This window comes from Gilliamella sp. W8126, assembly GCF_016102185.1.
Lineage (GTDB): Bacteria > Pseudomonadota > Gammaproteobacteria > Enterobacterales > Orbaceae > Gilliamella > Gilliamella apis_A.
Genome location: NZ_JACFPE010000001.1, coordinates 461,374 through 519,044, shown reverse-complemented (window position 1 = coordinate 519,044; position 57,671 = coordinate 461,374). Strand labels below are relative to the sequence as shown.

Below are 57,671 nucleotides of genomic sequence, written 5' to 3'. Positions count from 1 at the left end.
GCGTTAAACCATCGGCCTATGGCCGATTGATAAAGCCCGCCAGGGCTTTATTGGCAAGGTCAGAACGCGCCCTCAAGGCGCGAGCTGCACCGCGCATGATGGATTATCTTTAGATAATCTTGGATGGATTTCCCAAACTGCCCGCAAAGCAGCGCACCGTCTGGGTTTTCCAAATTGGGACGGGGAACGTTACGACGGCAGAAGGGGAGCGTTACGACGGTAACAAGGGAACGTTACGACGGTAAACGGGTGCAGTTGCCGTGGGGCCAGGCCTCTTGATCTCCCATTTTCCCTTGGCGTATTCGTTCACTACCCAACCCACGGCGGCAAGTTCGGCCAGTGCCTTCCGGGCAGTCTGACGGCGTTTTTTCATAGCTTCGGCATTGGCTTCATCTGGCCAGACATAGCCGCAAAGCGTGTCCAGTTCCACGCGCCCGGATTTGCCGGGGTCGATCCAGCCGCATAGCCGTTGGTGCATCAGCCGTGCCGGATCAGTCTGTAGCACCCGCACTTCCGCCATGTCGATACGGGCATATGGACGATGCCCCAGGATCGCTTCGGCAATACGCGGATTCAGGGCAACCCATAGCCTGCCGTCCGTCTCGTCAAAAGCATGACTCATCAGGTGGAACGCGGCTTGCCGCCGTCCCTTCGTCACAAGGATGGTGACGTTCGACATGCGCAGCAGGCTGGCTTTGAGCGCCTTGATGTTGTCGCCGCTATCCGTCATGCCCGTTTCTGAGAGCAGTTTGGTCAGGCTCTCACGAACCACCAAGCCGTCTTGCTCAATGGCTTCGAAACGGGGTTCAAGGAATAGCCGTAGCTGTCGCCCCGTCTCACTGGTCGGTTCCGGGGTTAGCAAGATGCCGTTCGGGCCGCCAAGGGCCACGATGCCTTGCAAAAGACGCATATCATCGGCCCCGAGAGGTTCGAATCCGACGAAACGCATGGATTCGTCCTCGCCAAAGGTGTAGGTCACGTCCAGCTTGCAGCGTTTGCGATCGCCACGCTTGAGGCTGCGGAACAGGCCAGGTGCCAAACAGTGCGCGGGATCATGTCGGACGTGGGTCAGGTCATGCTTAGGCTTCTTCACGCTGTCTCCTTTTCACCTTGCACTGCCGCTCCAGTACAGCAGGCTTCAACACGCCGCCGTCGTGCCGTCTAAACCAGAGTTCTTGAAAAGGTGCGCCATAGTTGGCCTTGCTGACGCCAAAGCGGACAAAATACCCACGCTGACAATCATCGACCCCCAGTATCTCGGCCTCGCCTTGCGTCATGCCGGATAGGTACGATTGCCAACGGATGTTATCAACCAGTACGGACGATCCACGACTGGCCTGCTGTTGATCGCCCGACCCCATCATGGCTGCGCTTTTACTCGCGTGGTGCAGAAACACAATGGAGCAGCCTGTATCAGCGGCTATGGCCTCCATGTGCCCAACAACCTGCGCCATCGGCCCGCTAGCGTTCTCCTCCTCAATGTGGAAGCGCCGCAAAGTGTCCAAGATCATCAAGCGACGACCTTCAGCGGCTCGTTTGAGAGCATCGAACCAGCTAGCAGCCATGATGTTTGGGCATTTACCGATCAAGGGTTCAATGAGCAAACCATCAGCCACGGCTTGCCGTTCCGCTGCGCTGAGGTGTGCCCCAAGGGCGTGCAGACGATGGTGAATAGCGGCCGGTGGATCTTCAGCAGGCAGATAGACCACTTGCCCGGTGGGAAACTCGCCTATTTCAAGTAAATCAGGCCCGCCTGCAATCTGTGCAGCCAATTGAAGGGCCAACATGGATTTACCAGCCCCACCAGGCGACACAAGAGCACCAACAGTGCCAGCAACCATATTAGGCAGAACATAATCAATGGGTGGCGGCAATTCCGTGAAAGCCGCCATAAGATCAAGAGCCATATAACTAGCCCTCTATAGGGCCAGGTCGCGCAGCTTGATCACCCGATGATTTACGTGCCTCAATCCACTCTTCGACCTCTGACAAATCCCAGGCGACATTTCTACTGGTTAACGCGATACGGCGTGGAAAATCCCCTCGCTGCTCCAGGTTATAAATTGTTCGTGTCGAAAGCGGGATCATCTCCAGGAGCTTCTTCCTGTTGATGAGGGTCTTTATATTTTGCATGGGTCAATACCTCTCAAATGAATAGTTGCTATTCATCGAGTAGCTGCGCGAAGCAGCTAATCGGTAATTGACCTGCCCGATGCCAATGGCGGCCTTATTTATAAATTCACGGCATCAACTTCAATGCTATCAAAGATAGCAAAAACATCAACCCTTACTGCCTCCCGAAGTCCACTCATCAATCATATCGGCCCAATCCTGCAACATCGCCGCCCGCTGCTCGCGGTACTCAGCCTTGTTGTAGACAGCCCTCACGCCCTTCTGCTCGTGCGCCAGGCACTTCTCGATCCAGTCGGTGTTGTAGCCGGCCTCATGCAACAGCGTGCTGGCTGTGCGCCGCAAATCATGCGGTCCGAACTTGGTAAGTGACTTCCCATCTTTCTGCGCCGCCTTGTAAGTCAGCGTCAGCACCTGGTTAAGTGTGGCAGCGCTCATCGGCGCATCCGAGTCGTACCGTGATGGCAAAACGAAGTCGGAACCACCGGCAAAGGTTTTCATGGCAATGAAAATATCCAGAGCCTGCTGGGACAGAAATACCAGGTGCGGGTTACGGCGTTTCATCCGCTCCTTTGGAATCGTCCACAACGCTTCGCTGAAATTGATCTCGCTCCAGGTCGCATTGGTCAGCTCGCTCTTGCGCACCATCGTCAGCAATAACAGCTTGGCCGCCGCACGGTTTGTTGGGCTTGTGCCCACTCGCTCCATGTACTGGTACATCAGCCCAATTTCTTCTGGCGTCAACGCTCGGTCACGTGGCTCGAATCGAGCGATGCTTGTTGGGCGCACCAGTTCTGCCGGGTTTTCGACCTTCTGCCCACGCTCGATGGCCCAGCGAAATACCTGCAACACGATTTCACGCACATGAACGGCGGTGGCCGGTGCGCCTCGCTCAACAATGGCATCAGCCAGCGCCCGCAAGTCTTCGTGGGTGATCTCCACCAGCTTCTGATTGCTGAATTTCGGCTTCAGCTCACGCTCATAAACCGAGCGGCGCATATCGCGGGTGGAGTCGGCCATCTGGTAGCCACGCAGCCACTTCTCCGCCCAGGCACCGAACGTCTCTGCATCTTTCACCCGCGCCTTGTCTCGGGCTTTCTCCTTGGCCGGCGACTTGCCCGCCGCAACCATCTTCTTGGCGTCACCCAACAGCTCGCGGGCTTCGGCCAGGGTGATGCCACCGACACCATAACGCCCAAAGGTGATGGTCTCCTGCCGACCGTTGATTGAGTAGTTGTAACGGAACGAGATGGAGCCGGCTGGAGTCACTGCCACATAGAGACCTTCCCGGTCATTCACTTTGTAGAGTTTGTCCCTGGGCTTGAGATTGCGCAGCTTGGTATCGGTCAGCATGTACCTTGTCCTTCTTCGTCTCCGATACCATGCTGAAAAAATCTCGAATTTATCGTATTTTTTCTTACGAAACAGTAACTTATAGAATATTAATACCATGAACACACAAAAGAACGCAGCATGGTATCGGCATCAATCATGGCATCGCCAAACCATAATACCAGCTTTAATGCCATGCTCAAACGGTGCTTGGCGCTTCCTCCCGTTGCCAGATCGTGCCAAACACAAACAAAAAAAAGCCCGCAATTACGCGGGCTTAGCGGCATTTCATGCCATCAGGTGCCTGGCTGTGCCAGACGCGGAATCATTCCCACTCAATAGTCGCTGGCGGTTTGCCGCTGATGTCATATACAACTCGTGATATGCCATTAACTTCGTTGATGATACGGTTTGATACTCTTCCTAAAAAGTCGTAAGGAAGATGCGCCCAATGGGCGGTCATAAAGTCGATGGTTTCTACGGCTCGTAGCGAGACAACCCAATCATAGCGACGACCATCGCCCATAACACCAACTGAACGTACCGGTAGGAATACGGTAAATGCTTGGCTAACTTTGTGGTATAGTTCAGCTTTGTAAAGTTCTTCGATAAAGATAGCATCCGCTTGTCTTAATAAATCACAGTACTCTTTTTTCACTTCACCTAATACGCGTACGCCTAAACCTGGTCCAGGGAATGGATGACGATATAGCATATCGTATGGTAAACCGAGTTCTAAACCAACTTTACGTACTTCATCTTTGAATAATTCACGTAATGGTTCAACTAAGCCCATTTTCATATCTTCTGGTAGACCACCGACATTGTGGTGAGATTTGATAACATGCGCTTTACCTGTGTCAGCGGCGGCTGATTCAATAACATCGGGATAAATAGTCCCTTGAGCTAGCCATTTTACATCTTTAAGTTTTGCTGCTTCTTCATCAAAAACTGCAACAAACTCTCGGCCAATGATTTTACGTTTAGCTTCAGGATCTGCTTCACCTTTTAATGCCGCCATAAAGCGATCTTCAGCATTAACCGCGATAATATTTAAACCAAATTTATCACCAAACATGTCCATTACTTGTTGTGCTTCATTTAAACGTAATAAACCATGATCAACAAAAACACAGGTTAATTGATCGCCAATTGCTTGATGTAATAATAGTGCAGTAACCGAAGAGTCAACACCACCAGATAGGCCCAACAATACTTTATCTTGGCCAACTTTCTCTTTAATACGTGCCACGGCATCAGTAATAATTGAAGAAGGTGTCCACAATTTTTCACAATGACAAATATCGATAACAAAGCGTTGTAATAGTTCAAATCCTTTAACAGTATGAGTAACTTCAGGATGAAACTGTACACCATAAAATTGTTTTTCATCATTTGCCATAATAGCAAATGGACAGGTTTCTGTTTGACCGATTAAATTAAATGTGTCTGGTAATGAGGTTACTTTATCACCATGGCTCATCCAAACATCAAGCTGATTAATACCTTGATCATTAATGCTATCTAAAATTCCGTCTGTTAATTTTGATTTTGCAACAATATCTACTTTAGCATAACCAAATTCACGTTGATTAGATGCAGTAACGACTCCGCCCTTACCTAACTGGATCGCCATTGTTTGCATACCATAGCAAATACCTAATACCGGCACTCCTGCATTAAATACATATTCAGGTGCACGAGGGCTATTTTGCTCGGTAGTACTTTCGGGACCACCCGATAAAATGATACCTTTAGGATTAAATTGTTTAATTTTTTCTTCCGAAACATCCCATGGCCAAAGTTCACAATAAACACCGATTTCACGAACTCGTCGAGCAATTAACTGCGTTACTTGTGAGCCAAAATCCAAAATTAATATACGCTGCTGGTGGATGTCTTTATTCATCAATCTTAATTCCTAAAATATGGGCTAATATAAAAGTTGGTGGCTATTGTATCATCTAATTATTAAGCTTAAATAGCGTATAAACATTTTTTTTGTATATTCATCCTACGACATAAAGGTTTATAATCTTATTTTGTACATGACTATCTTAATCAAGATGAGAAAATAGCCGTTTGCAAAGTGAGGTATAAATTATTTAGCTTATTAAGAAAATTCATAGCGTCTTAACTTCAATAAAGGTCATTAAAAATCGAACTATATCGCAAAACTCAATGTTGTTACTTTAAAATTCGTTATTATTAATGCAAAAATAACTCGAATTTATCTATAGATAATAGTTTAAACAGATAGTAAATTCACATTTATATAATTTATATCACATAAATATAAACCCTAAAGAGCTAAAAACCAGTCCCAAAAGTATTTTGTCATTTATTGAATTGCAATCAAAAAACCGTATTTAAAAATAAGAGGATTGGTAGGTGAAATAAAAATGAGAGGTTATTAATAACCTCTCATAAATTGCCGTATAAATACTAACTATTTAGCAGCATTTTGTTCTTGTGCTGATTGAATAGCTGTTAATGCGATAGTATAAACAATATCATCTACCAATGCACCACGTGATAAGTCGTTCACAGGTTTACGCATACCTTGTAACATAGGACCAATTGAGACAAGATCTGCTGAACGTTGTACCGCTTTGTAAGTAGTGTTACCAGTATTTAAATCAGGGAAGATAAATACGGTTGCTTTACCCGCTACTTGTGAATTTGGTGCTTTAGATTTTGCCACATCAGGCATAACGGCAGCATCATATTGTAATGGACCATCGATCATTAGATCAGGGCGTTTTTCTTGTGCTATTCGAGTTGCTTCTTTCACTTTCTCAACATCGGCACCTTGTCCAGAACTTCCGGTTGAATAAGAGATCATTGCAACGCGTGGTTCAATACCAAAGGCAATTGCAGTATCAGCAGATTGGATAGCAATTTCCGCAAGCTCTTGCGCATTTGGATCTGGATTGATTGCACAGTCACCATAAATATAAACTTGATCAGGCATTAACATAAAGAACACTGATGATACAAGTGAGCTTCCTGGTGCAGTTTTGATTAATTGTAATGGTGGGCGAATTGTATTAGCCGTAGTGTGTACCGCACCTGAAACTAAACCATCAACTTCGTTTGCTTCAAGCATCATTGTACCAAGTACCACATTATCCGCTAATTGCTCACGAGCAATGACTTCTGTCATACCTTTGTTTTTACGCAATTCGACTAAACGTGGTACATATTTTTCACGAATACTATCTGGATCAACGATTTCAACACCGGCGCCTAACGTAACACCTTGTGATGCAGCCACTTTACGAACTTCATCTGGATTACCAATCAGCACACATTTTGCAATGTTGCGCTCTGCACAAATTGCAGCAGCTTTGATAGTTCTTGGTTCGTCACCTTCTGGTAATACCACAACTTTTTTTGCATTACGAGCAAGTTCAGTTAATTGATAGCGGAATGCTGGTGGAGATAAACGTCGAGTAGAACTTACAACTTCGTTTAATGATTTAATCCAATTTGTATCGATATGGTCAGCAACAAAGTTTTGAGTATTATCCATACGCTCTTTGTCATCAACTGGAATTTCTAAATTAAATTGTTGTAAATTAATTGAAGTTTGGAATGTATTGGTTTTAACCGTAAATATCGGTAAACCAGTGTCAAATGCTGGTTGACATAACTTATACACTTTTTCATCAATATCGTAACCACCAGTTAACAGTACCCCACCAATGGCAACACCATTCATCGCTGCTAAACTAATAGTAACCAATACATCAGCGCGGTCGGCAGAAGTCACTAAAAGCGCATTAGGTTGCAGGTGATTGATAATATTTTGAACGCTGCGAGAACAGAAAGAAACATGTTTAATTCGACGATTTTTAATTGCACCTTCATTAATAATTTTTGCATCAAAATGTTTAGCAATATCGATTGCTCGGCAAGCACTTAAATCAATATTCCACGGAATACAGCCAAGAACTGGTAACGGGCTATGTTCGCTTAACTCTTTAATAGTGATTTTTTTATTATCAAATTTTGGCGTATGATAAATTTCGGCCACATCAGGACGAGCAAGGTTTTGCTCTTCAACTGGAGCATTTACTTTATTAACAATGACACCAATAATCTTATCATTTTTAATGCCACCAAAATTAGAACGGGCAATCTCAATACGATCTTTTAACTGTTCAGGATTATCTTTACCCATATTTACAACAAAAATAATTTCAGCGCCAAGTGTTTTAGCAATGTTATTATTTAATTCATTAGCAAATGGATAATCAGTTGTTGGTACAATACCTTCAACTAAAACAACATCAGCACCTTTGGTATTTTCAGCATACAGAGCGACAATTTCTTCCATTAATACATCTTGTTGATTTAAACCTAATAGGTTCTCAACATGACTCATTTTTAACGGTTTTAAAGTAGGAATGGATGTGTTTGTGCTAACTAAAGTAGTTGTATTATCAGGGGCATCGCCACCTGCTCTTGGTTGCGCAACAGGTTTAAATACATTTAAATTAATACCTTGACGCTCCATCGCTCGAATAACACCTAGACTTACACCTGTTAAACCAACATTGGTACCTGTTGGAATCAGCATAATGGTACGAGACATAATTTGTTTCCTCTTAATTCTTTATTAAATCCAAAAAACAAACCGCCTTATAGGCGGTTTTAAAAACTTTTAAGCTGTTAAACGTGCAGCATCTTGGGCAATGACGAGTTCTTCATTGGTTGGAATTACCATCGCGATTACTGAACCATCTTTAGTAATTGTACCGCCTTTACCAAAACGAGCCGCTAAGTTGCGTTCTTGATCAAGTTCAATACCAAGTAAGCTTAATTTTTGTAAAGCCATACGACGAACTTCTTCAGAATTTTCACCGATACCACCAGTAAATACGATTGCATCTAAACGACCGTCTAATAACATTGCATAACCACCAATGTATTTTACTAAACGATGAACAAAAACATCTAAGGCATTTTTTGCATTTTCATCTTTATCGTAATTATCGGTTACATAACGACAATCACTGCTAACACCCGTTAAACCTAGTAAACCAGATTTTTTATTTAATAAGTTGTTAATATCAGCAACAGACATTTTTAAGTTGTCATGTAAGAAGAACATAATAGCAGGATCAATATCACCACTACGTGTACCCATAACTAGGCCTTCAAGTGGCGTTAACCCCATTGAAGTTTCAACACATTTACCATTTTTAACCGCAGTAATAGAGGCACCATTACCTAAGTGACAAGTGATCACGTTAGTTTCTTCAACTGGTTTATTTAATAATTTAGCTGCTTCACGGCTAACATAATAATGGCTTGTACCATGAGCACCATAACGACGAATACCATGTTTAGTATATAATTCATTAGGGATTGCGTATAAATATGCTTCTTTAGGCATTGTAGTATGGAATGCGGTATCAAATACTGCGACGTTTTTATCTTTTAAATGAGGAAAAGCGGCATAAGCTTCACGAATACCAATTAAATGCGCAGGATTATGTAAAGGTGCGAAAGCCGCTGCTTCTTCAATTCCTTTTAATACTGAATCATCAATTACAACTGATTGGGTATATTTCTCACCGCCATGAACAATACGGTGTCCAATTGATTTAATACTATCCAATAATTCTGGTTTTTGTGGAAAAATACTGTTAACAATAAAACGGATTGCTTCGCTATGCGCTGCACCAGCACCTAAAGAAGCTTCTTTCTTTTCACCATCTAATTTCCATTTAATACGAGCATCAGGAAGGTGAAAACATTCAGCTAAGCCAGATAAAAATTCATCACCATTTTCAGGGTTTATGATTGCAAATTTTAAAGATGAACTTCCACAATTCAGAACAAGAGCGTTATTACTTGATGACATAGTAATTCCTATAAATTGAATAAAAAGATATATACCAATCAAAATTGGTAACTCTACACATGATTAAATAATCAATGTGATATACAAGGCGACTTCTGATATCTTGGTTTTTAAGATAAAATAAAGAGAGCCCCCAATTTGAATGACACTATTTTAAGACATTAAAATGTGAATGTCGAGGAATCCAAATCAGATGAATTTAGTTAAAAAATTTAAGGCAGGTCAAACATATATGGATCTTTGCCCCAAAGATAAGGCGCTTTCATATTCATTTCCGGAATTAAAAATTATTAACCACATAAAAACCGCAAAAAAAATATTACCACCAATCATTATTGGCTTAATTGTTTGGCAATATTATCTGCCAGCACAATTAGCAGTAACGATTGTTACTATTCTATTTGCCTTGAGCTTACCTATTCAAGGAATATTATGGTTAGGCTATCGTTCTCAATCGCCACTACCATTATATTTGGTTGATGGTTATAACCGAATTAAATCACAACTAATTGAAAAAAAAATAATCAGTCCAAACCGAAATCCTAATGAAAAATTAACGTTTGAAGCACTAATGAAATTGATGAATCTATCTAAAATTCATCTAGGCAACTATTTTGGACAAGATGATGATACATCGAACCAACCATGAAAATATATCTATGCAGAATTTTTTAGAAAAATTAAAAGAGCAGATCAATCAACTTGAGCAACAGATCAACCTATCTGATCAACCCGCTTATCAAGAACACTATTTTGATGAACATCTGTTTAATAGCAGTAAGATTGAGGTCGATTTTCAATTTTATATCGATAAGATAAAGCTTACTTATCATTCTCTCTGTGATGCAGCTTTAACCGAAAAAATGAGTCAAATTGAATTCTTATCGGAAAAACTTATTGACCAAATTACTGCACTAAGTCGTGAGCTTGCTACTGTACATTTACGCAAGCAACCAACAAGTTATGTAATTCAAGAAACCGTTGCAGAAAAACATTCCAGACATTTAGATTATCTGCGACGATTGCAAGAGATGAAATATGAATTAGAACTATCGCCTGAGGCTATTGATTATACAAAAATAGCAGCATTAGATAATCGGATATATCGTTGTGAACAAGCAATAAAAAAGATTGAGTTAGATATGGAAAATGAGGTCTTCGATTAAAGTCGAATTATTTTATCAATGCAAATTTGAGATATTAACAGTGACCATCACTGCATGTTGGTGGCATATTGATTATTTATCTAAACCATGATTGTTAAATGATACACTTTAGCCTATCTAAAGCTAAATAATGCTCGTTTATAACAAATATAACAATATATATAAACTAAAACTTTTTAAATTAAAATTATGAATACATCATTTTGGTAAAAATTTAAACATGATAGCTATTAATTGATAATTTAAAGAAAAGTGAGTAGATATTATTAAATACCCCCCTCATAGCTAGTTATCATAAATGATTACGAATCAAATAGATAAAAAGATGTTATTTCCTCAAATTAAATAAATGATAAAATACGAAAAATCCTTCATATTTACTAAGTTAATTTTATACTTTAAGTACACTAATAAATAATTCGTGTAGCTTACGACTAAATTCCGAATTTTCCAATTCCTCTGGTAGAACTAGAACATAGTAGTATAAGTCTTTAAGATGTAGATTAATATTGTAAGGTTCGAAATTCGTTTCCCTTTCAAATTCAATCAAAGTTGCAACCGCGTTCAATGAAACTTTTTTAGCTTCTATCGTTACACAGCCTTCACCTTGCATATCAATGTTATAACCATTCTCATAGTGATATTCAAGCATTTCATTATTCTTATAACTAAATAACCACTCGTCTCCCATCCAAGGGTTATAATAACTTTTGTAGTTAATAGCTATCATTTTTTTTCTCCATTCGGAGAAAACAACATTTATAGGTTTAGTTGAATAAAAAGAGTTCCAAGAACCAGTCCAATCCATAAATACCCCAAAAATATTTCTTTTATTCAAAAAATGTGAGTAAACATTATAAATCAGAAGATAAAAACACCCAAATTAATGTACAAACATCAAAGAAATAGTATCGATTTTTTATAGATATATCTCTAAGAGTTTTTTATCAAACAATTTGTTGCCTAATATTCTTTTTCTTTTACTAAATATCAATTCCATCTCTTTATCTGTTAAAGACCTATTATGTTTTTTGCTTAGGTATAAAATTGTCAAAAAAGGATAAGCATAATAGTTTGGGAATAATATGATATCTTTTATCGTTTCAGGCTTTAACTCAATAAGATTGATAGCTCTTGGCAAATAAATATCTCTCACCTTAGTAAAAATCCATTCACAAGTTTTTTTTCTTTCTTCTTCATTTCTGGGTAAATCTACAGTACCACCCAAATTAGGAGCGAATGATTTAAAACCAATCTCCATTGAAGTATTCATTGCATAAACGACGCCTTCGGGGTTATTTGATCTATATGGTGGATTTATTTTATTAAAAAAAACAATTAATTCTGGAGAATCAACACTTGTACTGAGACAGTATCCCTGAGCATTATTTAAAAACCTGAAACCTATACGGCCACTTGCTTGATTATCTTTTGTTTTTTTTATGGATATTTCCGTTTTTAAACATTTGATATTTGGGCTATATATGATGTTTTCCTTTAAATAATTATACAATTCAAATTCAAACAATTTTCTTAATTCAGCTGTCACCGACATTTTTGCTCCTTAAAACATCATACATGAATACCTATATTATAGAAGCTTACTCATATATCTTTATCTCACATAATATATTGATTTTTTAGCAACCTATCTTTATTAATCTCATTAACAATAATTTTATAACTATCCTGTTTTATAAATTAAAAATTTTATCTGTTTAATTTATACGTTATTAATCTTCTAAAATACTTAAAGCCATTTCAGTAGCGCCCTTAATATCAATATCATTCGATTTTAGTGATATATTAAGGTCTTTCCTTAATCTTTCGTCGCGAAAAGCAACTGCTACTTGAGTAGTCCAGTACCTAACACTATCAACAATAGTTTCATCCTCCAATCAAACATACAGAGTAAGGAATAAACATAATTGATTATCAATACGATGATTTAATTGAATTAGAATCTAGATGGAACTAATTAAATAGTCATTAGAATGACTAAGGTGAGTAGCTAAGTATGATCCAATTATAAAATAATTTTTTGAGTTATTTCCCTAATTTGCGAATAATATGCTGATACATCTCTGGCTTTGAAATCTTTACCGTAATTACTAATTGTAAAGAAATCATGTTCAACAAAATGAGTAAATAATAAAAAAAGTGTATGTTCGAAAATAACGAATAGACCTTTAATCACCTCATTATAGTTATCAGTTTTACCAAATTCACCATACGCTTTTGCCAAACTATCACAAATATTTAACAATATTGAAAATTTTTCTTTATCAAAATAAGAATTTTCATGCAGTTGATATAAAAATGTCTGACTATCTTTCGCTTGAAATTCATTCAAAATATATTTTTCAAGCTTTATCCGTTTATCCATATTGCTTTTCTTACTGACATTACATGATAAAAATTATCAAAAATTTAATTTTATTTTCCGACATTTAAATTATCTAAATTTATAATACATAATATTTATAACTAACTGCATCATATATTATTTCACATTCCAAATCGTTTATTATATTCATTTGAATATTCAGTATCGACTATGAGTTTGCAGTAGCATTTATATAATTTAAATAACTATGAATTAGTAATAATATATCTTTATGAGCTAAATCAACAAGATATAAATCTACAATTCGCTTATTATCAATAATATACCATTGCCTATTTGTCGGTATTTGACATGGAAAATTATTGTTCTGTAAATAGAATTATTTGATAGCTTCGATTATTATACACTTCAATGTGTTCAAAACTCATAGATGATAGTTTAATTACGTTTGCTTACAATGCGGTCAAATAAGGTTAGTGACCATATTAAATTTACCTGATTAAAATCACGTTTTAATAAAATATAAATTTCAGTTAACTTTCTATTTAATATAGGTTTGAATAGGAGCGTGGTTCAATATTGCGCTTGCCGAGTTTGTCTACCTTTTCTAAAATCAGATCATAACAATAGGAAATATCATCGTTTTGTTTTAAATGTACGCCTTCTAAACAAACTCTATATATCCCTTTAGGAATACTTGAATTATGCCAACCAGTATATTCTTCCCATTGCCAAAAAACTGCCATATCGGCAATATATAAACTACCTGTTACATTAAGAAAAAAATATTTATCACTGAATATAACATTCCGATTGTCATTACTAGGAATTTCATTTAAAAACAATCTAACTATATACCCACCATCATCAATACCCATAATAGGTAATGCAATACCCTGATCTAAAACAGAATCTCCTTTATCGGTTGTTGTAAATTGTTGAAGTATATTCTCTCCATCATTTATTTTTCCATCAAAAGGGCCCAGTATCCCAGGATAATCAAAAATAATTATGCCATTAAAATCAACATCAACATCTATAGTTTTAATCACACTTACTTCCTGCTTTTCTATTATTTTCACTATTTGTTCATTTTACTCAATGCATTATAAATTTATAAAATCACACTAATAGATTTTATACACAAATTACTCATATTGTTCTAATTCGTTTTCTATTAGCGCTTTTAATTGCAAAGGAGAAATGATAATACTCTCTTTTTCCTTTACCGGAAAAAGGACTATATCAATTTTATCTTTTGCTAATCCATTTATCCATTTATCTAAAAATAATATAAATCGATTTTTTTAGCAAAATAGTCATATTTATGAGTTATATTGTATTCATTAACAAATTCTTTTTCAGGCCAAAAAGGTGTTATTCTTCTACCATTTTCATCAGATAATAGTAACCAGCCATTATCTCCATAACTGCTCCAAATTAATTCAAAATCTGCTACTTTTCTAATTAAGTATTCAAGTCTTTTATGCGAATCGAGTGATTGTACATTTAATAATTTTATATTATCCATATTCTCTGCCCCTAATAAAGAGTCAGTCACCTCTGATTTAGTTAAATCGAGATGCATTCTATTTTCAATATTGGTTATCTCACAACAAGCATGGACATGCTATTAACATTTTACCCATCTTATATAATTCTTTAGATATGAACATTTAATTTGACCGGCGCTGATAAATGAAATCAAAGCAAAAAGTTTTACTTGTGTCAAAAAAAGCCTGAATAATGAAATTCAGGCTTATATGGCAGATTATTACAAAGTTTATTACTATCTTTATATTGATCTCAAAATTTAAATATTCCTATATATTTAAGACCATTATAATTTTCTTTATAAGGTTTTTTAAGTACCGCTTCACTTGCTTTATACCAAACTAAAGCATTTGCTTTGGTTATGCCCATTTTATAACATTGATCTATAATTTTCTGTCTACAATCTATTCCTGGTGAAATTAATTTATCAATCAGTTCTCCAACATCAATCTCTTTTTTCAATGGTTCAGGATATCCGATAAAATCTTCATCATACCAATTAGTGCCTATATCTTTACAAAAACCACAAATCTTATACTCAGGGCTATCTAATTCCTCAGTAGTATAATCCAGTTCAAAATATTCCTCATATTTTTCAACTGGCATAAAATTTGACCCTATCCATAAATATTGATCCGATGATAGATCTTTATTAAATTGAGATTGGTATTTAGTCTCAGCACTAAATTCACCTATATACTTAAGTCCGTTATAATTTTCTTTATAGGGTTTCTTGACCTCTAGATTTAACATTGGATCATTATTTATATACCAAAATACAGAATTAGCCGTTGTGATACCTAATTTAATACATTGTTCATAAATCTTTTTCTTTTCACCTTCATTTACTTCTATTTTATCAATAATCGAATTGATATCTTGAGGTGTAGAAAACCTGTCGGGCATAATAAGCTGCTCTGACATATACACTACATCACCTATATCAGCACAGAATATGCATGATGGTGTAAGGAAATCATTAATTGGTATATTTTCATTCTGTTCAAAATATTGTTTATATTTTTTCTCTGAAGAAAAATTATTACCTATCCATAGCAGAATAGTCACTTTATCTACATCAATTTTACTCATGATAATCCTTTCTTAATTAACATTTAGATTTATATCTCATTTAGTAGAATGCTAAATACTTTTAAATTGATTAACTTCGCATCGTTTCAATATATCATATTGAAAGATATTAATTTACTATTCAACTACAGACGGTTTTCTGTGGAATAATATGCTATTAATGAGATACATCGAAAGATCGCGTACTTTCAGTAATATATTATTGGAATTCTAAAAAAGCATCGTTTTCATAATAAAAAATAAATGCTTCAAATAATTCATCTAATGACGGAACACCTAATTGTTGTTTTGCGTTTGCTACAATTTCCTCGATCGTTCCTCCATCTAAAACTTCAACCCAACCATCATTTTTAACTTGTTCTGGTAAATATTCATCAGAATCAGGAGGAAAATCCCTAGCATCTAAAGTAAAAACTCCTTTTGTAGACAATGTCCAGTTGTTTTTATTTGGAGGTAAACAAAAAAACTCTGTATTATTTTCTGGAGAAGATAAAACATCGCCAATGGAAATAAGATCCATAAACCACCTCGTTAAATATTTTCAATAATTACTGACCTGAAACTTGATACAGCTATCAGCTCGACCGGTTACATATTTACCAATTAAAATTCCACGGCCCACCTGAGTTTTCGTCAATTTGGTGCACACACTGATACAAATTAAATTCGCCAGCTAACCAAATCTGGGCCAGCAGAATAAAGCGCTCTATATCTGGATCATAATAACTGAAATTATTGTAGTGGAGTTAAATTTTTATCTAATTATTGGCCTTAACCCTTTAAATCTTATTAGATTAAGATATGTGAGGTTTTCTGTATTGGTTTATACCATAATTGGGAAGAGCATTCCCTGAGAATTTCATCAGCCTCATCAGTCAACTATTCCTGATTGCTGATAAAGACAAAAAATAATTTATTATTTTTATATGAATTCTTTATTTATGAATATAATACAGATGAATATCATATTCATTATCGCTTAAAGCAATTACTCTATCTGGGGACGTGAATACCAATGAAAAATCATATGTCCTATTGATTGAAAACAAGCTTAATATGAAGTCTGAAAAACTTTCGACATAAAAAGATATACTCACATTTCCGGAATAGAACATATTACACATAATATCCTTTTTTATATTCAATATACTTTCAACTTCCCTAGCTAGGATATTTCTATTTATAGGTAAATTAAAAAAATTTTTTTAATATCATTATCAATTTTATTTATTTCTTTTAACATTTTTCTATGCCATATAAATTCATTATCATGTAAAAATGATACATTAAATGAACTAACACCATTTAATTTGGTTGCATAATCTCTTGCTCTAAATAAATTTAATTTATCTTTTAAACTCGTTTTCATATTTTTATGCAGGCATAACTATATCAGTTGCAATTATATTTATAACATCACCTGATTGCATTTCTATCTCTATATATTTGTATTTCGTATCATCTTTAAGATTAAATTGATTTACGCTTACACTTTCGCCCCATTTATCCCATTTTGGTATATTAATGCCTTTAATACCTTTGCATATAATATCCATAGGAATAGAAGAATTATTAAGGAACTTAATTATAAGAGTACTTTCTTGCCAATCAAGAATCAAAGATACTAATGTCCAATCATGCATATTTAAAATTCTTTATTATTTAGTGTTTAATGGCATATGTGCCTCAAATGTTTTCTTTGATAGAACTTTATCATCAATACTATGACCTTTTCCTACAACAATTATTTACCAGATAATGTGTATCTTAGTTGAATATAAACTAAGACACTCTTTTTGCCAGTAATAGGATCTAAATTTGCATCTTTCCTATCACTGCTTTTGGCTTGTTTGAAATTTAACTTTGATTTCTATCGTCCCTATCAATTTTAAAAAACTTCTGACCGCAAATATTTTTAAGATTAATATGTAGTGATTTTTATAACATCTATAAGATATAAAAATCTATATATACATACTTACTTTTTAATTTCGCTAATTAACAAGGTAAGGCCTCACATATATAAACTAAATTAAATGTTTTATTAAAAATTACATTGATTATATAAATTAGTTAATCATAAGAAACCAAGTTTAAGTGCTTTATCTTTTTCGCCGCCCCAAGGATCATCAATCAGGTATCTGGCAACTATTGGGCTTTCTGCTGGAACAAAAGTAAATTTGTAAAAAACCTCATCATTTTCGCAAATTTCATAATAAAGATCATATAAAGATCTATCAAATGCTATGTTTATTTTGAATTTTTCTGCAGCTGATGCAACTTCTACATTATCACTATTATTAATATAAAAAGGAGTCACAATACACCGTTGTGTATTTTCATCCATAACAAAATTATCTGTTAGATTTAAAACAACATTAGCTCCAAAAGCTTCGTCAGGTAAAGGATCAAATATAACATAATCTTTATGAATGACGGCACCTTGTTCAATATTCTCTTTACCCCATTGAGATAATTTTTCAGAATAAGCTCTAGATCGAACTAAAATTTGATTATGGGAAATCAACAAATCAACTACTTGATTGTTAGGGTTTTCCATGCACTACCTCCATTTGAATTTTACTTTTTGTCAGACAACCCCCAACATAACTATTCGATTGCTTTACTATGAGCCTGATTATTATGCAGATCAATGTGCCTAACATGCGCTATTAGACCTTTTTAAATAAATCCATTAATCATTTCAATCAGGTCTGATTTCGTTTTAACTTTTTTTTATTTTTAATAACTATTTAATAAAAAATCTATTTATCTTCTTTCATCGCACTTACTAATCGAATCGTTTTTCCAGAATCAACAAGCATCATCTCCATACATGGCTCTGCTCCACTATATAACCTGAATAATAGATAGCTAGAATTATTTGCTTTCGTTATACAATAAAGCAAGGAGCCCTACCCATCAGATCAATTAGGTGCAGATATTAGCTGATCATTATTCACACATGGATAATAAAAAACACCTACAATAGGAAAATTACCTCCTTTGCGAAGGTCCAAATGTATCTCTTCGACCCTATTTCGGCTTGCTATTGGTTCGAGGGAGCAATTTAATTCTTTTTTAAGTATTGTTTCTATCTCAGTGAGATTGCTATTATTCACTATGCTAAACGCTATCATTTTATTTTCCAATTGATAGGTCACTTAAACATTATCTGTTCTTTTATTAGATTATATTGAACATCTTGTCTATTTTATTTGCATTTTATTACACGTCTTTGGCCACAAAATAGGCAAAGGCATGGTTAGTTAAATAATGCCCATCTTCCCCATTAAATTTCTTCGCAGCGTCCGGCCAGGCAAAAAAACGTGTCTCAGGTTTATCCGCAATCTGCCCCGTTTCCTGATTAATTAAATAAACTTTCTTGGCGCCTTTTTTAAATATTTTCCATACCGCTTTTACAAATTTATCGGTCTCAGGTTGTTTTACCACATCATAAGAAGCAGTTAATCGACCATTTCTTAAAGACTCAGTATCATAATTGGCTAATTCAGAACATGAAAAGCGGACAAGACCTTCTCCAACCATAGCACCATCATAATTTGACCCTGGATAATGTATAACGTATTTTTTTTATAATCTTCAATACTTAAAATATCGGTATTTATAATACTAAAATCTATATTTTTAGCTATTTCCATATCCAGTACATCTGAAATTGGTATATTCAGATCTGGCCAAATATATTGTGTAATAAATTTAACCGACTCAATCTGATCTTTTAAAACTTTGGAGAACTCTACTGCATCCACTGCAGTCATGAAGATTTCTAAAGCAGGCAGTTTAATTTTACCAGTCATATAATTTCACTTTAATAGTTAAAATAATTAGATAACATGTTAATCTATTTTATTTTATATATTTTTCCAGATTCCATTTTGATATATCAAGTGCTCCCGAAGAGGGTATAGTTCCTTTTGGTACGGCAATCACAACTGCATCATGATCTTGCTTAAGAATGCGATTGGCATTTTATAAATAAAATCAAAATTATTTAGATCGTCAGAATAAAAAATCAGCAATAGCTATTTTATTTGCATTTTATTACACGTCTTTGGCCACAAAATAGGCAAAGGCATGGTTAGTTAAATAATGCCCATTTTCCCCATTAAATTTTTTCGCTGCATCAGGCCAGGCAAAAAAACGTGTCTCAGGTTTATCCGCAATCTGCCCCGTTTCCCGATTAATTAAATAAACCTTCTTGGCGCCTTTTTTAAATATTTTCCATACCGCTTTTACAAATTTATCGGTTTCGGGTTGTTTTACTACATCATAAGAAGCAGTTAACCGACCGTTCATTAAAGATCCAGGTGCATAACCAGCCATTGTTGAACATGAAAAACGGACAAGACCTTCTCCAACCATAGCACCATCATAATTTGCCCCTGGATAATGTATAACATATTTTTTTTTATAATCTTCAATACTTAAAATATCGGTATTTATAATACTAAAATCTATATTTTTAGCTATTTCTATATCCAGTACATCTGATATTGGTATATTCAAATCAGGCCATCTATATTGTGTAATAAATTTAACCGATTCAATCTGATCTTTTAAAACTTTGGAGAACTCTACTGCATCCACTGCAGTCATAAAGATTTCTAAAGCAGGTAGTTTAATTTTACCAGTCATATAATTTCACTTTAATAGTTAAAATAATTAGATAACATGTTAATCTACTCTATTTTATATATTTCCAGATTCCATTTTCAATACATCAAGCCCTCCCAGAGAAAATATGCTGATGGAAAACTATTATTTAATATATAAGCTGCGCCAAAACTTTATTAATCTAAATACTTGAGCTATTAAGGATTAAAGATATGCGTTTTTAAAGAATTAAACATCAGGTAAAATTATATCATCAACGCATTCTAAAATTTCTTCCGTTGTATTATTTTTGTTATGTTTTTCTCTCCATTTTTCTAAATCTTTTAGGCATAATTTAATATTTTCACGTCTAGAGTATAAGTAAATATCATCCATTGCGAATATTGCAAAAAATTTATTATCGTAAATATCACTATGGATAAATATTTTAGTTAATAAAATCCATAATTCCTTAACTAAATTAGGGCTAACAATCGGCGTTGATATATAAGGTGATGAAAACACATCTCTGATAGAACCAATTAGTTCATACATATCAGAATCTTTAGTATCTATTGCGTATTTTATTTCCTGTATTTGTTAGAGCAGGAAGGTGCTGTAATATCAATATCATGAATTCGAACGACTATTAAAGTTCCATTTGCATTCTGCCATTTATACTCATAGCCATAGTTTCCAGTATAGCCTTTTGGAGAAAATAATTTACGAATCTGAGCATTACTTGAAATAGTGATGAGATTTGAACCATCAGCGCGATTGATTGTATTACCAGATAATGTACAAGGATTAAAACCTAGTGGATCAAACCAAGTTAACGGATTCGGCGCATACTGATACAGATTCAAATCGCCCAGCAACCCAATCGGGTCTGGCTGAGTAAATCTACCTATATCCGGATCATAATACCTGAAAGTATTGTAATGTAAGCCGGTTTCTCTGTCTAAATATTGTCCCTGATATCTGAGGTTTTGCTCTATGGATTCGTGTTCGATTTCATGAATCCGCTTTCCCCATAACTGAAAGCTACATTCCCATAGTATTTTACCGTTTGCATCGGTAAGTTCTTCCGGACAGCCATTCAGGTCGGTGTGGAAGTAGCGGATATGTTGTTCTTGGTTGCCGTCTGTGTCTATCCGCGCCAGTGGTTCGTAGCTGTTCTGGTCGGTATAGATATACAGGCTGGTGGGGTGATTCTAGCCGGTTTCCTGAATCATTCTTAAGCCGTCCCACAGGAAGCGGGTACGGTTGTAGGGTTGGCCTTCGCGGTCTATCTGATGTTTTTCGATACGCCGGCCAAGTGCGTCGTAGACGTAGCCGTAACGCTGACTGCGGCCTATTTGTTCGATGCGTACTTCGCTCAGGCGGTGTTCAGCATCGTAGTGGTAGTGCTGGGTTGTGCCGATGGTCTGTTTGCTGGCAGTTCTGCCGTGCTCGTCGTAGCGGTAGTGGTGTCCTCTGAAATGCAGGAGCTGGTTACAGCGAATCAGGTTGTGATTGCTGTAGTCTTCTCTGTATTTGCTGTCCAGCAGGTTGGCAGCGGCATCGTATTGCAGGGTTTCCCAGTATCTCTGATTACGGCAGCCTTCGATTCTGCCAGTGTGATCATAGCGGTAATCGGTCTGCCCGTGTTTGCTGTGTTTTTTGCCTACCAGCCGGTCGAGGTTGTCGTACTGGTAGCTGCGTTCGAGCAGGATATCAGGCAGGATGGGATTCTGATTGCGCTGTATCTGTTTGCGTTGCAGCCGGCTGTTGCGGTCGTATTTGAACTGGGTGTTCAGGCGTCCCTGAGTGCGTGATACTTCGCGGTGCAGTTAGATAGTTATGTTAAAATAATTATGCCGTTTGAGCAAAAAAAAGACCCGCATTATTAAAATCATCAATTTTCTTTTTTAAAAATAAATACCCAATAGCATCAGATAAAAATAATGCTCCACCATCATGAACTGGAATATCTGATGAATATAATTGACCAATAAAATCATATTCATGCATTAATTTTTCACAAGCAACAATTCCATTGGGTATTTTATTTGACAAAAAAGAAAATGTTGGATAATCACTATTCTCTAATTGTGTTTTTTTTAATTCAAGATATTGAGGAACAAGGTTATTACTATTTTCGCATAGCTTTGATATGTCTGTTAGCGTTACTCTTGTAAATCCTGATTTTAAGTGATCAAGTTCTGCATCATCACCGGAATAAACAATATCGTCCAAGAAATATCTATTTTCATTATATGTTGAAAATACGGAAATATATTTAGCTTTAGGAAGATTAATTCCACTAATAGAGTCAGATAATTTATCATTATCAATTGTGAATAATAATGTTAAATTTTCACCTAATGGATTTTGGGGCCACTGGCCATCAATAAATGCTCCTCCACCAAATTTGATACCACTATTTTCATTTGATGAAGGTATAAGTTCATATACTTGTTGCATGATATCTCCATTAACATTTGCTAATTTTTTTATAAAATCTCTCTGATTTTTTTCTCAGTATACCAATTTTCTCTTCAGGAACACCAGCTCTTCTCAGAGCTTCAGATGTTATATCCAATTCTTCTTTGATTGTTGACGCGAATTGATTAGGACCTAATCCTTTCTCTGCCCTAATTTGTGCTTCATGGTAATGTACTCCTCCAATTCCTCGTGAATCTTTAGAAGGATTTCTAGTATGATGATCAAGATCTAGCGCAATCGAAGGATTCGAAGACAATCGTGCTTTATCAGCCAGACCTAATTGTTTCAGATATTCATGGCGAATAAGTTCATGGGCTTGTAGGTTATCACCTACATGTTTTGTTCCATTTAAGCTGCCATATGTACCTATATCATAAAGTGCTGCAAGTCCTAACGGATCAATCCAAGTAAATCCATTAGGCGCATACTGATACAGATTAAATCCACCCAGCAACCCAATCGGATCCGGCTGAGTAAATCTACCTATATCCGGATCATAATACCTGAAAGTATTGTAATGTAAGCCGGTTTCTCTGTCTAAATATTGTCCCTGATATCTGAGGTTTTGCTCTATGGGTTCGTGTTCGATTTCATGAATCCGCTTTCCCCATAACTGAAAGCTACATTCCCACAGTATTTTACCGTTTGCATCGGTAAGTTCTTCCGGACAGCCATTCAGGTCGGTGTGGAAGTAGCGGATATGTTGTTCTTGGTTGCCGTCTGTGTCTATCCGCGCCAGTGGTTCGTAGCTGTTCTGGTCGGTATAGATATACAGGCTGGTGGTAAATCGGTATCCTGATAAATTATAGTACTTCCACTACAGAAACATATTTCCATTTGTTCTATATTATTTATATGATTTACTTTATACTCTGGTAGTAATTGGATGATGTTGGACTGTAATATATTATTGAAATTCATTGTCATTATTCCATGCATATCATGAATAGCTATATAATTAGAATCCTTTTTATCGTCAGATAAATTAATTATTTCGTAGTTATTATATTCCTTTTTATAAATACCTATTTCTATATCAAAGAATCCTATTTTAGCAGTATACAAAGTTGCTGATTTCATCGTTTCTATTTGACAACAATGAAAAAAAATGTCTCTCTTTAAAGACGGTAGACACTTTAAAAAACTGCCATTGTTAATAATATCAATAATATCTATATTTAACATTTCCATATTTAACACCCTATCTTTTTCATTTTGCCAAGTTTTCCTTTTACTATGTCATGTTTTTTCAATGCTTTTTGTAAATGGTTCCATTCAGCTCCCTTACGTGGCCACCTGACCTTGGCATTTTCCAAATAGTCGACAACTTTTGCTTTATTTCTAGGATTTGATAAATAATCATCTAATTTATTAGTAGCTTTTTTCCAAGCAATTGATTCTGCATTCGTATTGCTAAATACAGGTTTGTAAATTATTTCACCATTTTTTCCAGGTTTTATTGCAATCTCCATTTTGTCAATATGAGCATGGGCACCTTTAGTTGCCCAGTCATCAGCGAGAACATCAATTCCGTGTGATACATGTAATCCAAGTGGATCAATCCAAGTAAATCCATTCGGCGTATACTGATACAGATTATAGCCACTCAGCAATCCAATCGGATAAGGCGAGCGGCCTGTATCCGGATCATAGTACCTGAAAGTATTGTAGTGCAGTTCGGTTTCTCTGTCCAAATACTGTCCCAGATATCTCAGGTTCTGCTGTATCTCTTCATGGGCAGTCTCCTGTACCGTTTTGCCCCATAGCTGGTATGAGTATTACCACACAATTTCACCGGCTTCATCCGTCAGCTACTCCGGTATGCCGTTCTGGTTGGTTATGCCAGCTCCCGTCACAAAACAGTAAAAGAGGCATGACCACATATTCTTTACAACACTCTAGCCGCCATCTTAGAGGCGCCTACTCGCTGAGGTGGGATTTGATACTTGGATAATTGTTATGGTGAAGATTTCTGAGGGATGTCTGATCCTGCTTGCAGACAGTAACAATATTTAAGGAATTTCGTATTCAAGAAAGAGAAATCATTCCTACTTTTCCATCCGGTGATAAACAAATAACTATTCCTTTTCCTTCCAGTCGAACTACATCACAAATTTTATTTACATTCCAATTTTTTATTTTAGCTAGCTCTAGCCAATTATTAAGTTTCCAGCTATTTATTCTACCAAGAATTACCATCTTTTTTCTAAAACCATGCATGTCAATATCTATACTTATTACAGTGTTATTTTTAGATAAAATATTGACATTGCCATATAGATGGCTAAATATTTTTGATTTTCTGTTCAGTCTTGCTACAGGTAATTCTGGTTCTCCCATCGTTTCATAAATAAGAGAATCAGATGATCCGACATGCAATTTTTTGATGTGTAGACTGTTAATAATATCCATTAACTCTATTTGAAATATGGGGTTCCATTCTTCATTCATTATGAGTAACCTATTTTAACATTATAGCTTTGTTCATTACGTCCAATCTCAATATTACCCAAAGATTTGTAGCTTATGATATCTGCATTAAAATCTATCATTTAGATGATCCTTTTTAATAAAATTATCCCTTTTTTACCTTATAAGCCCTTCTCTTTTAAATTTCGCTATCAACTCACGTCCTTTTTCAGAAAGTTCTAATTTTTTTAAACGCACCTGAATTATTTTTTTCGAAGACATAAAAAAGTATTTAGAATCGTTCATCAAAAAATCTATATAATCATCAGAATAAGGAACATTAGGATCAAAACCTTCGATTTCGGTTTTAATAATTTTTGTTAAAAATTCATCAAAGGAATTAGCGACAAGTTTTAAATCTAGATTCTGCTCTAAATAACCATTTCTGACTGTCATATCAAAATATAGGTCATTAACTTCATGATCCCAATGATAAACTTTGCCATTTGGATACAAACAAAGTAAATCTCCGAAATTTAGAGATGCTATAGCAATGGACCGTTTAGGGATTCTATTTAAATACATCCAGTTATTAGCAATTACATCTTCCCGATCTAGTTTCCTAGAGAATCCGAACATTACTTCAAGCGGAAGTAATTCACCTTGACAGTCAATGGAGTAATCAAACAGATCCTCATCAAAAGCAATGACATTATATTTCTTTAAAAATTTAATATAAGAATTATGAGAATCTGTTGTAATTTTTAATTTAGAAATAAGCTTATCAATATTTCTTGGCACAGCATATTTTGATTCAAACATTCGATTTCCTTTAATACCATTCATAATTAAGAACTAATTTACTAGCAACTTAATAGTCCTTGTTTTATAGTTTTGCGTTATTAAAAGTTACCAATCTATCAGATAATTATGAATTTTTATACTACGATGAGATCTAATTAACTTAACTTAAATTATTTACTATTTTATGATCACATTTTTAGTTATCAATGATAATTAAACCTTTTCTTATATCAAAAACGAATATTGTTATAATTATTAATTAGTTTTATCTTTTATAGTTATATTTATAATGATATTAATATTAACAAAGTGATACTATTTATCATTAGGCAATAAAAAAGGATTCAAACATGAGTAAAATATTTGATGATAATTCACAGACCATTGGCCATACACCTTTAGTTCGTTTAAAACATTTCGGACAAGGAAATATATTAGCCAAGGTAGAATCTCGTAATCCTAGCTTCAGTATCAAGTGTCGCATTGCATCAAATATGATTTGGGATGCTGAGAAACGTGGTTTATTAAACCCTGATGTTGAACTTATCGAGCCAACCAGTGGTAATACTGGTATCGCACTTGCCGCGGTTGCAGCTGCTCGTGGATATAAATTAACCTTAACCATGCCTGAAAGCATGAGCATTGAACGCCGTAAACTTTTAAAAGCTTTAGGTGCTAATCTCGTGTTAACCGACGCAGCTAAAGGAATGAAAGGCGCAATCGAAAAAGCGGAAGAGATTGTTGCTAGTAATCCTAAACACAATATTATGCTTCAACAATTCAGTAATGCCGCTAATCCAGAAATTCATGAAAAAACTACTGGGCCAGAAATCTGGCTTGATACTGACGGACAAGTCGATATTTTTGTTGCTGGGGTCGGTACTGGTGGGACTTTTACTGGTGTAACTAAATACATTAAAAAAACTCAAGGTAAAAACATCACTGCAGTAGCAGTTGAACCAAGTACTTCACCTGTTATTAGCCAAGCACTTGCTGGTGAGCCAATCAAACCAGGACCACATAAAATACAAGGTATTGGTGCAGGATTCATTCCTGATAATTTAGATTTAAGTTTGATTGATTTGGTCGAAAAAGTAAGCAATGAAGATGCTATCGATACTGCGCGGCTATTAATGGAAAAAGAAGGTATTTTAGCAGGAATTTCTTCTGGTGCCGCCGTATTTGCCGCCGACCGCTTAGCTCGTTTGCCTGAAAATGCCGATAAAACTATTGTGGTGATACTACCATCATCAGGCGAACGTTATCTTAGTACTGATCTATTTAGTGGGATTTTCACCGAGAAAGAACTCGGTTAATTCCGTTAGGTTATTGAATAAAAAAAACACCGCTGTTAAGCGGTGTTTTATTAAATGATAAAGAGTTAAGCTATTATCTTATTCGATCAAATTTAAACGTCTTGAATAATACCAAAATGTCGATAAGCATGAGGCGTAGCAATTCGGCCTCTCGGTGTTCTTTGGATATAACCTTGTTGAATCAAAAATGGTTCTAACACATCTTCAATGGTTTCACGTTCTTCACCTATTGCAGCTGCAATATTATCTAATCCTACCGGCCCACCCATAAATTTTTCGATAATAGCCAGAAGTAACTTACGATCCATATAATCAAAGCCTTCATTATCTACATCTAACATATCTAATGCTTGAGTGGCAATTCGTTCATCAATAACGCCTTTAGATTTGACATCTGCATAATCCCTAACTCGCCGTAATAAACGGTTAGCAATCCGTGGCGTACCTCGCGAACGTTTAGCAATTAAGTAAGCACCTTCTTTAGAAAGATCCATACCTAAAAATTTTGCACTACGGCTAACAATATATTCCAAATCTTCTACACGATAAAACTCAAGCCGTTGCACAATACCAAAACGATCACGTAATGGCGAGGTTAATGAACCGGCTCGAGTTGTTGCGCCAATAAGGGTAAAAGGTGGCAGATCAATTTTAATTGAACGTGCAGCAGGCCCTTCACCAATCATAATATCAAGTTGATAATCTTCCATTGCTGGATATAAGATTTCTTCAACAACTGGCGATAATCGATGGATTTCATCAATAAATAACACATCATTAGGTTCTAAATTGGTTAGCATAGCAGCTAAATCACCCGCTTTTTCTAACACCGGGCCTGATGTGGTACGTAAATTAACATTCATTTCATTAGCAACAATGTTTGCCAATGTCGTTTTACCTAGGCCTGGAGGGCCAAATATTAAAACATGATCGAGTGCGTCACTACGCTGTTTAGCAGCTTGAATAAAAATTTTCATCTGCTCACGAACTTGAGGTTGTCCAATATATTCATCCAAATACTTAGGACGAATAGCTCGATCTAAAGACTCTTCTTCTTTTTGTGCCTGTGGAGCAATTAAACGATCCGCTTCAATCATTATCAATACCTACTTTACAATACTGACTTTAATGCTTCACGTATTAGCATTTCACAATCCATTTCTGGTCTAATGACTTTACTAATAATACGGCTGGCTTCTTGTGGTTTATAACCCAAAGCAATAAGTGCTGAAACAGCTTCACTTTCAATTTGATTTGATGATTTTTTAATATCACCAATATCAATAGCTGGGTTAACATTTGATAGTTCTTCACCAAAGCGTTTAACACGATCTTTCATTTCAACAATTAATCGTTCAGCGGTTTTAGTCCCCACACCTGGTAATTTGACCAATGTTTTAATTTCACCTTGTTCAACAGCATTAATAAATTGTGCTGCTGACATTCCAGATAAAATCGCCAGCGCTAATTTTGGGCCAACGCCATTAACTTTAATTAATTCGCGAAATAACTCTCGCTCTTGTTCATGATTAAAACCATAAAGTACTTGAGCATCTTCTCGAACAGCAAAATGCGTTAACACAATCACTTCTTTGCCATTGTCGGGTAACGCATAAAAACAGGTCATTGGCATAAAAACTTCATAGCCAACACCACCAACTTCAATTAATACTTTGGGTGGTTGTTTCTCAATAATGATTCCACGTAAACGACCTATCACAATATATCCTTAATAAGTTAATATTGATTACATAAGTTTGATTAAAATAACCCTAAATTAAATAATATTTAAGATTCTAGATTAATCAAATTGATATGATCAACATTGAAAGTGAATTGAATGTAATTGTCAGTTAGTTTACCTGATAGGAAAAAATTAATAAAGAAAAACTGTATAAATAGACAGGAGATAAAAAGAAATTTTGCCGACCATGTCGGCAAAATGGATAAGACGATATCGGATTAGTTTTTCAACTTAAAATGGCATTTTAAAGCCTGGTGGTAATTGCATGCCGCCAGTTACTTGAGCCATTCTTTCTTTTTGCGCTTCTTCTAAACGACGAGTTGCATCATTGTAAGCAGCTGCAATCAAATCTTCTAACATTTCTTTATCATCTTCAGTTAATAAAGATGGATCAATTTCCACACGTTTACAACTATGTGCACCATTTACAGTCACTTTAACGATACCAGCACCAGACTCGCCGGTAACTTCTAATTTAGCAATTTCTTCCTGAGCTTGCTGCATTTTGGCTTGCATCTGTTGGGCTTGCTTCATCAAATTACCCAAGCCACCTTTTCCACCTGAAAACATAATTATTCCTCGTTAATAATATTTAGCCCGTAATTATACAGGACGAATACTCGCTTCATCAATCTTCGCATCAAAATATTGACAAATCATTTCGACTTTAGCGTCTTGATTAATAGTCTGTTTAGCTTGTTCAAGCTTTTGTTGATATAAATCTTCACGCATTTCTAACGGCGTTTTATTTTCTGGATTATCATCAATAACAATTTTTAAGTTTAATGGTTTTTGACGATATGCAGATAAAGCAGATTCAAGTTTTGTGCAATTTGCCGGTGATTTTATCAAGTGTTTTACTGACGAACGCATATGCAAAACAATATTATTGTCATCAATTTGTTCAAAATAAGAGTTAATTGCGATTTGTTTAATTAATGGCGCAAGTTCTAATTGTTCAATTTCAGCACACCACGCGTCTTTTTCAGCCATTTCAACAATTAGTTTTTTAGTCATTTCTGGCGTTTTATCAACTTTTAAAGAATCGCATAATGTTTTTGCATCAAGTGCAGGTTCATTTTTCGTTTCAACTAAGCCACAAGCTTGCCATTGATAATTTTCGGCAGTTATCTCTTCTTGTTTTGCTTCCTCATCATTTTTTTCAATATTATTGCCTAACTTGTTGGCAAGCTGCTGAGCGTCATCCCGTTTACTGTTAATTAAAGAATTAGATGGTTGATGGTGATCAACCAATTCAGGCTTTTTTGGTTTTTGTTCCTCTTTAATTAACTGCATTCGCATCTCTAAAATATTTTTAGTGATTGATGATGCATCATCGGGAAGTGATATTTCTGGTTGTGAAACAGTATTTTCATCACTAGTAACTGGTCTTACTATTGTATTGTCATTCAATTGCTGATTTTCAATAGCTGGCTTAACAGTTTGCCTAAGAGACGCGGCTTCATTTACGCTTTGTGATGAAGGTGTCACAACCTGATCTGATTGTGTTCTAATAGGCGATTCAGCTTTTTTTGTCGGTATAGTAGCTGTTGCAGCTGGTGGCTTAATTGCATCGACATTTTTAGGCATAAATGCTAAAGCGCGTAAAAAACTCATTTCAACACCCATTTTTTTATCTGGTGCAAAAGCAAGTTCTTTTCGGCCCATTAATAAAATTTGATAAAACAGTTGCACATCATTAGGAGCCATATATTGAGCTAAGAAGCGTAACTGTTCTTCATTGTCTGTATAATCACCCAATGCTGTCGGCACAACTTGTAATAAGGCAATTTGATGTAACAAAGCAATAGATTCGGCTAATAAATTATCCCAATCCGCACCTTGTAAAGCAGCTGCTTCAATCTGTTGCATCAAAGTATTACCATCATTTTGATAAAGAGCATTGATTAATGAAAAAGGAATTGATTTATCTAAAGTACCAAGCATAGAGGCTGCTGACACAGCATCGATTTTACCATTACCAAGCGCTATTGCTTGATCGGTTAAACTTAATGCATCGCGCATACTACCATTTGCTGCTTTAGCTAACAGCTGTATTGCTCGCGGTTCACTTTCAATTTGTTCTAATTGCAAAATATGTTTTAGTTGCTCAGCAATTAATGATGTATCAAGCACATTTAAATGCAGATGCAAACAGCGAGATAAAATAGTGATAGGTAATTTTTGCGGATCAGTTGTTGCTAATAAAAACTTAACGTGTTCTGGTGGCTCTTCCAATGTTTTTAATAAAGCATTGAAGCTACTACGAGAGAGCATATGGACTTCATCGATTAAGTAAACTTTAAAACGTCCTTTGCTTGGCAAATATTGAATATTATCTAAAATTTCCCGAGTATCTTCGACTTTAGTACGTGATGCGGCATCAATTTCGAGTAAGTCAACAAATCGACCCTGTTCAATCTCACGACAATTATCACAAACACCACAAGGGGTTGCCGTTATACCACTTTCACAATTTAAACCTTTGGCTAATAATCGAGCAATCGAAGTTTTACCTACACCTCGAGTACCAGAGAACAGATAAGCGTGATGAACTCGACCAAGAGAAAGAGCATTAGATAAAATTTTTAAAACATGCTGCTGTCCTACTACTTCAGAAAATGATTTTGGTCGCCACTTACGTGCTAAGACTTGATAACTCATAATCACCGTTACTTATTACTAATAAATTTTGCTAATCATACCATAAAGTGTCAATGTAGTCTTTAAGATGCCGATAACCGATTCGATATTAGGTGAGATTTTTAAGCAATAAAATACCCTTTGCACAAATTTTGAAACTATTAGGCTGTTTTGAAGGATTAATTATTGAAAAATGATTTATCAACCTTCAAACAGTCAATCGAAGGTTGATAAGTAAAGGAAATAATCAATTGATGATTAATCATGAATGGTTAATCTTGATTTAAAAAAGCCCATGCATATTGTGCATAAAATTCTGCACCTAATGCCATGCCATCTTCGTCGACATTAAAACAGCCATGGTGATGTGGCCATTGAGTATCTTTTTCAGGATTACCTGATCCGACTAGAGCAAATGCACCAGGAATGTTTTGCGTATAATAACTAAAATCTTCACCGCCGGTAGTTGGTGCTTCAAAATACAATGCATCTTCGCCAAATGATTCAACAATGACTTTTTGTGCTAATAGAGCGCTTTCTTTATCGTTAATAACCGGTAAAGTACCATAGATATACTCAACTTCAGCTGTCGCTCTATACATGGCTGCAACTTGGTTAGCATAACGTCTAATTGCAGCTTCAATTTTCTCACGCACTGCAACATTAAAGCATCTCACCGTTCCTTCTAAAACCGCATTTTCAGCAATTACGTTAAAGCGCGTACCCACATCCATTCGACCTATAGTAACAACCGCAGGATCGAGAGGCGATATTTCACGAGAAACAATTGATTGAACATTCATAACAAATGCAGATGCAACCATAACCGCATCCACTGTGTCATGAGGCATTGAACCATGACCTCCACGCCCTTTAAATCTAACTGTTAATAGATCTGCTGAAGCAAAGCTTGAACCAACAACACAAGATACTTTACCTACCGGCATTTGTGACCATATATGCATACCAAAAGCGCTATCAACACCTTCAAGTACACCTTGTTCGATCATCCCTTTTGCCCCTTGAGCAATTTCTTCAGCCGGCTGAAATACTAACCGTACATTACCTTTTAACTGTTCACGGATAGAATATAACGTTTTAGCAGCCGTTAGCAACATAGCTGTATGAGTATCATGTCCACAAGCATGCATTTTGCCATCAATAGTGGATTGATAATCAATATTGGTACTTAATTCCTTAACCGGTAAAGCATCAATATCTGCCCTAAGTAAGATTGTTTTACCTGGTTTACCGCCTTGAATATCAGCAATAATTCCAGTCGGCTTAGTGCGTCGATAAGTAATACCAATTTTATCAAGTTCTTCAGCAATTCTATCGGTGGTTCTAAATTCTTCCCACGGTAGTTCTGGATGACGATGTAAATCACGACGAAACGCGATCATGTCGTTAATATTCTGTTTTATTGAATCTTTAATAGTTTGATTAATCATGTTACTACCTTTTATATATTTCATATGTATTCATTTAATAGTGCACATATTTGCACAAATCTACAAGTTGAATCTGATAATTAAATTTCCAACTATTTTATTGGTGTTAACGGGCCAACAATCATATTAACCATGATGCCAGCTAATACAACTGATACCATCGTTACTGAAATAAATCCGCCAATTAACATTGGTGGTAACATATGGCTGGTTAATACCTCTTTTTCTTTTGGATCTTTGGTTAAGTTATTAATGACCTCGTTAGTGATAATATAATCGGCCGGAAATCCATATAATGCAGTTAAGGCGATCGAAAAAGCCATTTCTTTACTTACTTTTAAAACTTTACCGACAATAACCGAGAAAATAAACATCCCAATAACGGCAGAAAGAATAAAAATAATTAAAGGTGTGATAAGCCTAATTAACATATCAGGCGTTGCTCGACTCAAAGTATCAAAAATAAATAACATCAATCCCATTACTGCCAGCCCGAAACCACCGGCTTTCTTTAAAGGATGACGCTCTAAAAAACCTAAAGAAGCAGCAACAACACCAAATAATAAACATAAGACAAATGGACTAATACTGACGACGGGTTTTAATACTTCCGACACTGAATAAGCTAAAAAACCGACTATTGCAATACGCAAAAAGATAAAGTACGAAGAATTATAACTCGCTGGAATTTTAGCAAACAGACTAGGCATTGGATTTTCATCAGTAGTTGCAGTTTGCTTATCCATAGTAGTAACATCTTTTTCAACTACCCAAGTCCCTTCATGATATTTTTTCAATACACGGCGGCCTTCTTTTTTCAGCATAATTGATGTTAATGGATAACCAATAAAACCTTGCATTACATAAATTATAATTGCAAATACAGCCAAATCTGGCAATCCAGCTTCGGTTGCCCCTTTAGCCATAATAATAGCTGAAACAATACCACCGACTAATGGTGGAATAGCGACAATAATGGTATTGAGATCAAAAAATAGATATCCAACAATAATAGCAATAACAATAATACCCACAATCCCAGAAAGCGATATGAGTATTGTCTTCCATTGTAGTATCAACTCATTTATTGATAACAAAGTTCCCATGTTCACAATCAATAAATACATAAACATAACAGCTACCACATTTGGAATACCTGCTCGAGCAACAATATCAGTTGGAAAAAATGTCCAATAACCTAATAAAAACAGTACCGCGCAAATAAAAACTGAAGGTACCCAAGCTTTAGTTCGTGTTGAAACAACATCACCTAGATATAAAATAATAAGCAATAAAACTAATGCCAACATCTGTGGCATATCATTCATAACGGACATATAAACTCCATTTTTAATAAAAAATTAAATTATCAAAATAATTAAAATGATATCAAAATGGCTATTATAGATAATATTTTAAACATTGTTATATGTTTTTTATCATAAAATCATTAATTTCGTCTAAGAAAAGATTACCATATTTTTCTAATTTGATTTTACCAACACCAGTAACATTAATCAGTTGTTTCTTACTTTCAGGTTTGATTTGCACCATCTCAAGCAAGGTTGCATCACTGAATACAACATAAGGGGCAATATCCTCCATATCAGCAATTTCTTTGCGTAACCGCTTAAGATTATTGAATAATATTCGTTCTTCATAAGATAATATCGTGGTTAAATTAATCGCTCGAGCATAACGATTTAAGCGACTTTTCTTCACAATTTCTAAACGTGGTTTTGCTAAAGATAAAGCGACTTGACCTTTAAGAATCGCACGTGCTTGTTCGGTCAATTGTAACGTAGTAAAGGTGGAAATATTTTGACTCACATATCCCAAATAAATTAATTGTCTAATTACACTAAGCCAATAATCAGAAGAATGCGCTTTTCCTATTCCATAAACCGATAATTTATCATGACCATTTTCTTTAATTTGTGAGCGAGAAGAACCACGTAACACATCGACAACATATTGAGCACCATAACGTTGCTCAACTCGGTATATGCAAGAAAGTATTTTTTGTGCATCAATTAATCCATCATAATGCTCGGGTGGATAAAGACAGATATCACAGTTGTTGCAAGGTTCGGTTCTATTCTCACCAAAATAGTTAAGTAATACGGTACGCCGACAAGTCATACTTTGGGCGAATGACTCCATGGATTGAATCTTATGTAACTCAACTTGCTTATGTTTATTCTCTGGTTTATCAGCAATTTGTCGATGATACCAGTTTAGATCTTTACTATTAAATAATAAAAGAGCCTCTGCCGGAACGCCATCACGTCCTGCTCGACCAGTTTCTTGATAATATGCCTCAATCGTTCTTGGGCAATCAGCATGTACCACAAAACGAACATTGGGTTTATTAATTCCCATCCCGAAAGCGACAGTAGCAACAATAATTTGCACATTATCTTTCAAAAAACTTTCTTGTGCTTGTTGACGCTCAGCAGTGGTTAAACCAGCATGATAAGCAACGACAGAGAATCCTCTCGCAGCCAGTCTGGTTGTCATATCCTCAACTTTGGAACGACTAGAACAGTAGACAATACCACTATTCCCTTTTTGGGTTTCAATAAAAGAGACAACTTGCTCAGTAAGATTAAATTTTTCAACTACCGTATAACGTATATTTGGCCGATCAAAACTACGCACCACCACTAACGGATCGATTAAATTAAGCTGATTAATCACATCTGCTTGAGTCAATTTATCGGCGGTTGCTGTTAACGCGATAATTGGAACTTCGGGAAAACGCAATGATAAATGGTTTAATTGACGATAGTCAGGCCTAAAGTCATGCCCCCATTGTGAAATGCAATGCGCCTCATCAATAGCGATTAATGATGGAGGATGAGCAGTAATTAATGAAGAAAAGGACGACACGGCCAGTCGCTCAGGTGAAATATATAATAATTTAATTGTGTGATTTAAATACTGTTCAATAATGTTTTGTTGCTCTTCTGGAGATTGAGTCGCATTTAAAAAAGCCGCCGAAATTCCATTAACGATTAATTGATCAACTTGATCCTTCATTAACGAAATAAGTGGCGAAATAACCAACGCAGTACCAGGCAATACTACTGCCGGAATCTGATAACAAAGCGATTTACCGCCACCTGTTGGAATAATGGTTAAAGTATCTCGTCCGGCAATAACTGATTCGATAATATCTCTTTGCTGATTTCTAAACGATTTGTACCCAAAAACATTATGTAAAACGTCTTCAATCTGATCTTTAAATGACATACTAACCTAAACCAGTAATACCTTATCTATTTTCAAGGAGTATAACGAATTTGAAATTAACAAACCACCGTGAATTTACATTTATTTACAATTCATAAAAAATTGCACTATCCCTAAACGATTATCATCGGGAAATAAAATTGGTAAAAATCGGATTTTGTATATTATTTGATTAATAACATTGACTGTTTTTCCAACAAACAAACTCAAAAGATTAAAAAAACAGCTATTTTTGATTTTTTTACTTGAAACAAAACAGTTTGCCAGCTAATATTTGCGTGTTTCAAATGTACGCCCGTAGCTCAGTTGGTTAGAGCATCACCTTGACATGGTGGGGGTCAGTGGTTCGAGTCCACCCGGGCGTACCAATTTAAAGCCTTATTCCACAAGAATTACAACAAATTTAAATCACCTTTTAAAAAACCGCTGGGGTAAAATAGGGGTAAAACCTCTACCAGTAAGTTTGTATTTTTAATATTAAAATTTCTAAATTTTCGATCTGCTTGCCAATATTTAATGTCACAAATTCACATAAAAATATTTTTTATTTATGATAAATAAACCCAATTGTACAAAAATTTGTATTTAAAACGTTAAACATTAAATTCCCGCAAAATTTTGTTTTATTTTTTTAATTAGTCAACTGAGGTAAATTAGTTTAATGATTCTAAATATCGTGTGATAGTAGCTAAATGAAATACGTATAAATACCACAATGTTTTTTGTTTTCTAGTTTGTGTGCATTTAGTTTGGCGATAACGAATCAAATATAGATAAAATGGAATTGATAAACAAAATGAACTAAACCCTACAGCTTCTAAATTAATAACATTTACTGATAGCAAAAAAACCAAAATTACCTACTAGTTGATTTAACATTGCTATTTTTACTACCAGTTATTAAATTATTTACGCGATAAATTGCATAAAGCGAAACACAATAGTTGTGCAAATATAAACAAATTAAATGCTGTCATATATTAAATTATAGGAAAAGCATTAGCTAAATTTTCTTAAATGATAATAACAATATTGCAACATGCAAAAAACAGTTTAATGATAAAAAAAGATGCGCAAAAAACCCCTTTCCTCACTTTTTTATTAATTAAATTCTACTAATCCAAACCCTATTCCAATTTAGCTTTCGTCAATAATTTCTACTTCTTGGGGTAATTGGGGCGTCCGTCCATAATAGGTATAAGACTTATTTGGTTTTATTCTTTTTTTGAATTCAGGACTTTGTGGATCATCAAACAACAATGGATCTCTTTTACGATTCATTTCTCTAAAAGCATAGTCCTCATCAGCATGCATATGTCGCCATGAATTTCGATAACCTAAGGTTGCATAGATACGATTGTTTATAAATGAAGAACGCATACCCAATAAAATAAAGCAGATAACAACAAAAGAAGCATAAATAACCAAAAATAACAGAGTAATAAAAATAAAATCACTACCATCATCAAAAATAGCTATTATCATAAAAATAATATAAGGAAATATCAGTAGGCAACAAATCAATAGACAACCCTTAAATAATTCTAAGGTTGATGAACAATTCCCTTTAGGAAAAAACAAAGCATGGTATTTGGGCATTCGCACAGCATAAACAAAATACTTATTTTTTTCGGTCTGTTCGACAACCATTTCAACATAGTCGCCATTCTTAAAAATAATATCTTCTAATTTTCCTTCAACTTTAATATTACCAACATAACAATAAAAGTATGTACCTTTAATAAGCTTTCTTTGTAGAGTTTTAGAAGGTATGACAATAACAACCATGTCTCTTATAATTGTATAAAATAATAAAAAAATGGCCCTAATGAGCCCACCGTATTCATCAATAAATGCTTTTGTAAGATCGCCTGAGTGCTGTTCAACTTTAGTTTTAGTCTTTTCGAATACCGTTAAATAATTAACTCTACCTTTTAATAAACAATAATATTTAGCCATTAAAGTCCCTAAATCCATCTAGTTAATTGTTCCATAAGCCATTCAATGGATGATTATTTAAATGAGTTATATTACTATATTATTTACAATCTTATCACTTAAATCGAAATAAAATAATTTTATAAATTGAACAATTAGGTGGTTTATTGAGGAAGAAAAGAGATAAGTAAGTTAATACAACTTTGACCCCAGTAGGAATCGAACCTACAACTAGCCCTTAGGAGGGGCTTGTTATATCCATTTAACTATGAGGTCATCAAGGACGTTTATTCTAATAAATTTACCAAGGCAATATCAATCAAATAATGAAAAATTTTCTATTTCAAGCAAACATGATACAATCGTTACATTCAACACTTTATCATTTGTATTCGGTAGCATTATGAGAAAAAAAATTATAGGTATGATGTTCTCGGTTTTAGCGTTGACAGGTTGTGCGACCTATCAGGCTGAAACAAATAGTTATAGTGACCCATTATCGGGTTTTAATAAAACAATGTTTAATGTTAACTACTATGCGCTTGATCCTTATATTTTGCGCCCAGCTGCCGTAGCGTGGAAAGATTATGTTCCAACACCAGTACGTAAAGGAGTTGTTAATTTTTCCTCTAACCTTTCTGAACCTGCATCGATGGTAAATAGTGCTTTACAAGGTGAAGGACATGAAGCAGGTAAACATTTGGCAAGGTTCTTTATTAACACTGTTTTTGGTGTTGTCGGTTTATTTGATGTTGCAAGTGTGGCAGATCCTCAATTACAAAAAGGTCCTAAACGTGGTTTTGGTGATACATTAGGTCATTACGATGTCCCTTATGGCCCTTATGTTGTATTACCTTTCTATGGTTCAGCAACACTTCGTCAAGAAGGTGGTGATCTGGTTGATACTTTATATCCACCACTTGTTTGGATTGATTGGCAATGGGCACTGGTTCGTGGTGTATTTGATGGCATTGAAGCTCGTGCTGTGGCTATTGAGTATGAAGATTTAATTAAAAATAGTGATGATCCATACAACTTTATGCGTAATGCTTACTTCCAGCGCAATGATTTTAATGCTTCTGGCGGTAAAGTTGATGAACAAAAAGAACAACAACGTCAACAAAGCATTAATGGCATTCTTGATGAAATTGATGCCCAATAAATAGTAAGATTTATTAAATAATTAACGCCGATTTATTCGGCGTTTTTTATTTGCCTTGCATTTCGGGTAAATGGTGCCAGAACCGTCTAGGCATATTTTGCCTTTGTAATCTTGGATTGATTCGTTCTTTTATGGTTAAGGCCTGACAATAACGATTCCACATGGTTTGAAACAATTTTTCATCATCAGTTAGATAATCTTGGTTAATTTGCTTATTAACGATAAGAGGATCATTATTGTTCAACCAGATTTGCTCAATCTTATCTAAATCATAAAAATAACCATATTGGCGTTTTTCATCATAAATTGCCCATTTTTGATCGGCATAACGATCTTTAAAAAATCGAGTAGTTAACGGTAAAGCGTTATATATAGGCTCTATAACCGCAAAGTAAATTTTGTCATTATTATCACAACTGTTTGCTGGATTTTGGATACTATTGAAGCGAACAAATTGCTGAATATGATGTTTTTCTTTATTTACCTTTTTAGCTATATCATAAACAGCTAACACATCCGCATCAGCAAAATCAGTTTCAATCGAATTGGTTGACTTGAATACTTTACAAATATAGCGAAAGATAATTAAATCACTTTCAGGTAATTCTGATAGCCAAGTAAACAAGAGTTGATTTAGCGCAATCTGTGATAATTTTTTTTGCAGTGCAGTATAAACACGCTCATATTTACTGTTTCGATACTCAACTTGATGAAAATCAGTAACCAAAAGTGGCACATCTTCGCCCTCAGCTAATAAACATTCAGGCATTTTTTTTAGTTTAAATGCATCAAACACCGCACACATTAGTCCTTCGAAAGACTTATCATAATAGAACGCCAGCATAAATTACCATCCCATAACTAGTTGCTGTGGAAGGGATTGTTGTTTTACTTCAAGACGAGGCAAATCTTGTAAACTAAGACGGATATATTCGGCAGATGAATCAAGTACTTTAAATGTATTCATTTCATGACAAATAATAAAAAACTGCGCTCGTTTTAGCACCACACCAATACGTTTGAGCGCCTCTTTATTGAGTTTTCGATGTCGCCTTGCCATAACAATTAATTTTGCTGATTTAACGCCAATACCTGGCACCCGTAGAATTTTTTGATAACTATCCCGATTGATATCAACCGGAAAAAATTGTGGATTACGAATCGCCCAAGATAATTTGGGATCAACAGTCAAATCAAGATCTGGATGTTCATCATTTACAATTTCATCGACACTGAAATCATAAAAACGAAGTAACCAATCTGCCTGATATAAACGATTTTCTCGCACTCTTGGTACTTCTTGCAAAACAGGTAATCGCTTATCATAACTATTCACAGGAATAAATCCCGAATAGTAAACCCGCTTCATACTTGGTCGCTTATATAGTTTGGCGGTGAGCTGTAAAATTTGATTATCAGTTTCATCTGTCGCGCCAATAATCACCTGAGTACTTTGCCCAGCAGGAACAAATTTTGGTGTTGATTTGATTTTTTTACGATCTTCAATATTTTCTAGCAAATTTTGCTGAATATGTCGCATTGGTTGATAAATGGTTTGATGATCTTTATCTGGCGCCAATAATTTTAAATTTCGCTCGGTAGGGATCTCTAAATTGACACTCATTCGATCAACGAGTAAACCTGCTTCACGAATTAATTCATTACTTGCACCTGGAATCGCCTTCATATGAATATAACCATTAAAGTTATATTCTTGCCGTAATATTTTGACCACACGAATCATTTTTTCCATCGTGTGATCAGCACTACGTACAATACCCGAGCTTAAAAACAGCCCTTCAATATAATTGCGACGATAAAATTCAATCGTCAGTTCCGCTAACTCTTTTGGTGTAAATCCTGCACGAGGAATATCATTACTCTGGCGATTGATACAATAAGCACAGTCAAACATGCAATAATTCGTTAACATGATTTTCAACAGTGAAACACAGCGACCATCAGCAGTAAATGAATGGCAAATACCACAGCGAGAAGCACTACCAATACCTTTATTTTTATTACTGCGTGAAGTACCACTTGAGGCACATGAAATGTCATATTTTGCAGATTCGGCTAAGATCTCAAGCTTTGAGATCATTTTTTCTTGAATCATAACTATCACCAACAACTGTATATACTTACAGTATTATAATTATTTTATTGCCGTTAGCAAGTTAATAATCAGATCGAATTTAAAAATTTTTGTTCAATAAACTTGCGATTAAGACTGATTTAATCAAAATTTCATTAATAGAATGTAAATATATTCATATTGATTGATTTATTGACCGGTTATCCCAATTTTATTTATTAACTTAACAAATAAAATCAATCTGGGGGTATTGTTCAGCTTACAAGTGTACGCTATAATCAGACCAATTTTTCATATGAAGCCAGTTAACTTAGGAGTAGAGCATTAGATGAAACGTGTAGTAATTACAGGATTAGGTATTCTTTCAAGCATTGGGAATAATACCAAAGAAGTTTTAGAATCGTTAAGAGTAGGCCGAAGTGGTATTACTTTTTCGCAAGAAATGAAAGATAGCGGAATGCGTAGTCATGTTTGTGGTAATGTCAAATTAGATACAACTGGATTAATCGATCGAAAAGTCGTCCGTTTTATGAACGATGCTTCTATTTATGGATATCTTGCGCTACAACAAGCAATCGAAGATGCAAAATTAACCCCAGAGCAAGTATCTAATCCACGCACAGGTCTTATCGCTGGTTATGGTGGCTCAACCAAAACTCAATATAATGTTGTTGCCGGCATGAAAGAAAAAGGTTTAAGAGGTGTTGGGCCTTATGCAGTAACAAAATCTATGTCATCGGCAATTTCTGCATGTTTAGCGACACCATTTAAAATTAAAGGAGTTAGCTACTCAATGACTTCAGCTTGTGCAACATCAGTACACTGTATTGGCCATGCAGCTGAACTTATTCAACTTGGTAAACAAGATATCGTGTTTGCTGGTGGTGGTGAAGAGCTATGTTGGGAAATGTCATGCGAATTTGATGCTATGGGGGCATTATCAACTAAATATAACGACACACCAGAAAAAGCATCACGTGCTTATGATAAAAACCGTGATGGTTTTGTAATCGCAGGCGGTGCCGGAATGGTAGTAGTTGAAGAACTTGAGCATGCTCTTGCCCGTGGTGCACATATCTATGGTGAACTCGTTGGTTATGGGGCAACATCTGATGGTTATGACATGGTTGCGCCATCTGGTGAAGGGGCAATGCGTTGTATGCAGCTTGCTATTCAAGATCTTGATGGACCAGTTGATTATATCAATACTCATGGTACCTCAACCCCAGTTGGTGATGTCAAAGAATTATGGGCAATCAAACAAGTATTTGGTGATAACATCCCTGCTATCTCTTCAACTAAATCCATGACTGGTCACTCATTAAGTGCTACCGGCGCACAAGAATTGATTTATTCATTACTTATGCTTGAACACGGCTTTATTACACCAAGTATCAATATTGACGAACTTGCAGATGAAGCAGTAGGCATGAACATTATTACCGAGCCAACTGAACGTGAATTAACCACAGTAATGTCTAATAGTTTTGGTTTCGGCGGTACTAATGCGTCAATTGTCATGAAAAAATACCAAGCATAATTGTAAAATTATCTAACCAATAATAAAAAACCGTTCATAACTAGAACGGTTTTTTATTTGACAACGCTATAACTAATTTAGATTTTTAGCTTTTTGAAATGCTTTTGCTTGTCTTTTTAGAAATAATTAATATTTTAATCTACCTACACGGCAGTGAACTAGAATCCCATATACTATAAATGTTGTTGGCAAAAAGACAAAGTCTATTTTTACCAGTAAAAAAAAGTTTTTTGAGCCCCTCCTAATATATTGATTTTTAATAACTTTTCTATAGCGCAATAAGAGGTAAGAATTATAATATTTTAGCTTTGCCCACTTCTCCAAATATTTTATTTAAGTATAAAGTTAGATATTATTTTTTCACGCCACTGTAAATAACAGCTTAAATCAAAATCACCTATTAATTGAAATCCCCACTCAGTTTCAACCGAATTTGGAAAACGCTTTGTCACACTGGTTATGGGAATACCACAACTTATGACAACTTGATGATTGATTTTCTTTATCGTTTTAGCTCTTAACTTTAAATCATAATGTAATAATTCAGTAACTATATAGGCTGACTGATTGTATAAACCACAAAATAGTCCACTATCTTTGATAAAACTAATCTGGTTTGTTTGTTGACTGAGTTTTAATTTCTGCTGTATATCCATAAGGTAACTACAAAGTGCTTATATTAACAATATATTAAATGATGGTATTTTGTACAATTTTTCGAATCTTATAGTGCTTAGCACCTTAAGATTCGAATCCTTTTTTCCATTTGCCATCAAAGTTTTAGCTATAGATTTTTATAACATCAATTTAAATCAAGGCGTTACACAGACGGCTGCAGCAGCAATGGAATCTGTGGTTGTAGCATAAGCCCATCTAAAACCTAACTCTGCATCAACCATTAATCCTCTCCTCTTATTCCGACCTTCTACTCTAACATCTGTTGTCCAATACATATAAGAGTTCCAATCAGAACCTTGATAGCCATTACATATATTAGAAGAAGTAGTAATACAGCCCCATTCATTAACTATTCCGCCTCTAAATTCATTATTAATATTATAACCAACACTACGAGTATGTGGTTCTCGACCTATGATAATAACTCCATCACCAATAAAAAATATCTCTTTCTCATTGGGCAAATGATAGTTATTACCTAGACCTGAACAATAATTTTTTGCTTGCTGCTGGTATCCTAAGCCCTTATCCACCATAATACCACCGCCGTTACCAGTTGTTTTATTACCATATAACACATCTGGCTGTGCGATATACCATCGCTCTAATTTAAATTCATACAATAAACGCTGCTTAGCACTATCGGCATATATTCTAAAGGTCGTCGGACTAAAACTTTTATCCGCTGAATTATAACGAGGACCATTCAAAGTCACTTTTAATGCTGGTTCTATCTTTCCATAAGGATTAGGCACATTACTTTGTTTATGTCGCCATAGCTCTGTATTACCGGCACTTAACGATAAGCTCACTGTTCCACCTTCTACTGATCTCACCGTTTTACCGTTAGCTGATACGACAGCATTTGGAGTAATTCCCTCTAGCAATAGATAAAAATATAAACCATGTGAACCTGTAGTTGGAAAATTACTGTAGTTATGATTATTATTCAAAGGATCATGCCCACTGTTAGCTGCTCGTAGTATGATAAACCCCTTACTTGGTGAACCTCTATAATTATTTTTAAAAAAATTATTGGCCGAATCCCATCTAAAACTATCGAACATATAAGTTATCTTAGTTGGAGCAACAGAAGCATTATCAAAATATAGATTAGGTTGGGCATAACACGCTGCAGGCGATTCACTATTTGCCTTGATATAGTAACTATGACTGCCACCAATAAAATCACTCTTATTGGGTTGACCATACATAGTCTTCAGCTCACCATTACTTGCACTGATGGTTAAACGATATGGCTTATGACAAGCATTAATTAAGGTATTAGGTTCACTTCCCACTGTTTCAGTAATATCATAAAACGCATCACTAGCGTTGGTATCACTAAATCCAGGTCTAAGTACTTCCCACTTTAAACTTACCTGACCACTCGCTGTAGCAATTACACTACCACTTTGATCATAACCATCACCATCATCATCACCATAGTAGTTATACGGTGCTTTTAATAAATCTGTGATATTGGCTGTTGGATAATTATTATTACCTGACTTTGGTAGTGGAACAATAGTTTGAATATTGGCATAAGTATCATAAGCACTCGGCAACTCTATTGGGTTTGTTGGGCTTGATTTATCTTCTAAAGCCGTTATAACGGTACCATCTGATAAAGTTATTCCTAATAGACTTTCTAGACTATCTGCTTTATTGATACCACCATCATAAGTAAGATAAGGTGCACTACCATGAATTTCATTGGCAGTACTTGCATTTAATGCATAAGCTGATTTTGTTGAAATACTTAATAGACTACTTAGAACCAATATCCACAATAATATCGGTTTTAAACTTAAAAATCGTTGTTTTAAATTTGAATTTGAATTTGAATTAATCGAATAAGATTTTAAAAAATATAAATCTTTAAATAAGAAAAATAATGTTTGATTCTGAAATAAATAACCTAACTTTCGTCGGCTAAATAATCCTAAATTATGGCTGGCTGGCTGGCTGGCTGGCTGGCTGGCTGGCTGGCTGGCTGGCTGGCTGGCTGGCTGGCTGGCTGGCTGGCTGGCTGGCCTCTAAACAACTGTATTTTAACATTTTTTCAATCCTTTGTCACGATATCCGATTGTTTTGTTTCAATAAAAATATATTTTATTATATTCGAAAAGTATAAATAAACTCATTAATTTTAGCAATTCTTGTTTTGCTGATTTTGTTAAGATATGTAAATAACTGAATATAAATAATCATGATTCGTTAAATAAAAGTATTAGACATAATAAGAAGAGCAATTTTTTTATACCATCCCCTTTTTAGTTAATGGTATGTTATTTAAGGGTTAAGAGCAATAAAAAACCGTTCCAAGGTGGTTTGAGTGAATTTAGTGACTACCTACCTTGCAAGCAATGACGTAATTACCATTTCTAAACTGCCTATACGGCAGTGAACCGAATTAACGCGATATTGACTAAATACACTCATTTCTAAACTACCTATACGGCAGTGAACAAAGACTTAACGGTTATTGAACGTCCGCTGTGTTTCTAAACTACCTATACGGCAGTGAACTTTATCTAAACGTGATTTATTTTCTGGCTATTTTTCTAAACTACCTATACGGCAGTGAACAAGCTTTGGCGTAGAAAGACTAATCAACCCAATTTCTAAACTACCTATACGGCAGTGAACGATGACGGATCAACGTATATTAGATTAACAGATTTCTAAACTACCTATACGGCAGTGAACGAAGAGATTTTAAACGTGCATGTACGTTATCATTTCTAAACTACCTATACGGCAGTGAACTAGAATCCCATATACTATAAATGTTGTTGGCAAAAAGACAAAGCGTAATTTTACTATTAAAACCCCTTTTTTTAAGCCATTTTTTAATGTATTGATTTTTTAGAAATTTTATTTTAAGTAAAAAAAAGGGTTAATGATGGGATGTCTTTAGATTTCAAAAAACCCGTTCCTCAAATTTTTTATAATCGACCTTTATTATTTACTCTATGGTCAATCATTTCTTCATAATGAGATATATTATTAAATTAATTTACCTAGAAATCTCAATTAATTAATGGTATGCATTTTTAGAATAATTGAATACTTTGCTCTTTTATCCAATAAGCAAAAAACAACTATCTTTTTGAATAAAAAATCTTTATAAAATATCGACTAAATATTAAAGAAAACAACAAATTTATCCCAGAAAAACTGTACAAAAAGTAAGAAGAATAAAATTGGATTTTATTTTTCAAATTCAGATGTGCAGGCATATAAAGCATTAATATTATAAAAACAATAATAGTGCTTATCAAAGCACTTAAAAAAATTGTTCCAAGAAGAGTTAATATTAATTTTTTAAATTTAACTTGTGAATCAAATTCTCCAAAACAATTTATAAGAATTATATTGAAAAGCTTATATAAAATTCCCCATCCTAAAAAGGTTAACAATACAAATAGTAGCATTACAGTAATACTTGAATCAAATAATTCGTTGATTGCATAAACATTTAGCAAAATAGTTTTAAGTGAAATATAAGACAAGAAAAAGCTATATATTTGAATGTGAATTCTTTTTATTACTATAGAATTAAACTCGATTACTGAAGAATAAAAAGGTATTATTTTAAATAATATAATTAAAATAATTAATATTGATATAATATCAAACCATTCTAGAAATCTAAGACATAAGGGAATATAATCATGATCGAAAAAACGAAAAATTATATTGCTTAAAATATAGTGTTCTAATATATAAAAAACATATCTAATTAAGGTATAAACGGTAATTAACAAACATATTCTTACCAAATTTTTTGACAAGTCATATATACGATATTTTTGAAAAAAATACAAAGCAATCATATAAACTAACAAATAATAAGTTAGACTTCCCAATGTTATATGATAGACAAAAATATTATCATATCTATAACGTATAGTAATGTTGGCAAAATCGAAAAAATTAATCATTGGAACTATCAACCAAATGAAATAACAAGCAAAAGTAAAAAATAAAGGCAGTTTAAAGTAAGACTGATTTTGATTATCCATTATATCCCTATATTATATCCTAATTATGATCTGACAAAATCATAACTACGTTTAACAATAGTTGCAAAGAACCATTTAAAAAAAATTTCAATTAGTTAAATACTAGATATTATATTGGTTTTTTTATGTTTTTTATGCAATATATTAATAAAAAACCAATACTCTAATAACTGTTAAAATACATCAAAAACTAACAGTGACTATAACTTGCGTTTATTATATTTTAGGATTAACACAATTAACACTTAAGGTGTAACACATGCGGCACGAATTGGCCACAAAATAGATTGAAGTATCTCGATAACTCCATCGGGATCAAATAAAAATGGTTTTCCTTCATCCTTAGGTCGCGCAGTATTTGTTGCTACATTATTCGTCCAATAATCATATGCCTTCCAGTCTGTGCTTCTATAAGATGGGCAACTAGCGTCACTATCATCCTCACTCATAGGCATACATCCCCATTCATTGGCAATTCCACCAATCCATTTTCCATTCTCCTGATAACTTAATTGTCGACGAGCATACATTCCATACCCATTAATATTGGTAAAATCATTCACATCTGGCAATCGATAACCACTACCTAAACTTTTACAATAATCCCTTGCCTTAGATTGATAACTTAACATTTCTTTATTTTCATCAGATGATGGAAATCCATGTTCCTTATTAAAAAAAATCTCAGGATTAGCAATAAACCAACGCATTAATTTAAATTCGTAAATTAGCGTACTTTTATTACTATCAGCATATAATCTGAAAGTCATAGGTCTAAAACTCTTATCTGCTGAATTATAGCGTGGACCAACTAATGTTACTTTTATAGCTGGTTCAGCCAATCCATATGGACTGGGTCCATGCTCACCATGCTCCCATTCAGTGGTTTTACTTACACTTAATGATAAACTAACATTTCCCCCCTCTATAGATTGTATAGTACTGCCATTGGCAGCTAATACCGCTTCAGGTGTTATACCGCCAAATAGTAAATAAAAATACAATCCATGTGACCCGGTCGTTGGAAAGTTATTTTTAGTTATTGAAGTTTCACCTTGATAATTACCACTATTGGTTGCTCGTAATACCTTAATACCTTTACTTGGATACCCTCGATAAACACCATAATCATGGTCACTCTCGATTTGTGCGGCATCCCATAAAATGCCATCTATCTCATAATCACGACCGGCTAAACTAGCGTTATCAGGATACAAATTTGGCTGGGCATAACACACTTTTGGATCTAATTTTGGTGTTAAATAATAACTATGTGAACCTTCTTGAAAATGATTTGTATTGGGATCACCATAAGGTGTAGTTAACTCACTATCACTAGCGCTAATGGTTATTTTATGTATCCCATCACATAAATCTGGAATGGCATCAGGATGACTTTTCACCTTCGATGTAATATCTATAAATGCGTTTTTAGCATTAATATCTGCTACGGCAGGATTACGGGCTTCCCATTTTATCTTAATGTCACCTGTTGCGGTTGCGGTAATAAGGTCACTATCATCAAATCCATCACCATCATCATCTGCAAAATAATTATACGGTGCAGCAAGTAAATCAGTCATATTTATTACAGGAAACTGATTATTGCCTGATATAGGTAATGGAACAATCGTTTGTACACTGGCATATATATTGTTCTTATCAGGTAACTCGATCGGATTGGTTATACTTGATACATCATTTTGCGGGGTTATCACAGTACCATTAGGTAATTTAATTGCCAGTAGCTCTTCTGTACTCGTTATTTTACTAACACCATCATCTAGTGTTAAATATGGTGCACTACCTTTTATACTTTCTGTGGTAAATGCACTTAACGCGTATACAGGGCTAAATATAGTTGAAAAAGTCATAGAACATAAACAAATCTTTTTCAAGAATTTCACTATTGTTTGGCAAAATGAGGATGAATATTTAAGTAGTGTTTTATTAAACGTTGAATTTCGCTTTATTGGCTGATTAATGAATAATTGCTGTATTGAAGGGGCGTGACTCAATATATTTTTTTTACTGGTCAATGTTGTATTAACAATTAAATTAGAAATAGCGCCTAAATAAGGGTATCTCAACATGCTCTTAATCCTTTAATTTATAATTTTTATCTAAAAATATGCAATCCTTGCAGAAAAAAGTATAGATATATTAGGTAATTATAGCAAATTCAGATTGGTAAATAATTGTTAAGACTTTTGTCATACCTACAAGGTAGTGAATGTTGGGTTAAATCTTGTACTAGAGTTGTTTATTTTCTAAACTACCTACACGGTAGTGAACCAGATAGAGAAACTTAACGAGTTATTTAATCATTTCTAAACTACCTACACGGTAGTGAACATTCTGTAGGGCGAATTGTTGGGATTTCATAATTTCTAAACTACCTACACGGTAGTGAACTGCACCACGCACATTTTTGAGAGCGTTTCGCTTTTCTAAACTACCTACACGGTAGTGAACAAGTTAGAGCTAATCAAGCTATTGTTCGAAATTTTCTAAACTACCTACACGGTAGTGAACTAGAACACAACATACTATAAATGCAGTTGGCAAAAAGACAAAGCGTAATTTTACTATTAAAAACCCTTTTTTTGAATAACTTCTTAATATTTTGATTTTTAATCATTTTATTTTAAGTCAAAAAAAAGGGTTAGAAATGGGTACAAATTTAAGTTTTAAAAAACCCTTTCCTCAACTTTTTTGTTCTTTTAATTTCGGACGTTTTGTTGTTTGGTAGCTAGCTTTATATGGTGATTACATCCGAGCAAAGAGGGTTTACGCGAACCCTCTTTACCAACTCCCGCGGCGACCACGCAAGTGGTCACTGCATGACTGCCTTCCGCCTGCGTTCGCTTTAACGCACCAGCTGTGATTTGTTCCTGACAAAACACAGCCTTGCCAAACATCCCTGTTTGCCATGCTAATCTCTCTCAGTTGTCAGCACATTGCTCATGTCGCTAAATGAAGCACTCCAATCTGATTTTCTAGAAATAAACTTTTATAATTAGAGCGAACTGATTTTAGTTTTAAAGCCAATTTCGGTGAATTGTGGCTAGATTTAGGTTTTAAAAAACCCCGTTCCTCAACTTTTTTAGTTCTTTTAGTTTCGGACGTTTTGTTGTTTGGTAGCTAGCTTTATATGGTGATTACATCCGAGCAAAGAGGGTTTACGCGAACCCTCTTTACCAACTCCCGCGGCGACCACGCAAGTGGTCACTGCATGACTGCCTTCCGCCTGCGTTCGCTTTAACGCACCAGCTGTGATTTGTTCCTGACAAAACACAGCCTTGCCAAACATCACTATTTGCCATGCTAATCTCTCTCTGTTGTCAGCACATTGCTAATGTCGCTAAATGAAGCACTCCAATCTGATTGTCTAGAAATAAACTTTTATATTTAGAGCGAACTGATTTTAGTTTTAAAGCCAATTTCGGTGAATTGTGGCTAGATTTAGGCTTTAAAAAACCCCGTTCCTCAACTTTTTTGTTCTTTTAGTTTCGGACGTTTTGTTGTTTGGTAGCTAGTTCTATATGGCGTTTACGTCCGAGTAAAGAGGGTTTGCGCGAACCCTCTTTACCAACTCCCGCGGCGACCACGCAAGTGGTCACGATGTGACTGCCTTCCACCTTCGTTCGCTGTTAACGCACCGGCTGTGATTTGTTCCTGACAAACAACAGCCTTGCCAAACATCCCTGTTTGCCATGCTAACCTCTCTCAGTTGTCAGCACATTGCTCATGTCGCTAAATGAAGCACTCCAATCTGATTTTCTAGAAATAAACTTTTATATTTAGAGCTAACTGATTTTAGTTTTAAAGCCAATTTCGGTGAATTGTGGCTAGATTTAGGCTTTAAAAACCCCGTTCCTCAACTTTTTTTAGAATAAACTATTTTCTCAATGTAAAAAAATACTCAAACTTAGTTTGAGTATTTTTATGATTTGTTAGATCGAAAATCTATTTCTATGCTTAAATATTCATTTTTTTGATGAAAAAAGTCAAAATTGCCGAGCTAATTAGCGCTATTACCATAAATATAAAAGCATGATTATAACCACCGTTAGCGTTATCGATTAAGAATCCAATGATAAATGGAGATAATACCCCTGCAACTTGACCACCAAAATTAACAATGCTTGAAGCTTTACCCATAATCACTGGAGGGATCATATGCATTAACATTCCCCAGAAGATCGCAAAAGCAATAAACATAAATAGTGCTGATAGACATTGGAAAATAATGGCCGCTTGCAGATTATCAACTTGGAACATAAAGAAGAGAAATATGCCAGATATAAAAGCAGTTAAGCCATAAACATATTTTAATTTATGTTCAAATTTATCAGCAAAATATCCACCTACTAATGTGCCTAATGCACCAAATAGGAAAGGAATTGCCGCTAAAATCCCGGTTTTTGAAAGGGATAATCCTCTTGCTTCGAGTAAATAACTTGGTAACCAAGTTGTGAAGCCCCAAAATGTGATATCAAACAAAAACCAGATAAGCGATAACTTCCATAGTATTGGCATCTTCAATACGTTTATTAACGAAGATGAGCTGTTATCTACTACTGAATTATTGTTATCTTGACTATTGCTAACTTCCAACTCTTGCAATTCGTTAGCATCAAGCAAACTATTTTCAGTCGGATTGTTGCGGATAAATTTATAAATAAGTACACCTAATATGAATCCAGGAATACTTAATATAATAAATACATCACGCCAACCCAGCCATTCAATTATAGCGACAGCAACAATAACTGAAATTGCTGGCCCTAAAGTATTAACTGATGATTGAATTGCTGTTGCTCTGCCTCGTTCTTTAGCAGGAAAATAAGTTGCAATTGTTTTCCAAGATGATGCAGGGAAACATCCTTCACCGGCACCAAATAAAAATCGAGTCAATAACATCAGAGGTAATACATAAATTAATCCAGTAAACAGAGTAAATATTGACCACCATACAATAGCAAAAGCCATCACTTTACGAGGACCAAATTTATCTGATAAATATCCCCCTGGAATTTGAAATAACGCATAACCAACAAAGAAAGCACTGATAATCGAACCTTGTACTGTTTTGTCGATACCGAGATCTTGACCTATAAAGGGTAGCGATACATTCATTACCATTCGGTCAAGAAATGAGAGTAACCAACCTGACCATAAAAGTAATAGTATTGTATATCGCCCTTTCCATTTTTTTTGTTTATATCCAGAGTTAGGAATTTTATTGTGTAACTGATTCATTAAATTTCCTTTTGTTTAAATAGTGTTATCTTGATTAACTTGAAACAAAAGTTAATATTTGTAGCAATAGTAATCTATTGTTGATTTTTATCATTTAATCAATAGATTACTATTTATTAATTTAAATCAAACGCTCAATATCCAAAGGATATAATTTATTTCACTTAAGTGAATTTTTTATAATTATCAAATATCTACTACTTATTTATTGTAGACATTCCAAGCGGCTTCTAAACCTGCTCCTTGGGTTGTTTTAAAGCCAACACGATTTAATACTGCTTCAAACGCAGTAAGGGTTTGCATTACACAAGATTTTCTTGCATTGTATCCCATAGTACCGATACGCCATACATTACCTTTAAGTGGCCCAAAAGAGGCGCCAATTTCAATACCAAAATCATTGAGCATTAAATTGCGAACTTCAAGATCATTAATATGATCAGGTCGTACAACACCAACAACATTATTCATCTTATGAGATAAATCACCAAATAAGTTCAGACCCATTGCTTGTAAACCAGCAACCATCGCTGCACCATTGATACGGTGACGCTCAATAACATTATCTAAACCTTCTTGTAACACGATTCGAGCACATTCTCGTGCAGCATAAAGCATTGATGTGGCTTCGGTGTGATGATTAATACGCTCAGATCCCCAGTAACGAATAATCATATCGATATCGAAATAGTTAGAATAGATCATCTCATCATTGCCACTGGTGTCATTATCAGATCTTATACCTAATTCAACACATTTACGTGCTTGGATGATTTCGACCATTTTCGGACTTAATGTGAGAGGAGCAACACCTGGAGGCCCACTTAAACATTTTTGTAAACTGACTGAAACACCATCAAGTTGCCATTTATCAACTTCAAGCGGGTTACCAACAATTGAAGCTGTAGCATCAACATAAGATAATACGCCATGTCGACGGCAAATTTCACCAATATTATCTAATGGTTGTAACAATGTTGTTGAAGTATCACCCTGAACACAAAGCAATAATTTTGGTTTAACTTTTTTAATCGCATCTTCGATAACATTAGGATCAAAAACTTCACCCCATGGCACTTCAATAGTATGAACATCAGCACGACAACGATGAGCAATTTCACATAGTAATAAGCCAAAGCGACCAAACACGGGTATTAAGACTTTATCACCAGGTTTAATCGTTGATACTAATACTGCTTCAATACCTGCCCTTGCTGTTCCATCGATAACAAAAGTTTGTTCATTTTTGGTTTTGAAAATATCCCGATAAAGTGACATGGTTTGATTCATATAATCAGTCATAATAGGGTCAAATTGACCAATTAAAGGGGCAGCCATCGCTCTAGTTACACGAGGATCTGCATTAATTGGACCGGGACCCATTAATAGCCGTGAAGGCGGATTAATTTGATCATATTTATTTAGATCTAACATTATTTTTTCCTTTATTAATATCGAATTAATTAGTTGATGATCACACTAATTGGTAATTCATCTTCTTTTATCTATATTTTTTAAAAAATTATTGGCAAGGGGATGATGAAATCTAAATAGATTTACAATTTCATTCATCACTTTACCCATATGCGTTTTTTTCCATGCTAAGGACAATGGCGATGGTTTACGTTCATTAATAACTCGGCAAGCAATCAATTCACCTGAATCCAAATAAGATTGACAGATTGATTTTGGCAAGAAACCGATCCCGAGTCCCCTTAAGTGGCAAGCCAACTTGGTTGAAATATTGGGAACAATAATCTCTGATTGACTCGGTAATAACCATGCCACTCGTTTATTCATATGAACAGATGTATCTTCAACATTAATTGCTGGGTATTTGCGTAATGTTTCATTCGATAACGCCCCCTCAATTTGAGAAATAGGATGATGTTTTGCCGCAACGAATACCCAACTAACTTCACCAAGCGGAAGTATATTTATCATAGTATCAAGCGATTCAGTACCTGTTGCACCGATGGCTAAATGGCATTCACCATGCAATAACGAGTCCCATACCCCCATATACACTTGTCGATTCACATTAAAATGGGTGAAAGGGAATTTTTCTTTCAGAAAAGCCAATAAATCGGCAACAGCTTCAACATCATACAATAAATTATTGATAGTAATGTTAATTTTACGTTCAACACCATCACGGATTTGTTGAAGCTCATCGGGCATAGTCGATAACCAAAGCAACCATTGGCTACACTGTTCATAAAGGTGTTGCCCTGCTAATGTAAGTGTCACGGTTCGAGTGGTTCGTTCAAAAAGTTGGGTATTGAGATCGGCTTCCAATGATTTAATGCGATAACTAATTGCGGCAGGTGTTTTGTAAAGTAGTTTTGCGGCTTTTGAAAAGCTATTACTTTCTACTACTTTGATAAAGGTTCGCATGGTTTCTGTATCTAACATGATTTAATCCCTTAAAACAAAACGATCAATACCTAACCATATACCAAGTAAAAGATCTGATCCAGAGGTGTGACCATAATTCATTAAGTTTTTTATCGATGAATGATGATAGTGACCTTTTACAAATGAGTTAATGACTTGTAATACCAGTAACGAAAATTTGCCTTGTAATGCATAATTTAAGAAGGCAACACTAACTGTTGTAGTTAATAAATCTAATGATAACTTTGCAAAGGCTGTTTTAAATCGTTGCATTCGATCAACAAAACAAGGATCACTTGAGGTGACTGCTAAAATGCCAACAATAATGTCATCAAAGCTTGGTGTTAAACCGGGACCTAAACCAATAAACGGCGAGATATCATCAACATTGCCTTCCATTAAATTCATCATAATATTGCATAACTGATTTAATTGCTGTGGATAATGACCATTTACATTATTGCTTAATTGGCCAAATAATCCCGTAGGATTGTGAATTTGCTTTAACTGATTAGCAACTTGCAATTTACTCATGTTATTTAGTGAATACTTTTTTGAATGAAGTTGGCAAAAATGTGTATCAAATGAAATGAGAAACATGCCGATTTGTAAGTCACCAGTCGACAATTGATAAAGTGATATCTTATTATTATCCAATAATAGCGACATAAGGAAATCAAAATCAGACGATTTAAACACGACACCCATTGGTGATAAACCACTGTTAAAGCGATGTAATGTGATTAATTGCTGATTTGCTGTGATTAAATTAATGGTATGTTGATAACAACTAAATAGCGATAATTCGCCCTCTTTTATTGGAATATCGGCACTAATTAGTAGTGGTTTGATGATATGCGATGATTGAGCTATAAATAGACCATACTGTTGACAATAATCAATAGCATGGGTACTTAACTTAGATCGGTTAATCGGTTTATTTAAGCATTCATCATCTGCATATATCAATTTCATAATCTACACTTCTAATTTTTTAGCTAATGCTTCGAGTGCTTTTTCAAAACATGCTAATGGAGCTCTTACCGTTCCTGCACCGATTTGGCCGACACCTGCTTGTTTATGAGCTATACCAGTATTAATTAATGGTGTAATACCAGTTTCGACCACCAAACGAAGATCTAAACCTAAACAACAGCCTTGGAAATTCCAAGTTGGAATTTGGAATAGCATATTATGTTCTAAATAAATTTCACTCATCTCTTCTGATACTTCATAAGCAACATCTGTGCCACCTGCACCAACAAAACGAGTTACGCCTGGTGCTGCAACCATGGCGGCGCCACCAATACCAAAAGTTTCAGTAATAGCACTATCACCAATATCTGGATTGGCGTCTTGTTGGGAATACCCAGTAAAGAAAAGACCTTGAGGGGTATTAACTGGTGCAGTAAACCACTGATCACCAAGTCCACTGACTTTAATTCCAAATTCTTTGCCATTACGAGTCATTGCAGTAACAATGGTACCTTCTTTGATTTGCGCTGCACTATCCATAATGGATTTACAAAATGCCATAGCAACATTTAAAAAGAACTGATCTGTCACACTTAAAAAGCTGAAGATTTTTTCCATTTCTGCTTTACTACGGTCAAGTAAAATTAATTTTGGTGAAAGCGTTCGTAACAACAATGCTGAAGCAGCAATATTACGTTGATGGAATTCATCACCCATGGTTATGGCTTGCGCCATAAGAGCCGTTAAATCGATACCATTATCAAATAGTTTTAATGCTTCATTTAATGCAGGCCCTAATGACTCTTTCATCCAACGATGACGGTCTAAAACTTCTTGTCCATAAGCACCAAAACGCATTACTTTACCAATGCCCTCATTTAAATTGCAGTAAGCTCGATTACCATGAGTAACATTTTCAACAACAATCATTGGCATATTGGCTGAGGTTATCCCCCCCATTGGACCAACGGCATTGACTGAGTGACATGGAATAAATTCTACTTGTCCAAACTCTAACAGATGCAAAGCTTGCTTTTCATCTTGTGCCCAACCTTCAAACAAGCATGCACCAATACAGGCACCTTGCATTGGTCCAGTCATATCATGCCAAACAATTGGAGGACCAGCATGTAATAATTTTTTACCTTGCGCCAATGTTGGTACGGCTTCTTTAGCAGCAATAACACCTACCCAATGTGGTCTAGCCGCTTTAATTCGTTCAATAATTTTTTGGTTTGCTTCATTTATTGCGGTACTTAACATATCAAAACCTCTTAATTTAATTTTTGCAAAATAGCCGCTAATCTTTTATTGCCGCCGGCTATTGGCGCCCATTGATAATGCACAACAGGAATATTCGATGCCTGA

General features: G+C 35.2%; 52 protein-coding genes, 2 tRNA genes, 3 pseudogenes and 2 CRISPR repeat arrays (1 of these 59 running past the window's edge). Of the genes and pseudogenes, 6 read left to right on the top strand and 51 right to left on the bottom strand.

What is annotated here, in order from left to right; all coding sequences use genetic code 11:
* Positions 1-211: 211 nt before the first annotated feature.
* From repC to H3S74_RS02370, 7 genes are all read right to left on the bottom strand, one after another.
* Entirely contained in the window at positions 212-1,093 is an 882-nt protein-coding gene (gene repC / locus H3S74_RS02400; protein ID WP_000743064.1) for a replication protein C, IncQ-type, read from the bottom strand.
* Complete coding sequence (locus H3S74_RS02395; protein ID WP_001162384.1) at positions 1,080-1,907, bottom strand: helicase RepA family protein; 828 nt, start codon at positions 1,905-1,907, stop codon at positions 1,080-1,082. Before H3S74_RS02395 ends, repC begins: the two co-directional genes overlap by 14 nt.
* 4 nt (positions 1,908-1,911) lie before the next feature.
* Entirely contained in the window at positions 1,912-2,133 is a 222-nt protein-coding gene (locus tag H3S74_RS02390; RefSeq protein ID WP_001179606.1) for an AlpA family transcriptional regulator, read from the bottom strand.
* A gap of 147 nt (positions 2,134-2,280) precedes the next feature.
* The gene (locus H3S74_RS02385; RefSeq protein ID WP_000954590.1) at positions 2,281-3,483 is read right to left on the bottom strand and encodes a site-specific integrase; all 1,203 of its coding nucleotides are present in this window, start codon (positions 3,481-3,483) and stop codon (positions 2,281-2,283) included.
* A 304-nt stretch (positions 3,484-3,787) separates the two neighbouring features.
* Positions 3,788-5,371: a glutamine-hydrolyzing GMP synthase gene (guaA, locus tag H3S74_RS02380; RefSeq protein ID WP_086364441.1), complete on the bottom strand. Its 1,584-nt coding sequence runs from the start codon at positions 5,369-5,371 to the stop codon at positions 3,788-3,790.
* Between the two features lie 540 nt (positions 5,372-5,911).
* Positions 5,912-8,062 (bottom strand): phosphate acetyltransferase, encoded by a 2,151-nt coding sequence (pta, locus tag H3S74_RS02375; protein ID WP_198247142.1) that lies wholly within the window; start codon positions 8,060-8,062, stop codon positions 5,912-5,914.
* A 69-nt stretch (positions 8,063-8,131) separates the two neighbouring features.
* Positions 8,132-9,337 (bottom strand): acetate kinase, encoded by a 1,206-nt coding sequence (locus H3S74_RS02370; RefSeq protein WP_110447983.1) that lies wholly within the window; start codon positions 9,335-9,337, stop codon positions 8,132-8,134.
* Between the two features lie 193 nt (positions 9,338-9,530).
* On the opposite strand from H3S74_RS02370, the gene yfbV reads away from it, so the two are divergent.
* Together yfbV and priC are read left to right on the top strand one after the other, a co-directional pair.
* Positions 9,531-9,986 (top strand): terminus macrodomain insulation protein YfbV, encoded by a 456-nt coding sequence (yfbV, locus tag H3S74_RS02365; RefSeq protein WP_198199711.1) that lies wholly within the window; start codon positions 9,531-9,533, stop codon positions 9,984-9,986.
* A 10-nt stretch (positions 9,987-9,996) separates the two neighbouring features.
* A complete protein-coding gene (priC, locus tag H3S74_RS02360; protein WP_198247141.1) occupies positions 9,997-10,503 on the top strand; it encodes a primosomal replication protein PriC in 507 nt (168 codons plus the stop codon).
* A gap of 391 nt (positions 10,504-10,894) precedes the next feature.
* On the opposite strand, the gene H3S74_RS02355 is transcribed toward priC, so the two are convergent.
* The 22 genes and pseudogenes from H3S74_RS02355 to H3S74_RS02245 form a co-directional block, all read right to left on the bottom strand.
* Positions 10,895-11,311, bottom strand: a complete 417-nt coding sequence (locus H3S74_RS02355; RefSeq protein ID WP_198247140.1) for a hypothetical protein — start codon at positions 11,309-11,311, stop codon at positions 10,895-10,897.
* A gap of 111 nt (positions 11,312-11,422) precedes the next feature.
* A complete protein-coding gene (locus H3S74_RS02350) occupies positions 11,423-12,058 on the bottom strand; it encodes a hypothetical protein (RefSeq protein ID WP_198199703.1) in 636 nt (211 codons plus the stop codon).
* A gap of 471 nt (positions 12,059-12,529) precedes the next feature.
* The gene (locus H3S74_RS02345) at positions 12,530-12,889 is read right to left on the bottom strand and encodes a hypothetical protein (RefSeq protein WP_198247139.1); all 360 of its coding nucleotides are present in this window, start codon (positions 12,887-12,889) and stop codon (positions 12,530-12,532) included.
* Positions 12,890-13,395: 506 nt separating this feature from the next.
* Positions 13,396-13,932 (bottom strand): hypothetical protein, encoded by a 537-nt coding sequence (locus H3S74_RS02340; protein ID WP_198247138.1) that lies wholly within the window; start codon positions 13,930-13,932, stop codon positions 13,396-13,398.
* 66 nt (positions 13,933-13,998) lie between these two features.
* Positions 13,999-14,381, bottom strand: a pseudogene (locus H3S74_RS02330) (DUF2750 domain-containing protein).
* Between the two features lie 275 nt (positions 14,382-14,656).
* Complete coding sequence (locus H3S74_RS02325; RefSeq protein WP_198199693.1) at positions 14,657-15,496, bottom strand: immunity 22 family protein; 840 nt, start codon at positions 15,494-15,496, stop codon at positions 14,657-14,659.
* 199 nt (positions 15,497-15,695) lie between these two features.
* Positions 15,696-16,016, bottom strand: a complete 321-nt coding sequence (locus H3S74_RS02320) for a hypothetical protein (protein ID WP_198221511.1) — start codon at positions 16,014-16,016, stop codon at positions 15,696-15,698.
* A 660-nt stretch (positions 16,017-16,676) separates the two neighbouring features.
* On the bottom strand, positions 16,677-16,865 hold the full coding sequence (locus tag H3S74_RS02315) for a hypothetical protein (RefSeq protein WP_198247137.1): 189 nt from the start codon (positions 16,863-16,865) through the stop codon (positions 16,677-16,679).
* Between the two features lie 4 nt (positions 16,866-16,869).
* On the bottom strand, positions 16,870-17,139 hold the full coding sequence (locus H3S74_RS02310; protein WP_110447991.1) for a hypothetical protein: 270 nt from the start codon (positions 17,137-17,139) through the stop codon (positions 16,870-16,872).
* Between the two features lie 434 nt (positions 17,140-17,573).
* Positions 17,574-18,056, bottom strand: a complete 483-nt coding sequence (comJ, locus tag H3S74_RS02305; RefSeq protein ID WP_086364676.1) for a competence protein ComJ — start codon at positions 18,054-18,056, stop codon at positions 17,574-17,576.
* Between the two features lie 668 nt (positions 18,057-18,724).
* Positions 18,725-19,045 carry a hypothetical protein gene (locus tag H3S74_RS02300; protein WP_198247136.1) on the bottom strand — a complete coding sequence of 107 codons (321 nt, stop codon included), beginning with the start codon at positions 19,043-19,045 and terminating at the stop codon, positions 18,725-18,727.
* On the bottom strand, positions 19,003-19,317 hold the full coding sequence (locus H3S74_RS02295; protein ID WP_198247135.1) for a hypothetical protein: 315 nt from the start codon (positions 19,315-19,317) through the stop codon (positions 19,003-19,005). The genes H3S74_RS02300 and H3S74_RS02295 overlap by 43 nt, the downstream gene beginning before the upstream one ends.
* A gap of 244 nt (positions 19,318-19,561) precedes the next feature.
* A complete protein-coding gene (locus tag H3S74_RS02290; RefSeq protein WP_198247134.1) occupies positions 19,562-20,155 on the bottom strand; it encodes a hypothetical protein in 594 nt (197 codons plus the stop codon).
* 207 nt (positions 20,156-20,362) lie between these two features.
* Entirely contained in the window at positions 20,363-20,668 is a 306-nt protein-coding gene (locus H3S74_RS02285) for a hypothetical protein (RefSeq protein WP_198247133.1), read from the bottom strand.
* A 29-nt stretch (positions 20,669-20,697) separates the two neighbouring features.
* Positions 20,698-21,237, bottom strand: a complete 540-nt coding sequence (locus H3S74_RS12525) for an RHS repeat-associated core domain-containing protein (protein WP_370547460.1) — start codon at positions 21,235-21,237, stop codon at positions 20,698-20,700.
* A 90-nt stretch (positions 21,238-21,327) separates the two neighbouring features.
* Entirely contained in the window at positions 21,328-21,537 is a 210-nt protein-coding gene (locus H3S74_RS12635) for a hypothetical protein (RefSeq protein ID WP_370547458.1), read from the bottom strand.
* A 430-nt stretch (positions 21,538-21,967) separates the two neighbouring features.
* Entirely contained in the window at positions 21,968-22,579 is a 612-nt protein-coding gene (locus H3S74_RS02270; protein ID WP_025329786.1) for a hypothetical protein, read from the bottom strand.
* 10 nt (positions 22,580-22,589) lie between these two features.
* Positions 22,590-23,384 (bottom strand): annotated as a pseudogene (locus H3S74_RS02265) (RHS repeat domain-containing protein); the annotation flags it as partial.
* Positions 23,327-23,791, bottom strand: a complete 465-nt coding sequence (locus H3S74_RS02260) for a hypothetical protein (protein ID WP_198247131.1) — start codon at positions 23,789-23,791, stop codon at positions 23,327-23,329. The gene H3S74_RS02260 and the pseudogene H3S74_RS02265, both read right to left, overlap by 58 nt.
* Before the next feature lie 2 nt (positions 23,792-23,793).
* A pseudogene (locus H3S74_RS02255) lies at positions 23,794-24,360 on the bottom strand (RHS repeat-associated core domain-containing protein); the annotation flags it as partial.
* Positions 24,361-24,628: 268 nt separating this feature from the next.
* Entirely contained in the window at positions 24,629-25,051 is a 423-nt protein-coding gene (locus H3S74_RS02250) for a hypothetical protein (RefSeq protein WP_110447999.1), read from the bottom strand.
* Between the two features lie 135 nt (positions 25,052-25,186).
* A complete protein-coding gene (locus tag H3S74_RS02245) occupies positions 25,187-25,831 on the bottom strand; it encodes an SMI1/KNR4 family protein (protein ID WP_181414671.1) in 645 nt (214 codons plus the stop codon).
* A 332-nt stretch (positions 25,832-26,163) separates the two neighbouring features.
* Between H3S74_RS02245 and cysK the strand changes: the two genes are divergently transcribed.
* A complete protein-coding gene (cysK, locus tag H3S74_RS02240; RefSeq protein ID WP_086364358.1) occupies positions 26,164-27,129 on the top strand; it encodes a cysteine synthase A in 966 nt (321 codons plus the stop codon).
* Positions 27,130-27,221: 92 nt separating this feature from the next.
* On the opposite strand, the gene ruvB is transcribed toward cysK, so the two are convergent.
* The 7 genes from ruvB to recQ form a co-directional block, all read right to left on the bottom strand.
* Positions 27,222-28,226, bottom strand: a complete 1,005-nt coding sequence (gene ruvB / locus H3S74_RS02235; RefSeq protein ID WP_065578930.1) for a Holliday junction branch migration DNA helicase RuvB — start codon at positions 28,224-28,226, stop codon at positions 27,222-27,224.
* Between the two features lie 14 nt (positions 28,227-28,240).
* On the bottom strand, positions 28,241-28,849 hold the full coding sequence (gene ruvA / locus H3S74_RS02230) for a Holliday junction branch migration protein RuvA (RefSeq protein ID WP_110448001.1): 609 nt from the start codon (positions 28,847-28,849) through the stop codon (positions 28,241-28,243).
* Positions 28,850-29,104: 255 nt separating this feature from the next.
* Complete coding sequence (locus H3S74_RS02225; RefSeq protein WP_086364356.1) at positions 29,105-29,443, bottom strand: YbaB/EbfC family nucleoid-associated protein; 339 nt, start codon at positions 29,441-29,443, stop codon at positions 29,105-29,107.
* 33 nt (positions 29,444-29,476) lie between these two features.
* The gene (dnaX, locus tag H3S74_RS02220; RefSeq protein ID WP_198247130.1) at positions 29,477-31,537 is read right to left on the bottom strand and encodes a DNA polymerase III subunit gamma/tau; all 2,061 of its coding nucleotides are present in this window, start codon (positions 31,535-31,537) and stop codon (positions 29,477-29,479) included.
* Positions 31,538-31,788: 251 nt separating this feature from the next.
* Positions 31,789-32,967: a M20 family metallopeptidase gene (locus H3S74_RS02215; protein WP_198201086.1), complete on the bottom strand. Its 1,179-nt coding sequence runs from the start codon at positions 32,965-32,967 to the stop codon at positions 31,789-31,791.
* Positions 32,968-33,059: 92 nt separating this feature from the next.
* A complete protein-coding gene (locus H3S74_RS02210; RefSeq protein ID WP_110448068.1) occupies positions 33,060-34,286 on the bottom strand; it encodes a hypothetical protein in 1,227 nt (408 codons plus the stop codon).
* Positions 34,287-34,392: 106 nt separating this feature from the next.
* Positions 34,393-36,222, bottom strand: coding sequence for a DNA helicase RecQ (recQ, locus tag H3S74_RS02205; protein WP_110448004.1), 1,830 nt, complete (start codon positions 36,220-36,222; stop codon positions 34,393-34,395).
* A 291-nt stretch (positions 36,223-36,513) separates the two neighbouring features.
* Here recQ and H3S74_RS02200 point away from each other — a divergent pair.
* Positions 36,514-36,590: transfer RNA gene (locus tag H3S74_RS02200), tRNA-Val, on the top strand.
* Between the two features lie 769 nt (positions 36,591-37,359).
* Here the strand turns inward: H3S74_RS02200 and H3S74_RS02195 are convergent.
* Both H3S74_RS02195 and H3S74_RS02190 read right to left on the bottom strand, forming a co-directional pair.
* Positions 37,360-38,181 (bottom strand): hypothetical protein, encoded by an 822-nt coding sequence (locus H3S74_RS02195; protein ID WP_198247129.1) that lies wholly within the window; start codon positions 38,179-38,181, stop codon positions 37,360-37,362.
* Between the two features lie 183 nt (positions 38,182-38,364).
* Positions 38,365-38,436, bottom strand: a tRNA-Arg gene (locus H3S74_RS02190).
* 127 nt (positions 38,437-38,563) lie between these two features.
* Between H3S74_RS02190 and H3S74_RS02185 the strand changes: the two genes are divergently transcribed.
* Positions 38,564-39,322 carry an MlaA family lipoprotein gene (locus tag H3S74_RS02185; protein ID WP_198247128.1) on the top strand — a complete coding sequence of 253 codons (759 nt, stop codon included), beginning with the start codon at positions 38,564-38,566 and terminating at the stop codon, positions 39,320-39,322.
* Between the two features lie 46 nt (positions 39,323-39,368).
* Here H3S74_RS02185 and H3S74_RS02180 read toward each other — a convergent pair whose 3' ends face one another.
* Positions 39,369-40,166: a TIGR03915 family putative DNA repair protein gene (locus tag H3S74_RS02180; protein WP_198247127.1), complete on the bottom strand. Its 798-nt coding sequence runs from the start codon at positions 40,164-40,166 to the stop codon at positions 39,369-39,371.
* Between the two features lie 3 nt (positions 40,167-40,169).
* Complete coding sequence (locus H3S74_RS02175) at positions 40,170-41,435, bottom strand: putative DNA modification/repair radical SAM protein (protein ID WP_366939961.1); 1,266 nt, start codon at positions 41,433-41,435, stop codon at positions 40,170-40,172.
* A 310-nt stretch (positions 41,436-41,745) separates the two neighbouring features.
* On the opposite strand from H3S74_RS02175, the gene fabB reads away from it, so the two are divergent.
* Entirely contained in the window at positions 41,746-42,957 is a 1,212-nt protein-coding gene (gene fabB, locus H3S74_RS02170; RefSeq protein ID WP_110448008.1) for a beta-ketoacyl-ACP synthase I, read from the top strand.
* Between the two features lie 329 nt (positions 42,958-43,286).
* On the opposite strand, the gene H3S74_RS02165 is transcribed toward fabB, so the two are convergent.
* The 11 genes from H3S74_RS02165 to H3S74_RS02115 form a co-directional block, all read right to left on the bottom strand.
* Positions 43,287-43,613, bottom strand: coding sequence for a hypothetical protein (locus H3S74_RS02165; RefSeq protein ID WP_110448009.1), 327 nt, complete (start codon positions 43,611-43,613; stop codon positions 43,287-43,289).
* Positions 43,614-43,769: 156 nt separating this feature from the next.
* Positions 43,770-45,419 (bottom strand): hypothetical protein, encoded by a 1,650-nt coding sequence (locus H3S74_RS02160; RefSeq protein ID WP_198247125.1) that lies wholly within the window; start codon positions 45,417-45,419, stop codon positions 43,770-43,772.
* Between the two features lie 600 nt (positions 45,420-46,019).
* Positions 46,020-46,407: a CRISPR direct-repeat array (repeat unit 28 nt; unit sequence TTTCTAAACTACCTATACGGCAGTGAAC).
* 1,504 nt (positions 46,408-47,911) lie between these two features.
* Positions 47,912-49,759, bottom strand: a complete 1,848-nt coding sequence (locus H3S74_RS02155; protein ID WP_198247124.1) for a hypothetical protein — start codon at positions 49,757-49,759, stop codon at positions 47,912-47,914.
* 114 nt (positions 49,760-49,873) lie between these two features.
* Positions 49,874-50,201: a CRISPR direct-repeat array (repeat unit 28 nt; unit sequence TTTCTAAACTACCTACACGGTAGTGAAC).
* Between the two features lie 188 nt (positions 50,202-50,389).
* Positions 50,390-50,587, bottom strand: coding sequence for a hypothetical protein (locus H3S74_RS02150; RefSeq protein ID WP_198247123.1), 198 nt, complete (start codon positions 50,585-50,587; stop codon positions 50,390-50,392).
* 194 nt (positions 50,588-50,781) lie between these two features.
* Complete coding sequence (locus H3S74_RS02145) at positions 50,782-50,979, bottom strand: hypothetical protein (RefSeq protein ID WP_198247123.1); 198 nt, start codon at positions 50,977-50,979, stop codon at positions 50,782-50,784.
* 668 nt (positions 50,980-51,647) lie between these two features.
* A complete protein-coding gene (locus tag H3S74_RS02140; RefSeq protein ID WP_198199673.1) occupies positions 51,648-52,931 on the bottom strand; it encodes an MFS transporter in 1,284 nt (427 codons plus the stop codon).
* 201 nt (positions 52,932-53,132) lie between these two features.
* Complete coding sequence (locus H3S74_RS02135) at positions 53,133-54,365, bottom strand: alanine--glyoxylate aminotransferase family protein (RefSeq protein ID WP_086363307.1); 1,233 nt, start codon at positions 54,363-54,365, stop codon at positions 53,133-53,135.
* Between the two features lie 57 nt (positions 54,366-54,422).
* Complete coding sequence (gene allS / locus H3S74_RS02130; RefSeq protein WP_086363308.1) at positions 54,423-55,346, bottom strand: HTH-type transcriptional activator AllS; 924 nt, start codon at positions 55,344-55,346, stop codon at positions 54,423-54,425.
* A 3-nt stretch (positions 55,347-55,349) separates the two neighbouring features.
* The gene (locus H3S74_RS02125; protein ID WP_198247122.1) at positions 55,350-56,303 is read right to left on the bottom strand and encodes a DUF2877 domain-containing protein; all 954 of its coding nucleotides are present in this window, start codon (positions 56,301-56,303) and stop codon (positions 55,350-55,352) included.
* A 3-nt stretch (positions 56,304-56,306) separates the two neighbouring features.
* Positions 56,307-57,566, bottom strand: a complete 1,260-nt coding sequence (locus tag H3S74_RS02120) for a DUF1116 domain-containing protein (RefSeq protein WP_198247121.1) — start codon at positions 57,564-57,566, stop codon at positions 56,307-56,309.
* An 11-nt stretch (positions 57,567-57,577) separates the two neighbouring features.
* Positions 57,578-57,671: the 3' portion of an acyl-CoA synthetase FdrA gene (locus H3S74_RS02115; protein WP_198247120.1), read on the bottom strand. 1,574 nt of this gene lie beyond the right edge of the window; the window shows 94 of its 1,668 coding nt (coding positions 1,575-1,668); its start codon lies beyond the right edge, outside the window — the gene reads right to left on this strand; it ends in the stop codon at positions 57,578-57,580.

Excerpts from the sequence above, each read along its gene's own strand:
- H3S74_RS02395 (WP_001162384.1), bottom strand. The coding sequence starts at position 1,907 with ATGGCTCTTGATCTTATGGCGGCTTTCACGGAATTGCCGCCACCCATT.
- H3S74_RS02390 (WP_001179606.1), bottom strand. The coding sequence starts at position 2,133 with ATGCAAAATATAAAGACCCTCATCAACAGGAAGAAGCTCCTGGAGATG.
- H3S74_RS02385 (WP_000954590.1), bottom strand. The coding sequence starts at position 3,483 with ATGCTGACCGATACCAAGCTGCGCAATCTCAAGCCCAGGGACAAACTC.
- guaA (WP_086364441.1), bottom strand. The coding sequence starts at position 5,371 with ATGAATAAAGACATCCACCAGCAGCGTATATTAATTTTGGATTTTGGC.
- pta (WP_198247142.1), bottom strand. The coding sequence starts at position 8,062 with ATGTCTCGTACCATTATGCTGATTCCAACAGGTACCAATGTTGGTTTA.
- H3S74_RS02370 (WP_110447983.1), bottom strand. The coding sequence starts at position 9,337 with ATGTCATCAAGTAATAACGCTCTTGTTCTGAATTGTGGAAGTTCATCT.
- yfbV (WP_198199711.1), top strand. The coding sequence starts at position 9,531 with ATGAATTTAGTTAAAAAATTTAAGGCAGGTCAAACATATATGGATCTT.
- priC (WP_198247141.1), top strand. The coding sequence starts at position 9,997 with ATGCAGAATTTTTTAGAAAAATTAAAAGAGCAGATCAATCAACTTGAG.
- H3S74_RS02355 (WP_198247140.1), bottom strand. The coding sequence starts at position 11,311 with ATGGATTGGACTGGTTCTTGGAACTCTTTTTATTCAACTAAACCTATA.
- H3S74_RS02350 (WP_198199703.1), bottom strand. The coding sequence starts at position 12,058 with ATGTCGGTGACAGCTGAATTAAGAAAATTGTTTGAATTTGAATTGTAT.
- H3S74_RS02345 (WP_198247139.1), bottom strand. The coding sequence starts at position 12,889 with ATGGATAAACGGATAAAGCTTGAAAAATATATTTTGAATGAATTTCAA.
- H3S74_RS02325 (WP_198199693.1), bottom strand. The coding sequence starts at position 15,496 with ATGAGTAAAATTGATGTAGATAAAGTGACTATTCTGCTATGGATAGGT.
- H3S74_RS02320 (WP_198221511.1), bottom strand. The coding sequence starts at position 16,016 with ATGGATCTTATTTCCATTGGCGATGTTTTATCTTCTCCAGAAAATAAT.
- H3S74_RS02315 (WP_198247137.1), bottom strand. The coding sequence starts at position 16,865 with ATGAAAACGAGTTTAAAAGATAAATTAAATTTATTTAGAGCAAGAGAT.
- H3S74_RS02310 (WP_110447991.1), bottom strand. The coding sequence starts at position 17,139 with ATGCATGATTGGACATTAGTATCTTTGATTCTTGATTGGCAAGAAAGT.
- comJ (WP_086364676.1), bottom strand. The coding sequence starts at position 18,056 with ATGGAAAACCCTAACAATCAAGTAGTTGATTTGTTGATTTCCCATAAT.
- H3S74_RS02300 (WP_198247136.1), bottom strand. The coding sequence starts at position 19,045 with ATGGTTGGAGAAGGTCTTGTCCGCTTTTCATGTTCTGAATTAGCCAAT.
- H3S74_RS02295 (WP_198247135.1), bottom strand. The coding sequence starts at position 19,317 with ATGACTGGTAAAATTAAACTGCCTGCTTTAGAAATCTTCATGACTGCA.
- H3S74_RS02290 (WP_198247134.1), bottom strand. The coding sequence starts at position 20,155 with ATGACTGGTAAAATTAAACTACCTGCTTTAGAAATCTTTATGACTGCA.
- H3S74_RS02285 (WP_198247133.1), bottom strand. The coding sequence starts at position 20,668 with ATGTATGAACTAATTGGTTCTATCAGAGATGTGTTTTCATCACCTTAT.
- H3S74_RS02270 (WP_025329786.1), bottom strand. The coding sequence starts at position 22,579 with ATGCAACAAGTATATGAACTTATACCTTCATCAAATGAAAATAGTGGT.
- H3S74_RS02260 (WP_198247131.1), bottom strand. The coding sequence starts at position 23,791 with ATGGAAATGTTAAATATAGATATTATTGATATTATTAACAATGGCAGT.
- H3S74_RS02250 (WP_110447999.1), bottom strand. The coding sequence starts at position 25,051 with ATGAATGAAGAATGGAACCCCATATTTCAAATAGAGTTAATGGATATT.
- H3S74_RS02245 (WP_181414671.1), bottom strand. The coding sequence starts at position 25,831 with ATGTTTGAATCAAAATATGCTGTGCCAAGAAATATTGATAAGCTTATT.
- cysK (WP_086364358.1), top strand. The coding sequence starts at position 26,164 with ATGAGTAAAATATTTGATGATAATTCACAGACCATTGGCCATACACCT.
- ruvB (WP_065578930.1), bottom strand. The coding sequence starts at position 28,226 with ATGATTGAAGCGGATCGTTTAATTGCTCCACAGGCACAAAAAGAAGAA.
- H3S74_RS02225 (WP_086364356.1), bottom strand. The coding sequence starts at position 29,443 with ATGTTTTCAGGTGGAAAAGGTGGCTTGGGTAATTTGATGAAGCAAGCC.
- dnaX (WP_198247130.1), bottom strand. The coding sequence starts at position 31,537 with ATGAGTTATCAAGTCTTAGCACGTAAGTGGCGACCAAAATCATTTTCT.
- H3S74_RS02215 (WP_198201086.1), bottom strand. The coding sequence starts at position 32,967 with ATGATTAATCAAACTATTAAAGATTCAATAAAACAGAATATTAACGAC.
- H3S74_RS02210 (WP_110448068.1), bottom strand. The coding sequence starts at position 34,286 with ATGCCACAGATGTTGGCATTAGTTTTATTGCTTATTATTTTATATCTA.
- recQ (WP_110448004.1), bottom strand. The coding sequence starts at position 36,222 with ATGTCATTTAAAGATCAGATTGAAGACGTTTTACATAATGTTTTTGGG.
- H3S74_RS02195 (WP_198247129.1), bottom strand. The coding sequence starts at position 38,181 with ATGGCTAAATATTATTGTTTATTAAAAGGTAGAGTTAATTATTTAACG.
- H3S74_RS02185 (WP_198247128.1), top strand. The coding sequence starts at position 38,564 with ATGAGAAAAAAAATTATAGGTATGATGTTCTCGGTTTTAGCGTTGACA.
- H3S74_RS02180 (WP_198247127.1), bottom strand. The coding sequence starts at position 40,166 with ATGCTGGCGTTCTATTATGATAAGTCTTTCGAAGGACTAATGTGTGCG.
- fabB (WP_110448008.1), top strand. The coding sequence starts at position 41,746 with ATGAAACGTGTAGTAATTACAGGATTAGGTATTCTTTCAAGCATTGGG.
- H3S74_RS02165 (WP_110448009.1), bottom strand. The coding sequence starts at position 43,613 with ATGGATATACAGCAGAAATTAAAACTCAGTCAACAAACAAACCAGATT.
- H3S74_RS02155 (WP_198247124.1), bottom strand. The coding sequence starts at position 49,759 with ATGTTGAGATACCCTTATTTAGGCGCTATTTCTAATTTAATTGTTAAT.
- H3S74_RS02150 (WP_198247123.1), bottom strand. The coding sequence starts at position 50,587 with ATGTTTGGCAAGGCTGTGTTTTGTCAGGAACAAATCACAGCTGGTGCG.
- H3S74_RS02145 (WP_198247123.1), bottom strand. The coding sequence starts at position 50,979 with ATGTTTGGCAAGGCTGTGTTTTGTCAGGAACAAATCACAGCTGGTGCG.
- H3S74_RS02140 (WP_198199673.1), bottom strand. The coding sequence starts at position 52,931 with ATGAATCAGTTACACAATAAAATTCCTAACTCTGGATATAAACAAAAA.
- H3S74_RS02135 (WP_086363307.1), bottom strand. The coding sequence starts at position 54,365 with ATGTTAGATCTAAATAAATATGATCAAATTAATCCGCCTTCACGGCTA.
- allS (WP_086363308.1), bottom strand. The coding sequence starts at position 55,346 with ATGTTAGATACAGAAACCATGCGAACCTTTATCAAAGTAGTAGAAAGT.
- H3S74_RS02125 (WP_198247122.1), bottom strand. The coding sequence starts at position 56,303 with ATGAAATTGATATATGCAGATGATGAATGCTTAAATAAACCGATTAAC.
- H3S74_RS02120 (WP_198247121.1), bottom strand. The coding sequence starts at position 57,566 with ATGTTAAGTACCGCAATAAATGAAGCAAACCAAAAAATTATTGAACGA.